Source organism: Streptomyces canus 299MFChir4.1, assembly GCF_000383615.1.
GTDB classification, from domain to species: Bacteria; Actinomycetota; Actinomycetes; order Streptomycetales; family Streptomycetaceae; genus Streptomyces; species Streptomyces canus_C.
The window spans coordinates 1-56,887 of the sequence record NZ_KB911603.1 but is presented as its reverse complement, the minus strand read 5'-3'; the positions used below and the strand labels follow the sequence as shown (position 1 = coordinate 56,887).

Here is a 56,887-nt window from a genome sequence, read left to right as displayed (position 1 = left end):
AGCTGAAGTCGGCCGGCGGGAACTTCGACCCCAACGAGTGGGCGCAGCTGTTCGTCGACGCGGGTGCGAAGTTCGCCGGCCCGGTCGCCGAGCACCACGACGGCTTCTCCATGTGGAACAGCCAGGTCAACGAGTGGAACTCGGTCGCCAAGGGCCCGAAGCTCAACCTGCTGCAGCTGTTCACCACGGCGATCCGGGCCAAGGGCCTCAAGCTGCTGGTCGCCATGCACCACGCGTACCACTACAACGGCTTCTACGAGTTCGCCCCCGCCCAGACCGACCCCAGCCTCAAGAAGCTCTACGGCCAGCTCGGTGCGGCCGCGGAGAACCAGCTCTGGTACGACAAGCTCAAGGAGGTCGTCGACCTCGCGCAACCGGACATCCTGTGGCAGGACTTCAAACTGGACGCGGTCGACGAGACGCAGCGCCTGAACTTCCTGTCCTACTACTACAACCAGGCCAACGCCTGGGGCCGTGAGGTCGTCGCCACCTACAAGGACGGGTTCAACGGCAAGGGCGAGGTCTTCGACTACGAGCGCGGCGGCCCCGGCGACCTCACCAGCCCGTACTGGCTGACCGACGACAGCATCTCCAGCTCCAGCTGGTGCTACACGCAGGGCATCGGCTATTACAGCAGCCAGCAGATGCTGCACTCGTTCCTCGACCGGGTCAGCAAGAACGGCAACGTGCTGCTGAACATCGCGCCGATGGCCGACGGCACCATCCCCCAGGCGCAGAAGGACATCCTTCTCGGCATGGGCGACTACCTGAAGCGCTTCGGCGAGTCGGTGTACTCGACCCGCGCCTGGACCGTGTACGGCGAAGGCCCGACGAAGATGGGCGGCGGCGCCTTCACCACGCCGACGGCCGGCACCGCGCAGGACATCCGCTTCACCCGCAACAAGGCGGGCAACGTCCTGTACGCCACCGTCCTGGGCTGGCCCGGCAGCTCGGTGACGATCAAGACGCTCAGCTCGGACCGCGTCAACCTCTCCTCGCTGACCTCGGTGAAACTGCTCGGCTCCACGGCCGGCACCTACATCGACCTGCCCGCTCCCACGCAGACCTCCTCCGGCCTCACCGTCACCCTGCCGTCCTCGGCGCCGTACAGCGCGGGCGCCTACGTCCTGAAGCTGGCCTTCTCCGGCGCCATCCCGACCCTGCTGCCGCTGGCCGGCGCCGCCGCCTTCACGGACGTCAACTACACCGGCGGCTCGGCCCCGTTGCCCGTCGGCGACTACACCGCGGCCGACCTGAGCGCGGCCGGACTGGGCACCCGCACCATCTCCAGCCTGCGTCCCGCCCCCGGCTACCAGGTGATCGGCTACTCCGGCGACAACTTCACCGGCACCGCCTGGACCTTCACCGCCGACAACCCCGACCTCAGGGTCACCGGCAACAACGACCAGATCACCTCGCTCAGGGTCCAGTTCAACCCGTCGAGGTACTTCCGGATCACCAACGTCACCGACGGCCTCGCCCTGGACAGCGGCGGCAACGTCGCCTCCGGATCCAACCTCAAGCAGTGGAGCTGGGACTCCAGCAACAACCTCCAGTGGCAGGCGGTCGACGTGGGCGGCGGCTACTACAAGCTGGTCAACCGCACCAACGGCATGGTCGCCGACGGATGGGGCAGCACCGCCGACGGCTCCCCGGCCCAGCAGGCGCCGTGGAACGGCGGCTCCAACCAGCAGTGGAAGATCACCCCCCGGGGCGGCAACAGCTACACGATCGCCAACCGCACCACCGGCCTGGCGCTCGACGGCGGCGGCAACGTCGCTTCGGGCTCCGTCACCAAGCAGTGGACCAACGGCAGCAGCACCAACCTGCAGTGGACCTTCACCGCCCTGTGAGTCCCGCTCCGCCCTGACCAACGGCCGCGGCGGGCGCCCTCTCGGGCCTGCCCGCCGCCTTCACCGCCTCACCCCCCACATCAGAGCCACCCGACCGGGAGTACACCCATGTCATCAGAGAGAAGACTGTCCCGTCGTACCCTGCTGGGCGCCGCGGGCGCCGCTGCGGCCGCGACAGCGCTGCCCGTGGCCCCCGCGTTGTCGCCGCTGTTGGCGGAGGCGGCCGCCGCGGATCCCCAGACCAATCTGGAGAAGCTGGTGAACATGCGGTTCGGCATGTTCAACCACTTCAACATGGGCACCTTCACCAACCAGGAGTGGGCCGCCCCGAACCAGAGCCCCACCCTGTTCGCTCCCACGGCCGTGGACTGCGCCCAGTGGGCGGACGCCGCCGCGGCGGCGAAGATGAGCTACGGCATCCTGACGACCAAGCACCACGACGGCTTCGCCCTGTGGCCCAGCGCCCACGGCACTCAGAACGTCGCGAACAGCTCCTACAAGCACGACGTGGTGAAGGCGTACTGCGACGCCTTCCGGGCGAAGGGGCTGAAGGTCGGGCTCTACTACTCGGTATGGGACCGCACCTTCGGCGTCCAGGCGTGGGAGGGCCGGCACAAGAATGTCGGTCTCCAGACCACCGATGCCATCCAGCCCAGCGACATGGCCTTCATCCTCGGCCAGATCACCGAGCTGCTCACCAACTACGGCACCATCGACCTGTTCGTCACCGACGGTTACGGGTGGCAGATGGGCCAGCAGGCCGTCTCCTACCAGCGGGTCCGTGAGCTCGTGAAGTCGCTCCAGCCGGACATCGTCATGCTCGACCACGGTGCCCTGTCGGTGCCGTTCCTCGGCGACGCGATCTACTTCGAGGAGCCGCTGGGTGTCTCGTCGCCGGCCGGGAACACCTATGCCTCCACGCAGGGGCAGACGATCAGCAACGGCTGGTTCTGGCACCCGGCGACGCCGACCACCGACCCCATGAGCAAGGCATCGATCCTGTCGCATCTGGCCGACCTGGAGCCGAAGTACACCTCGTTCATCCTCAACTGCCCGCCCAACCGCAACGGCAGGCTGGACACCAACATCGTCAACCGGCTCGCCGAAGTCGGGGCGGCCTGGAGCCCGAACACCTCCCGCCCGCCACTGCCGACGCAGATGCTGCGCGCCGAGCACCCCGTCACACCGGTCAGCGCCTACGCGACCGCGTTCCGCACCGGCGAGGGACCGCTCAACGGCATCGACGGACTGAGCGACAGGGGTTATGAGACCTGCTGGTCGACCTGGGGACTGTCCCCGGCCCTGCCCCACTCGATCACGATCGACCTGGGCGGGGTGTGGAGCAACGTCTCCACCCTGGAGTACCTGCCCAAGCAGTGGAACCGCAGCGACACCACCGACGGCGACATCACCTCTTACACCATCTCCACCAGCACCGACGGCACGAACTTCACCCAGGTCGCCACCGGAACCTGGGCCGGGGACCGCGCCACCAAGGTGGCCGAATGGCCCGCCCGGAACGTGGGCTTCGTACGGCTCCAGGCCAACGCCGCCACCGGCGGCTACGCCAACATCGGCGGCCTCCACATCGGTGGCCGGACCGCCAAACCGGCTCTGGTGTCAAGGGTCCTCCCGGGGGACGGCACGGTCTACCGCATCGTCAACCGCAAGAGCGGCAAGGTCGTCGACGTGTTCAACTTCGGCACCGCCAACGGCACCAACATCCAGCAGTGGCCGTGGCTGAACAACACCGCCCAGAAGTGGACCTTCGCCTCCACCGGCGACGGCTACTACGAGATCAAGAACGTGAACAGCGGCAAGCTGATGGAGGTGGCCGGACTCTCCAGGGTGGACGGCGGAAACGTCTCCATCTACTCCGACAGCAACGTTCCCCAGCAGCACTGGGCGGTCACGCCCACCGGCGACGGTTACTACTACCTCACCAACCGGTTCAGCGGACTGTCCCTCAACGTCGACGGGGGCTCGACCGCCGACGGCGCCAACATCGACCAGTTCACCTACAGCCGCGCGCCCGAGGAGCAGTGGCAGATCATCGCCGTGTGACAATCCCGACGACGGGCGACAGCTTCACCGCCGCCCGTCGTCGGCCGGCCTTCGCGGGACCGTCGTACGTGCCGTCGGTGCCCGGGTGGATGACGGCGTTCCGGCGAGCGGCGACGGACCATGCGCTGAGTGCGCTGTCGGCTCTCCTGCCGCGGGGGACTCCCGGGGCCCACGACGTCGAGCGGCACACCGGGAGACTACCGCGAATGGGTCCCGCTGTACGGGCTCAGCCCACCCGGCGGACTTCGTGACGTGATCGCGTAGGGCTCCACAGCCTGCTGCAGGACGGGCGATCCACGAAAGAGCCTGCAGCCGGCATCGGGGTGCGATCGACACCCCGAGCCGATTTCGCTACAAGTTCCGAAATTATTCAGCGCGAGGACCGCCACGTGGCCGAAACACGCGGTTCATAGCGTCTGGGCACATCACGTCACTGACCTCCGCCCCCGTGAGGCACCTCGTGTGACAGGAGTCCTCCGTGCCCAACATCTCCCGCCGCGCCGCCATACGGCTGACCGCCGGCCTGGCCGTCGGCAGCGCGCTTCCCCTGACCGGCTGCGGGCGCCACGACGCCGCGGCCGCCGCCGGCACCGCCAAGAAGGTCGACGCGTCCCCGGCCACCGGCACCCTGAACGTCTGGGCCGCCCAGGGCGACGCCGACGTGCTCGGCACGGTCGTCAAGCCGTTCAAGTCCGCCAACCCCGGCCTGGTCGTGAAGACCACGCTGATCCCGAACGCGGAGTACTACACCAAGCTCCAGGCGGCGATCGCGGCGGGCAAGGGACCGGACGTCGCCCAGTTCTTCCCCGAGTCGCAGGCGCAGTTCCTCGACTCGTCCACCCTGCGGCCCGTGCCGGACGGCCTGGTGGATCCGGGCAGCTTCTTCAAGAGCCTCTGGGACGCCGGGGTCGTGGACGACGTGGCCTACACGGTGCCCTGGTACGCGTACTCGTACGCGCTCGTCTACCGATCGGATCTGGCCAAGAAGGCGGGCGTCGAGGCGCCGACCACGTGGGCCGCCATGGAGCCCTTCCTCAAGGCCCTCCAGGGTGCCGGCGCGGGCCACGCGCTGGGGGCCGACATCGGGTGGGACATCTTCAACGGCCAGGACGTCGCCATGTACGCCTGGCAGGCCGGAGGCTCACTCGTCACCGCCGCCGGCAAGTGGAACCTGAACACGCCACAGATGGTCGACGCGCTGAAGTACAACGCGTCCTTCTTCACCTCCGGGACCGCCGACACCAGCGGGCCGACCTTCCTCGACGCACAGCCGTACTTCGTCTCCGGCAAGACCGCGAGCATGATCACCGGGCCGTGGGTCATCGGTCAGCTCGACACGGCCGCCAAGAAGAGCGGGTGGACGGCCTCCCATGTCGCCACCGCCCCGCTGCCCGCCGGAGCGTCGGGCAGCGTGTCCTTCTCCGCGGGCGGCAGCTGGGGCGTCCTCGCCGACAGCGGCAACGCGGACGCCGCCTGGAAGCTCGTCCGGTACCTGGCCCAGCCCACCACCCAGGTCGCGCAGTACAAGGCGTACAGCTCGCTGCCGGCCGTCATCTCCGCCTGGGACGACCCGGTCATCAAGGGGCAGCCGCTCATGGCCGCCTTTCTCACCCAGCTCAAGAACACCCGGGCGTTCCCCCAGGTCACCACCTGGCAGCAGGTCGCGACCCGGCTGGGCAAGGAGATGGAGGCCGTCGCCAAGGGCAAGGAGAGCGCTGCGAAGGCCGCCGCGAACATCCAGGCGTACGCCGAAAGCATCGGCACGGGCACGAAGCGATGACCGCGAGCGCCGTATCGGCCGCCGGGAAGGCCACGGCCGTACCGAAGACGGCCGCAGGCAGGGCGTCCCGTGCCCGGCGTACCGCCGTCGCCTGGCTGTTCCTCGCCCCGTTCGCCCTCGTCTTCCTGGTCTACACGGCGATCCCCACCGTCGCCGCCCTCGCCCTGAGCCTCACCGACATCCGCGGTGCCGACCTGCGCACCCCGTTCGCCGTCGACTTCACCGGCGTCGAGAACTACCTCCGGCTGTTCCAGGACGAGACCTTCGTACGGGACATCCTCAACACCGCCCTCTTCGTGGCCGTGGGGGTACCGCTGACGATGGGCATCGGCTTCACGCTGGCCCTCGCGCTGAACTCCGGCATCAGCCGGCTGCGCGGTGTCCTGCGCACCGTCTTCTTCGCGCCCGTCGTCACGAACGTCGTCGCCGTCGCGCTGATCTGGCAGTACGCCTTCCACGTCGACGGCACCGTCAACAAGCTGCTCGGCGCGGTCGGGTTCGCCGGACCGAACTGGCTGGACGACCCGAACCTGGCCATGCCGGTCGTCATCCTGCTCGGCGTCTGGCGCAACTTCGGCATCGCGATGGTGCTGTTCCTCGCCGGTCTCCAGGCCGTCCCGCGGGACGTGTACGAGGCCGCCGCTCTGGACGGGGCCGGCCGGTGGCGCCAACTCCGCTACATCACACTGCCGTTGCTGCTGCCCACCACCCTCATGGTCTCCGTCCTGCTGACCGTCTTCTACCTCCAGGTCTTCGACGAGCCCTACCTCCTCACCGGCGGCGGCCCGCTCGGCTCCACCGAGTCCGTCGCGCTGTACACCTACCGCCAGTTCGGGGCGGGCGAGTTCGGGATGTCCTCGGCGGCGTCCTTCGTGACGCTCGCGCTGGTGACCGTGGTGAGCGTCGTCCAGTTCCGGATGCTGAGGTCCCGCACATGAGCCGTACCGCCCGTCCCGTGATGTACGCCGCCCTGGTGCTGTGCGCCCTGCTCACCATGCTGCCCTTCGCGTGGGGGGTGAGCGGATCGCTGCGCAGCCTGGACGAGATCCGCTCCGACCCCGGGGCACTGCTCCCGCACCACCTCACCCTCGGCAACTTCACGCGTCTGTTCGAGACCCAGGGCTTCGGCCGGTTCGTGGTCAACAGCGTCGTCGTCGCGCTGATCGTCGTGGCCGGGAACATCTTGGCCGCGTCGGCCGCCGGATACGCCCTCGCCAAACTCGACTTCGCCGGGCGCAGGCTCGCGTTCGGCGCGGTCATGGCGGCGATGATGGTGCCGTTCACCGCGGTGTTCGTCACCCAGTTCGTGATCACGGTCGACCTGGGGCTCGCGGACACCCTCGCCGGAATCGCCCTGCCCGGCGCGGCGCTTCCGCTGTCGGTCTTCATCATGCGCCAGTACGCCCTGTCGGTCCCCGACGAACTCCTCGAAGCGGCCCGCATCGACGGCGCGGGCGAGTTCCGGATCTTCTTCGGGATCTTCCTGCCGCTGGCCGGTCCCGCCGTCGCCACGATCACGATCATGTCGTTCCTCAACTCCTGGAACAACTTCATCTGGCCGCTGGTCGTCGCCCAGAGCATGGCCACCTACACCCTCCCGGTCGGCCTCGCCGCCACCAGTCAGGCCGCGGCCCACGTCACCGACTACGGACTGCTGCTCGCCGGAGCGATCGTCGTGATGCTGCCGGTGCTCGTGCTCTTCCTCTTCCTGCAGCGGTACTTCGTGCAGGGCGTCGCGGGGACGGGGCTGCGATGACCGTGACGGAATCCGTCCTGGACACCCCGGCCGGCGCTGTTGTCGGCCGCCAAGCCGACGGCGTACGGCGCTACTTGGGCATCCCGTACGCCGAAGCGCCCACCGGAGCACGGCGGTTCGCCGCTCCGGTGCCACGGGCCCGGTTCCCGCAGCCGTACGACGCCTCCCGGCACGGCGCCACCTCGCAGCGTGTGCCGCTGTTCGCCACGACCACGATCCCCGAGCCGTCGGTGCCGGGTGACGACGTGCTGAACCTCTCCGTCACGGCTCCCGCCGCTGAGGGCTGCCCGGTGCTGGTGTGGATCCACGGCGGCGGCTTCCTGGCGGGCAGCCAGGCCAGTCCCTGGTACGACGGGCGGGCCTTCGCCCGGGACGGCGTGGTCACCGTCACGGTCGGGTACCGGCTGGGTGTCGACGGCTTCGCCCCGCTCGACGGCGTACCCGCCAACCTCGGACTGCGCGACCTGCTGTGCGCTCTCGACTGGGTCCAGGAGAACATCGCCGCGTTCGGCGGCGACCCGGACCGGGTCACGGTCGCCGGACAGTCGGCCGGGGGAGCGGCGGTGCTCGCGCTGCTCTCCTCGCCGGCCGCCCAGGGCCGCTTCCGGCGCGCGGTGAGCCTGTCGGGCGGGCTGTTCGACGTCGACCCGCCGCATGACTTCCTCGCCGGACTCGGGCACAGCCTCGGTGTGCCACCCACGCGCGCCGGATTCGGACGCCGTACGCCGGAACAGCTCCAGCGGGCCGTCCTCGACCTGCGCGGTGACGACGCGCTCGTGCTCGGCCCGGTCGCAGGCGACGACATCCTGCCGGTACCGGTCGCCGAAGGACTCACCGCGCACGGCCAAGACGTGCCCCTGCTGCTCGGCGCCACGGGCGACGAGTTCGACGGCGGCGGCGACGGCGAGCGCGGGTCGCGCGCGGCCGGCACCCGCATCACGGACATCCTCTTCCGTTCCGCGTGCCCGCGCACCGCGGCCGCCCGTCGTGAGGCTCTCGCCGGCACCTGGCTGTACTCCTTCGAATGGCCCTCCCCGACCCTCGGCGGCGCCGTCCACTGCGTCGACCTCCCCTTCTTCTTCGACGTGCTCGACGCGCCGGGCGTCCCCGAGGCGCTCGGCCCGAACCCGCCCGCGGAGCTGGCCACCCGGATGCACGCCGACCTCGTCGGCTTCGTCCGCGGCGAGAGTCCGCAGTGGGGGAGGGCGACCGGCACGCCCGGCGATCCGGCCCGCGAGTACGGCCGGCCGCTCGTGGCCGACACCCGCGGCGTGTACGACCCGGTGACGGGAGGCGAACCGTGCTGACGGCCGGCATGAACCAGAGCGCCGTACGACGGGTCAACACCTCCGTGATCCTGCGGGCGTTGGCGGTGTCGTCGGGACCGAGGAAACTCACCGAACTCGCCGGGCAGACCGGTCTGTCCCGGCGCACGATCGAGCTGATCCTGGACTCACTCGTGGACGCGGGATGGGTCACCGAACTCGACCGGGTGCCGAACAGCGGCTGCGCCGGACGCCCGGCCCGCCGCTACGAACTGCGGGCCGAACACGCCCTGTTGGCCGCCGTACGTATCACCACCGTCGATGTCTCCGCCGTCGTCGCCGACGTGCGCGGCCACATCCTCGGCCGGGCACACCGGCCGCTGCGCGCCTACAAGGACCCGCGCACCACCCTCGACGACGCCGCCGCACTGGTCCTTGAGGCCCTCGAAGACGCCGGCGGCTCGGTGGACCGGCTGCGGGCCGGGGCCATCGCCGGCGGCGGTGCCATCGACGACGAAGGGGTCGTACGGCGCCTGGTGCATACCACGCGCTGGGAGGGCGTGCACCTGCCCGAGGAGCTCGGCCGTCGCCTCCCGGTGCCCTGGTTCGCCGACAACGACACCAACCTCGGTGCGCTGGCGGAGCGTTGGCGGGGAGTGGCCGCCGATCACGACAACGTCGTATGGGCGATGCTCGGGAACCGGACCGGCCTCGGCATCCTCATCCGAGGGGCCGTGCACCGCGGGCTCGACGGTGCCGCGGGCGAGATCGTCGAGGCACGCTCGATGCCGGCCGGCTCGGTCGAGGACCGGCCCGTGGCCGCCCTGACCTCACCGCTGCCCGCCGGGCGCGCCCTCGCCCTGGCCCGGTTCGAGGCGGCCCGCAACGGTGACGCCACCTCGCTCGCCGAGGTCGACGAGTTCGTGGAGAACATCGCGTCGATCCTCACCACCCTGTCCTGGACGGTCGCCCCCTCGCTCATCGTCCTCGGCGGCGGCCTTGAGGACGCGGCCGACGTCCTGCTGCCCCGGGTGCGGGACGCGCTGCGGGACGCCCGCACCCCCGCGGTCGAACTGCGTGCCACCGCGCTCGGCCACGACGCCCCGCTCATCGGCGCGGTGAAGCTCGCCCTGGACCGCATGGACACCGAGCTGTTCGGACCGCTCGTCCCGGTCGACTGACCCCCACACCCCACGTACCCGGAGCTCCACTTGACCCACATCCCCCGCACCGACGTCCTCATCGTGGGCAGCGGCATCATGGGCTCGCTCGTGGCCCGCCTCCTGCGCGAGAGCGACCCGGCGCTGCACCTCACCATGGCCGACGGCGGCACCTCGATCGGCGGTGCGCCCGGGCGGCACCTGCACGACCTCGACGACCCCGAGCTGTGGTCCCGCTACAACGAGAAGGTCGCCACCGGCATCCAGGGCATGTACACGGGAGCGGAGGTGGTCCGGGAGGTCGCGGACAGCCTCCCCGACCTCACCCCCGGCATGTTCCACGCGCTCGCCTTCGGTGAGGACGCCGAGGCGATGCCGCAGGCCGCGCTCGCCTGGAACGCGGGCGGCATGGGCGTCCACTGGACCGCCGCCACCCCGTGGCCCGCCGGGGACGAGGTCTTCGACTTCGGCGACCCCGACGCCTGGGCGGCCGACCTCATCACCGCACGCCGACTGCTCGCCGTCACCCCCGCCGCGATCGGCCCGACCAAGGTCGGCGAACTCGTCCTCGACGTCCTGCGCCGACGCTACGGCGATGCCGGGCCGGCCGACCGGGCCCCGCAGCCCATGCCCATGGCCGTCACCCCCACACCCTCGGGCCCCATGCCCCGCACGGCCCCCGGGACGATCTTCCCCGCCCTCGCGGAGGGCGGCGATCCGGCCTTCACCCTGCTCACCGGCACACTCGTGACCGCACTCACACAGGGTGACGCCGGCCGGGTCACAGGAGCCCGCCTGCGCCGCGTCGCCGACGGCACCGAGTCCGAACTCCGCGCCGGCACCGTGGTGGTGTGCGCCGACGCGCTGCGCACCCCGCAACTCCTGTACGCCTCCCGCATCCGCCCCGAGGCCCTGGGCCGGTGCCTCAACGAGCACGCCTTCGTCACCGCCCGCGTCCTGCTCGACCTCGACCGGTTCGGCCTCGACCCCGGTGCCCTGCCCCTGCCGCGCCCCGGCGAGTTCAGCACGGACTCGCTGTGGCTGCCGTGCAACGGACCCGGCCGGCCCTTCCACGGCCAGATCATGAACCGCACCTACGTCGACGGGGCCGGCCGGCCCCTCGCGCACTCCGTCGGCCTGTCGCTGTACGTCCCCGTCGAGTCGCGCCCGCAGAACCGGCTCGTGTTCTCGGCGCACGAAACCGACCTGGCCGGGCTGCCCCGCATCCGCGTCGAGTTCGGCTACTCCGAGACCGACCGCGCGCTGATCCGGCGAGCACTGGACGAAGTCCGGTCCCTCGCGGAGGAGTTCGGCCCCTTCGATCCCGACACCGAGTCCACGGTGCTGCCGCCCGGTTCGTCGCTGCATCTCACCGGCACGGTCCGGGCAGGCGTCACCGACGACGGCACCAGTGTGTGCGACCCGGACGGAAGGGTGTGGGGCTTCGACAACCTGTATCTGGCGGGCAACGGAGTCGTTCCCACGGCCATGGCCGCCAACGTCACCCTGACCGGCGCCGTCACCGCGGTACGGGCCGCCCGTGCCGTCACCGCACGCACCTGAACCACCGAGAGGAACCGAACCGTGATCGACATCGCCAGGGAATACCGCGTGGCCCTGCCCGCCTGGATCGACGACGAACTCGCCGACGCACCCGCCGCCCTGCCCTCACGCGAGGACCGGATGCGTCTCGTGCACCGCCTCGCCGACCGCAACTGGCGCGAGGGCAACGGCGGCCCGTTCGCCGCTCTCGTCGCCGAGCGCGAGTCCGGCCGGATCGTCTCCGTCGGCGTGAACGTCGTCCTGTCCACCGGAGTCTCCAGCGCGCACGCCGAGGTCGTCGCGCTCGGCCTCGCCCAGATCGCCACCGGCGGCTGGGACCTCGGCGGCGACGGCCTGCCCTCCCATGAACTGGTCGTCAACTGGCGCCCCTGCGTGCAGTGTTACGGCGCCACGATGTGGTCAGGGGTCCGCGGACTGGTGGTCGCGGGCCAGGGCCCGGAACTGGAGGAGATCACCACCTTCGACGAGGGCCCGGTCGGCGCGGACTGGGCCGAGCAGTTCGAGACACGCGGCATCGAGGTCGTGCGAGACGTCCTGAGGGACGAGGCGCTCGCGGTGTTCCGCGACTACCGCAAGGCCGTCGACGAGTCCGACGAGGTCGTCGTCTACAACGCGCGCGGGGGAACGGAATGAGCCCTCGTTTCGCGACGGACGTCGTCACCTTCTACCACCCCGGATTCTGGGGCCTGGACTCCGCCGCCGCGGTCCGCGACCGGGCCGCGGATCATCCGGACCGCTTCTGGGGGCGGGTGCTGGACACGCTCGCCGAGACCGAGGTCACCGGCATCGAGCTGACGTTCGCGCCCGGCGGCATCGACTCGGCGCTGCGCGCGTACGGCAGCGCCCAGGCGTTCCGCCGGGAACTGGCCGGCCGGGGCCTGGCCGTCGTCAGCGCCTTCGTCGCCGACAGCGACGCCCCCGACTGGCGGCACGGCGGCAACCTCCCCGCGATCGTCGCCGACGCCGAGCGCCGCGCCGCCTTCCTCGCCGAGGTGGGCGCCGAGGTCCTCGTCGCCGGACTGCCGATGAGGGCGACGTACGGCACCCGCCCGCCCTTCTTCGTCGACGCCGCCTACATGACCCGCATGGCCGACATCGCGCACGTGGTGGGCGAGGCGGTGTCCCGGCACGGGGTGCGGCTGGCCTTCCACACCGAGTCCCACAGCACCCTGTGGTACGAGCGGGACATCGACCTGTTCATGGCCCTGACCGACCCGCGCTATGTCTGGCTGTGCCCCGACTCCTGCCACATCGCCCTGGGCGGCGGCGACCCCGTCGCGGTGGCCCGGCGCCACACCCCGCGCACCGCCCTGGCCCACTGGAAGGACGCGGTCGCGCCGATCGACGTCCACCTCACGATCGACGAGACGGTGTACGCCCGACAGCAGCCGTACATGACGGAGTTGGGCACGGGGATCGTCGACTGGGAGGGCTGGGCGGACGCGATGTCCGCGACGCCCGGCGCGGACACGGTCCTGATCGAACTGGACGAGGCCGCCGATCCGGTGGCCGCGTTGAGGTCGGGCGCGGCGGTGGCGAAGCGGGCGCTGGCGAAGCGGGCGCTAGCGGCGCAGTTCTCCGTGAGCGGTCTCGGGGAGCCGCAGATAGACCAGTGACGAGCCGAGACAGAGGGCGGCCACGTACCAGGGAAACGCTCCCGTGTGGCCCAACTCCTTGAACAGCGTGCCCACATACGGTGCCGTCCCCCCGAACACCGCGACCGTCAGCGAGTAGGGGAACCCGATCCCGGCCGCCCGCACCCGCGCCGGGAACACCTCCGCGTTCACCGCCGCACTGATCGACGTGAACCCGGTCAGCAGCACCATCCCCGCACACTGCACGAGCAGCAGCACCGCGAAGGAGTCCCGCAGGGCGTGCAGCAGCGGCACGCTCGACAGCGCGAAGCCCAGCCCGAAGAAGAGCAGCAACGGCCGCCGCCCGAAGCGGTCCGACAGCAGCCCGCCGAGCGGCTGGAGCACCCCGAAGAAGGCGAGCGAGATCGTCCCCGCGAGCAACGCGTCCGACTTGTCGACACCGGCGTTGAGTTCGGCGTACGTGGGCAGATACGACGTCCACGTGTAGTACGCGATCGTGCCGCCCATCGTGATCCCGCAGATCAGCAGGGACTCGCGCGGATGGCGCCGCAAGCCCTCAAGGAGCCCGGGACGCGGCGCCCGCCGCTGCTCCTCGCTGCGCGTCTCCTGCGCGCCGCGCCGGATCCAGAAACCGACCAGGGACAGCACGGCCCCGAGGACGAACGGGACGCGCCACCCCCAGCCGTCCATCCGCCCCTCGTCCAGCGTGTCCACCAGCAGCGTGGCGACCCCGGACGCCAGAAGCTGCCCGGCCGTCGTCGACACGTACTGGAAGCTGGAGAACAGCCCGCGTCGGCCGGGCCGCGCCGACTCGACCAGGAAGGTCGTCGAGGCCGCGAACTCCCCGCCCACGGACAGCCCTTGGAGCAGTCGCGCGAGCACCAGAACGACCGGGGACAGCACGCCGACCGCGGCGTACGTCGGTGTCAGCCCGACCAGGAGACTGCTGCCGCCCATCAGCAAAATGGTGACCGTCAGCGCCGAGCGCCGCCCGTGCCGGTCCGCGATCGCCCCCATCAGCAGGCCGCCGACCGGCCGCATGAAGAAGCCGACGGCGAACACCGCGAACGTCGACAGCAGCGGCACCAGCGAGTCGTTCGCCCCCTTGGGGAAGACCGCGCCGGCGAGGTAGGTGGCCAAGAACGTGTAGGCGTACCAGTCGTACCACTCCACGGCATTGCCCACGGAGGCGGCGAGGAGCTGCCGTACAGGTCGTTCGGTGGGCGGCGCGTCCGTCTGTGGTGTCGCTGTCATGATCGCGACCATCCCCCGATCGAGGTCCGCCACACCTCCCGTACCCACGACTTTCACATCAGCGCCACCGCACCCTTCCCTGACGTTTGTTGCTCTTGGAACACTCGCTGCGCGCACCTTCCGTCACATGCGGGCCATCGATGCGCAGGATTGAGAGGTCCCTCACTCATGTCCGACGTCAACCGGCGCAGATTCCTCCAACTCGCGGGCGCCACCACCGCCTTCACCGCCCTGTCGAACAGCATCCAGCGCGCCGCCGCTCTTCCGGCCCACCACCGCACGGGGACGATCGAGGACGTCGAGCACGTCGTCGTCCTGATGCAGGAGAACCGGTCCTTCGACCACTACTTCGGCTCGCTCAGGGGCGTTCGCGGCTTCGGCGACCCGCGCCCCGTGACGCTGGAGAACGGCAAGTCGGTCTGGCACCAGACGGACAGGAACGGCAAGGAGATCCTGCCGTTCCGCCCCGAGGCCGACGACCTGGGGCTCCAGTTCATCCAGGACCTCCCGCACGGCTGGAACGACGGACACGCCGCCTTCAACGGGGGCAAGTACGACAAATGGGTCCCGAACAAGGGGTCCACGACGATGGCGTACCTGAATCGCGAGGACATCCCGTTCCACTACGCCCTCGCCGACTCCTTCACCATCTGCGACGCCTACCACTGCTCGTTCATCGGCTCAACCGACCCGAACCGCTACTACCTGTGGACGGGTTACACGGGCAACGACGGCCAGGGCGGCGGCCCGGTCCTCGGCAACGACGAGGCCGGCTACGGCTGGACGACCTACCCCGAGCGCCTGGAGAAGGCCGGCGTCTCCTGGAAGATCTACCAGGACGTCGGCGACGGCCTCGACGCGAACGGCTCCTGGGGCTGGATCCCGGACGCCTACCGGGGCAACTACGGCGACAACTCGCTGCTCTACTTCAACCAGTACCGCAATGCCAAGCCCGGCGACCCGCTGTACGACAAGGCCCGCACCGGCACCGACTACACCAAGGGCGAGGGCTACTTCGACCAGCTCAAGGCCGACGTCAAGGCCGGGAAGCTGCCCCAGGTCTCCTGGATCGTCGCCCCCGAGGCCTTCACCGAGCACCCCAACTGGCCCGCGAACTACGGCGCCTGGTACATCGCGCAGGTTCTGGACGCGCTCACCTGCGACCCGAAGGTGTGGGCGAAGACGGCCCTGTTCATCACCTACGACGAGAACGACGGCTTCTTCGACCACGTGGTCCCCGCGTTCCCGCCCGGCTCCGCGGCCCAGGGCAAGTCCACGGTCGACCCCGCCCTCGACCTGTTCAAGGGCGACGCCAGCCACCCGGCCGGCCCCTACGGACTGGGCCAGCGCGTGCCCATGCTCGTCGTCTCGCCCTGGAGCAAGGGCGGTTACGTCTGCTCCGAGACGCTCGACCACACCTCGATCATCCGCTTCCTGGAGAATCGCTTCGGCGTCCACGAGCCCAACATCTCGCCCTGGCGCCGCGCCGTCTGCGGTGACCTGACCTCGGCCTTCGACTTCTCCCACAAGGACACCGGGCCGGTCGCCCTCCCGGACACCGACGGCTACGAGCCGCCGGACCGCGAGCGCCACCCCGACTACGTGCCCGTCCCGCCCGCCGTCGGCGTCCTGCCGAAGCAGGAGCGCGGCCTGCGCCCCGCCCGCCCGCTCAAGTACGTCCCGCGGGTGGACAGTTCGGTGGACGCCGCGAGCGGCACATTCACGCTCACCTTCGCCTCCGGCGCCAAGGCCGGCGCCGCCTTCCTGGTGACCTCCGGCAACCGCACCGACGGCCCGTGGAGTTACACCACCGAGGCCGGCAGGACCGTCTCGGACACCTGGAACTCGGCGTACTCCAAGGGGTCGTACGACCTGACCGTGCATGGCCCGGCAGGCTTCCTGCGCGTCTTCAAGGGGCCGAACAAGAGCGCCGGTCCCGAGATCACCGCCTGCCACACCGGCGACGACGTCGAGCTGACCTTCACCAACAAGGGCTCCCGCACGGTCCGTCTGAAGGTGGCGAGCGGCTACGGCGACCCCGCGAGGACCTTCACGGTGCGCGCCGGGGCCACCGTCCGGCACACCTTCGGCCTCGCCAAGAGCCGTCGCTGGTACGACCTCACGGTCACGTCCGACGCCGAGCCGGCCTTCCTCAGGCGATTCGCCGGACATGTCGAGAACGGGCGCCCCGGAGTGAGCGACCCCGCCGTCATCACCAGGTAAAGCCGTACGGGGGGCGGTAATTCACCTGGCCGGAATGCGGTGGTCCCGGGGTAGTGTGCCCCGGTGACCACGCATTCGAACACACCTGCAGGCTGGTACCCCGATCCGCACGGAGCCGCCCAGACGCTCCGTTACTGGGACGGGGCGCAGTGGACCTCGCACACGCACCAGGACCAGCAGGGGGCGGGGCAGGCCCAGGCTCAGGCCGTCAAGGCCCCGCCGGTCCAGCAGGCACCGCAGATGCCTCAGCAGTCGGCCGGCCCGGACGCGCGCGTGCAGCGTCAGGTGCAGCAGCAGGCCGGAGTCACCGGGGGCGGTGCGGGCGGCGGCACGCTGTTCTCCGAGCCGGTGCTCGTGGTCAACCAGAAGGCCAAGCTGATCGAGCTGACCAACGAGTACAAGGTCATGGACCAGAACGGCAACCAGCTCGGCGCCGTCAGCCAGGTCGGGCAGAGCGCCTTCCGGAAGATCGTGCGGTTCTTCTACAGCATCGATCAGTTCATGAAGATCAAGCTGGAGATCCGCGACGCCCACGGGCAGCCGGTCATGCTGCTGACCCGGCCGGGGAAGATCTTCAAGTCACGGGTGATCGTGGAGCGTCCGGACGGTTCACCGGTCGGTGAGATCGTCCAGCAGAACATGATCGGGAAGATCAACTTCGCGCTGATGGTGAACGGCCAGAAGGTCGGGGCGATCAAGGCGGAGAACTGGCGGGCCTGGAACTTCGCGATCGTCGACCACACGGAGAACGAGGTCGCCCGGATCACGAAGACGTGGGAGGGGCTCGCCAAGACGATGTTCACGACCGCGGACAACTACGTGCTGCAGATCCACTACCAGCTGCCCGAGCCGCTGTTGAGCCTGGTCGTCGCCACGGCGCTGACGGTCGACACGGCGCTGAAGCAGGACGCCCGCGGCTTCGGCTGAGTCTTCCTACAGCGGCGTGAGGTGCCCCGGCTCCGGCTGCCGGGGCACCGTCATGTCCCGCAGGGACGGTTCCACGGACGCGGTCGACGGCTCAAGGGCCAGGACCGCCGCCACCGGGTGGTCGTCGTCCACCGGCACCGGCACCGGGGACATCCGGGTCAGCAGCACCACGCCCCAGGCCGCCAGGCCCGCGCCCGCCAGGGCGAGCAGCACTCCCGCCGCGCCGCCCCGCAGGCTCTCGCCCAGCAGGGAGAGGCCGATCACCGCGGCGGCGACCGGGTTGGCCAGGGTCACCACCGCCAGCGGGGCGCCCAGGCCGTCACGGTAGGCGGTCTGGGAGAGCAGCAGTCCGCCCGCGGCGAAGGCCGCGACGAGCAGGGCCACGCCGATCACCTGGACGCTGAGAAGGGACTCGGAACGGTCCGTCGCGGCCACCGTCACGGTCTGGGTGAGCGCGGAGGCCACCCCCGAGGCGACCCCGGCCGCCGACGCGTGCCGTATGCCGGGCCGGGCGCCGGGGCGGGCCAGCAGACCGATCAGGGCCGCCGTCACCGCCGCCACCGCCACCGCCTCGGACGTGCTCAGCACCTTCCCGGGCTCGGAGCCCGACGCCACCACCAGGATCGCGGCGAGACCGGCCAGTGTGTAAGCCGTGCCCCGCCATTCCGTCGCGCTGACCCGGCGCCCCGCGATCCGCGCGCCCAGCGGCACCGCGGCGACCAGGGTGAGGGCGCCGAGCGGCTGGACCACGGTCAGGGGACCGTACTTGAGGGCGACGACGTGCAGCAGCGCGGCCGACGCGTTGAGCCCGACGGACCCCCACCAGGCACCCGAGGTCAGCATCCGCAGCACACCGGAGCCCGGGTTGCGGGAGGCGAGGCGCTCCTGGGCGACCGCGGCGGCCGCGTAGGCGACGGAGGAGAGCAGGGAGAGCGCGAGGGCGAGCAGGGTGGCGTTCATCGGCCCGCTCCGACCAGGATGTTCTCCTCGGACTCGGCCGGGGCGAGCTTCTCCTGTGCCCGGCCTGCCGTGGTGGCCGTCCGCTTCGGGGAGCGAAGCGGGATGGGGGTCCCCCCGGACGAAGTCTGGGGGCGGATGACCGCGAGGGCGATGCCGAGCAGGGCCGTCGCCACGATCGCGTCCATCCAGTAGTGGTTCGCCGTGCCGACGATCACGACCAGGGTCACCAGCGGGTGCAGCAGCCACAGCCGGCGCCACCGCGAGCGGGTCGCCACGATCAGGCCGATGGCCACCATCAGGGCCCAGGCGAAGTGCAGCGAGGGCATCGCGGCGAACTGGTTGGAGAGGGTGTCGGTCTGCGGCGGGCCGTACACCGAGGGGCCGTACACCTTCGCGGTGTCGACCAGGCCGGCCGCAGCGAGCATCCGTGGCGGGGCCAGCGGGAAGAGGAGGTGCAGCACCAGGGCGGCGCCGGTGAGGGCGGCCAGGACGCGGCGGGCCCAGACGTAGTGGGCGGGGCGCTTCAGGTACAGCCAGACCAGGAAGGCGACCGTGGCCGGGAAGTGGACGGTCGCGTAGTAGGTGTTCGCGAGGTGCGCGAGGGTGTCGCCGTGCAACAGCAGGGACTGCACCGAGCCCTCGCCCGGCAGGTGCAGGGTCCGTTCCCAGTCCCATACGCGACCGGCGTTGCGGTAGGCCTCGGTGGTGTGGCCCGTGACCAGTTGCCGGCCGAGCTTGTAGACGAGGAAGAGTCCTACGACGAGCAGGAGCTCACGGACGAGCGGCGGCCGCGCTGTCGCGCTCGGCTCCGCTTCTGAAGGCTCGGTGCGGGCATTCATTCCCCCGGCCCTTTCGCTGGCGGTGGTGCTGATACTGGATCCGAACAAGGGGATGACCCGTCCGAATTCCGAAACTCATCGATACGACATCGTACCGATACGCCAGTGTACCGATACGGTCGGGTACCGGTACACTGTCGTATCGTTGACATACGCCACACCGGAATCGGGGAATGAAACGCGACGGCCGCGCAGCAGCCCGGCCGTCGGGGCGAAGGAAGGGAAGGGCTGATGACGTCGCAGGCCGCGGACGGACCGGAGACGGTCGTCGCCTCGCGCCGCTCCAAGATCACGCCCGAGCGTGAGCAGGAGTTCTTCGACGCCGTGCTCGAACAGGTCCGCGAATGCGGATACGAAGCCGTGACCATGGAGGGCGTCGCCGCCAGCACCCGCTGCAGCAAGTCCACCCTCTACCGGCAGTGGAAGACCAAGCCCCAGTTCGTGGTGGCCGCCCTGCGCTCCCGCCGCAGGTCGAAGTTCGAGGGGATCGACACCGGATCGCTCGCCGACGACCTGCGCGAGGCCGCCCGGGCCGCGGGCCGGTGGTCGATGCACGACACCAAGCTGCTCCAGGCGCTCGGCCACGCCGTCACCCAGGACGCGGAACTCGCGCAGGCCCTGCGTGAGGCGCTGGTCGAACCGGAGCTCGCCGCACTGCGGCACATTCTCCAGCGCGGGGTCGACCGGGGTGAGATCACCACCGGCCACCCGGCCCTCGAATACATCCCGGCCCAGATGTTCGGCGTCGTCCGCGCCCGGCCCGTCGTGGACGGGAAGTACGCCGACCCGGACTACCTGGTCCGCTTCGTCGAGGCCGCCGTACTGCCGGCCCTCGGCCTGACCTGAGACCCGGGCCGCCGTCCACGGGATGACTGGACGGTGACCTGCTCGCGCCGCACCGTGGGGACGGGGGCGGCGCGCACCCCCCCCGGCCGGGTGGGGTTCCTCCTGAGCGGGGAGGCGCCCCACCCGGCCAACCGGTGTCCGGGGACCTGCCGTCAGACGTGCTGGCCGTTGCCGCCGCCCGTCGACACCTTGATGCCCTTGGTGATGTCGTCGATCACGGTCTGGCCCTCCTCGACGTCGACCCCGAACCGCACCACGACGATCTGCTGCGGGTTCGCCGGGGACGGGAAGGCCAGGGACTCGACATAGCCGTCGGAGCCCGTGCTGGTGACCGCCTTCCAGCGGACCCGGTAGCCCTTCTGCCCGGCCACGGTCACCGCCTTCGAGGCGAGGACGTCGTGCGAGGTGATCGAACCGTAGGTCTTGCCGCCGTACGACTGCTCGGCGTTCGCCTGGATGTCGGCCTTGGCGACGGCCTCGGCCGTGCCGCCCTTGGTGCCCAGCGCCACGGCGGGCGCCGAGTAGGCACCGCCCTTCGTGCACTTCTCGGCGGTGTCGCCGGGGCAGGCGTAGGAGTCGTCCGAGGTCACGGACGCGCCGACCTGGATCTCCTGGCCGTACCAGTCGTCGGGAATGGGCAGGCTGATCCCGTCGATCGAGTCGGTCACCGAGCCGCTCTCGATCCTCGGCGCCTCGGAGCCCTGCGGGGAGGGCGACGCGCCCCCGGAACCCCCGCTGCCCCCGGAGCCGCCGGACCCTCCGTTGCCGCCGAACGGTCCGCCCTGCCCTCCCGTGCCGCCGGGACCGCCCTGCCCTCCCGTGCCGCCGGGACCGCCCTGGCCTCCCGGCCCCCGCGAGGTGGCCGAGTCGTCGTTGCCGTTGCCGCTGTCGGCCAGCGCGTACACCCCCACGCCAATGCTCGCCAGGACCACGACCGCCACCGCCACGGCTATGCCCGTACGGCCGCGCCGCGAGCCGCTCGGCGGCTGGGCGGGATACGGCGGAAAGGCCGGGTACTGCCCGGCGTCCCCGGGGCTCGCGACCTGTTCCGGAGGACCCCATGCGGCGGCCGATCCGGCGAGCCGGGTCTGCTCGGTCCACGCCTTGCCGTCCCACCAGCGCTCGGCGGCGGGACCGTCACTTGTCTGCCCGGGATCGGGGTACCACCCGGGGGGAGTCTCCTGCGTCATGCCCCCACCGTATGAGCACTCGGTGAAAGCGGGATGAGAGGGCCACCACTCGAATCGGCCGTTCCGAGGCGCGCCGCCCCGGTGGAGCGAGCACGAGCGGCCAGGGCGCGAGCGTCCGGCATACGTCGGCAAGAACGCCGGCTCCAACGAGGCATGCGCCCATCGCCGCCCCAGGCGTCTCCCGGCCCACGGCTGACTGTCGGTCAGGTTTGTCGACGGCAGGTCAGGGGCATTGCGCGTCGCCCTCCCGTACCCCAGATCACCCGTCAAGGCAACAGGTACCCCGACCGCCCTCCGCCTCCGCACCGGGACGGCTACGCTCGAGATCCGTACGTCGTTCGGGCGACTTGGGGAGGTAGCGGGATGACGGAGGTAGGGCCGATTGCGGCCGCCCCGGCCTCGCTGTGGGAGCGCGACGAGGAACTCGCCGCCGTCGAGGGGGTGATCGACTCCCTGTGCGCGGGCCGTACGTCCTCGGGCAGTGTGCTGCTGATCCGCGGCGAGGCGGGCTTCGGCAAGACCGCCCTGCTGGCCCAGACCCGCCGCATCGCCGAGGAGCGCGGCTGCACGGTCTGGTCGGCCCGCGGCGGCGAGACCCTCAGGTCCGTTCCCTTCAACGTCGTACGCCAACTGCTCCAGCCCGCCCTCCTGTCGCTGATGCCCGAGGAGGCCCGCGAGTACCTCGGTGACTGGTACGACATCGCCGGCCCCGCCCTCGGCATCGCGGAGCCGGGGGAGCGGCAGGCCGACCCGCAGGGCGTGTGCGACGGACTGGTCGCCGCGGTGCGCAGGCTGGCCCGCCGGGACTGGCCGCTCGTGCTGATGGTCGACGACGCCCACTGGGCCGACCAGGAGACCCTGCGCTGGCTCGCCGCCTTCGCCGAGCGCCTGGACGACCTGTCCGTCCTGGTCGTGGTGGCCCGGCGGCCCGGCGAGGCCACCACCGAGAGCGCCCGCCTCCTGGAGAGCGTGGCCTCCGCCGCTGGCCACCCCGTCACCAGCCTCAGCGCCCTCACCCCGGAAGCCACCGCGGGCCTCACCCGCGCCACCCTCGGCGAGCACGCCGACGCCCCCTTCTGCCGCGAGGTGTGGGCCGTCACCGGCGGCAACCCGTACGAGACCGTCGAACTCCTCGCCAAGGTCCGCGACAGCGAGATGGAGCCCACCGAGGCCTCGGCCAACGAACTGCGCGAGCTGAACCGGTCGGCCCGCGGCGGCGGACTCGTCGCCCGCCTGGAGGAACTCGGCATCGACGCCACCCGGTTCGCCTGGGCGGCCGCGATCCTCGGCACCGACATCTCCGTCGACCTGGTGGCCAAACTCGCCACCCTCAAGCCGGACAAGGCAAGGCTCTGCGCCGAACTGCTGCGCAACGCCCGCATCCTGACCGATTCCGGTGCGGAGGAGGGCGAGCTGGAGTTCGTGCACCCGCTGATCGCCACCGCCGTCTACGACTCCATCCCCGACGCCCTGCGCACCGCCATGCACGGCATCGCCGCCCAGCTCGTCACCGACTCCGGGCTCGGCGCCGCGGCCGCCTCCCGGCACCTGCTGCAGGTCCACCCGGACGACGACGAGGAACTCGTCGAGCAGCTGCGCGAGGCCGCCCGCGAGCACCTGCTCGTCGGCGCCCCCGACGCGGCCCGCCGCTGCCTGGAGCGCGCCCTGCTGGAACCCCCGACGCCCGAGGTCCACGCGCGCGTGCTCTTCGAACTCGGCTGCGCCACCCTCCTGACCGCACCCGCCAAGACCATCGGCCACCTCCAGACCGCGCTCGCCATGCCCGGCCTGGAGGGCTCCGCCCGGGTGGACGCGGTCGTCCGCCTGTCCCAGGCGCTCATGCACAACAACCAGCTGGAGGAGGCGGTCCGCACGGTCGAGGCGGAGGCCGCCCGGCACGAGGAAGGCCCGGCCCGGCTGCGCCTCCAGGCCGTGCAGTACACCTGGGAGGCGCTCTACCCCGGCGAGGCCACCTCCCCGGCGCGCTCCGAGCGCCTCGCCGCCCTCGCCGCCACCTGCACCGGCCGGGACAACTCCGAGCGGGCCCTGCTCATCCTGCGCGGATTCGACGCGATGGCTCGCGGCGAGAGCGCCGAGGAGATCGCCGAAGCGTGCGATCGCGCTCTCGTCAACGGCCGCCTCGCGCCCGGACTCGGCTGGACCGACACCGAGTGGGGGCTCGAACTGCCGCTGATGCTGGCCAGCGCGTACGCCTTCACGGACCGGCTCGACCGCGCCGAGGCGCTGTACACCGAGGCCCTGCGCACCTACGAGTCGGCCGGCTGGAGCGGCGGCCACCTCGCGCTCGCCCACGCCTACGTCGGCCTGGGCCACCGTCGGCGCGGCCGGCTCCGGGAGGCCGAGACGTCCCTGCGCGAGTCCCTGCGGATCGCCGAGCGGGTGGGGCGAGGACTGCCGCTGTACTGGTCGGCGACGTGCAACCTGGTCGACACGCTGCTCGCGCGCGGGCATGTCGAGGAGGCGTGGGCGATCGCCGAGCAGTACGGCTTCGCCCCGCCGTACCCGTCCACGATCGTGCTCCCCGACCCGCGGTCCGTGCGCGGGCGGCTGCTGCTGGCCGTCGGCAGGACCAAGGACGGGATCAATGAACTGGACGCCGCGGAGAAGGCGGCGGCGGTGCGAGGTCACCACAACCCGGTGCTGGTGCCGTGGGCGGCCGACCTCGCGCGCGCTCTCGCCGTCGAGGACCCGGTGCGGGCCGCCCAGCTGGCCACGGATCTTCGCCGGCATGCCGAACGGCTCGGCACGGACACGGCGATCGGTGAGGCGCTGCGGTGCGCGGCGGCGTTGGAGACCGGGCAGCGGGCGGTACGGCTCGCCGCGCAGGCCGTCGCCTATCTGGAGGCCTCGCCGTGCCAGTACGAGCACGCGGCGGCCCGGGTCGAGTACGGCATCGCGGCGCGGTCCGTGGCCGAGCTCAACCGGGGCCTGGCGCTGGCGCGCTCCTGCGGGGCGGACGGCTTGGTGACGCAGGCCCGAGAGGTGCTGGAGACGGGGCGGGGGCTGCGCTGATCTCGTCTGCGGGCCGGAGGGGGCTGGTCGCGCAGTTCCCCCCGCCCCGGGGGAGCTACGGCGCGAGGAGTTGATCCGTCAGCGTCGCCAGGCGCTTCTGCACCTCCCCGTCGTACGTCTCCTCGTGCGCCCGCGCCGGACGAGTCCCGTCGAAGTAGCGGCCCGTACCCACGTCCTGCGTAGCCAGGGCCAGCACACCAGGCGCCCCGTCCGCGACCGTCGACCAAGGCGCCACCCCGCCCGCCCTGACCATCGCCGTGTCCATGAAGGTCGCCGGGTGCAGGACGTTGACCGCGACTCCCGTGCCCGTCAACTCCTCGGCCAGGGCGAAGGTGTGGGCCGCCAGGGCGAACTTGGCCCGGCAGTACGCGGCGAAGCCCGAGTAGCCGCGGTTGAACTCCGGGTCGTCGAAGTCGATCGGCTCCTGCCCCGCCGAACCCACGTTGACGATGCGGGCCGGTGCGTTCGCCCGCAGCACCGGAAGCAGGGACCGGGTCAGGGCCACCGGCGCCAAGTAGTTCACCGCCAGCCGCAGTTCGTGTCCGTCCGCGCTCACCTCACGGCCCGAGCCGGGCGAACCCGCGCCCGCGCCCGCGTTGTTGACCAGGACGTCGAGTCCGGGACGGGCCTCGGCGACCCTCGCGCCCAGCTCGCGCACCTGGGCCAGGGAGGCGAGGTCGGCCACGAAGCCCTCGGCCTCCCCCTCGGTCCGCAGCTCCGCCACCAGGCTCTCGGTGCGGCCCGGGTCCCGCCCGTGGGCGAGGACGACATGGCCGGCGCGGACCAGTTCGAAGGCGACGTAACGGCCGAGACCGGAGGTGGCGCCGGTGATCAGGATGGTCGACATGCCCCCACGGTAGGCACATCGTGGTCTCGCGTGCCTGCCCCTGCCGGGGTCACCCTTCGGTCTCCTCCGCCAGCACCCGCTGGGCCGTGGCGAACGCCGAGTTCGCCGCCGGTACCCCGCAGTAGACGGCCGTCTGGAGCAGTACGGCCCCGATCTCCTCCGGCGTGAGGCCGTTGCGCCGGGCCGCCCGCACATGCATGGCCAGCTCGTCGTCATGGCCGTGCGCGACCAGCGCCGTCAGCGTGATCATGCTGCGCTCGCGGCGGCTGAGCGTCGGGTCGGTCCAGATCTCGCCCCACGCGTACCGTGAGATGAAGTCCTGGAAGCGCGCAGTGAAGGGCGTCTGCCGGGCCTGCGCCCGGTCCACGTGCGCGTCCCCGAGCACCTCGCGCCGCACTTCCATGCCCCGCTTGGCACCCCCGTCGAGATGCGCGCGCAGAGCGGTGAGAACGGCCTCCGGGCACTGCGCCGGGGCCAGGTGCGAGGCCCCCGGGAGTTCGACGAGCGTGGCACGCGGCACCGCGTCGGCGATCTCCCGCAGATGGGGCGGCGGGGTCGCCGGGTCCTGGCGGCCGGCGATCAGCAGGGTGGGCGCGGAGATCCCGGTCAGCCGGTCGCGCAGGTCGAAGGAGGCCAGGGCGTCACAGCAGGCCGCGTACGCCTCCGGATCGGCCTCGGCGTGGTCCCGTACGAGCTCCGGCACGGTGAAGTCACCCGCGAACCAACGGGAGTTCGCGCTCTCCAGCAGCCACTCCATGCCCTCCCGGCGGACCCGCTCGGCCCGCTCCTCCCACGGCTTGCTGCCGTTGAAGTGGGCCGAGGAGCAGATCACCACCAGCGATGTGACGCGCTCCGGGTGATGCACGGCCAGATGCAGACCGACCGCGCCCCCGAGGGACACCCCCGCGTAGGCGAACCGCTCGACGCCGAGCGAGTCGGCGAGCGCCAGCACCAGGTCGGCGAGGTCACCCACGCCCGCGCCGGGACCGATCAGGTCCGCCGCCGAACCGCCGTGTCCGGGCAGGTCCCAGCGGATCACCCGGTGGGTGAGGGACAGCTCGGGCGCCACCTTGTCCCACAGGGCGTACGACGTCCCGAGCGACGGGCCGAGCAGCAGCGGGGGAGCGGACGCGGGGCCCTCGGCGCGGTGGTTGAGGAGGGTATCGGTCAACGTCGCTCCAGAGCACGGTCGGTGAGGGCACCGGCGGAGCCGGTGTAACGGGCGGGGTCGGTGAGCTCGTCGAGGTCGACGTCCTTCAACTCGGGCTCCTGGCGGAGGAGTTCACCGAGCGACACACCCTCGGCGTACGTCCGTTCGGCGAGCTCCGTCAGCAGTGCCTTGGCGCGGGCGCGGCCCAGCACGGGCGCCAGCTCGGCGGACAGCCGCTCGGAGACGATCAACCCGTGGGTCAGATCGAGGTGTTCGCGCATGGTGCCGGCGTGGACCCGCAGCCCCGAGGTCAGTTCGGCGGCGTCCCGGGCGGCTCCGCCGACCAGCCGCAGCAGGTCCCTGAGCGGCTCCCACTCGGTGTGCCAGGCTCCGGCGGGCCGCTCGTCCTCGGCGGCGAGCGAGCCGTACAGCGTGGCCGCGAGCTGCGGGGCGCGCCGGGCGGCGGCGGCGATCAGCGTGGACCGCACGGGATTCGCCTTGTGCGGCATGGCCGAGGAGCCACCCCCGCTGCCCTCCGCGAGCTCGGCGATCTCGGTACGGCCGAGCACGAGCACATCCGCGGCGATCTTGCCCAGCGCGCCGGCGGTGAAGGCCAGACAGCCGGCGAGGTCGGCGATCGGGGTGCGCAGGGTGTGCCAGGGGAGCGACGGCACCCCGAGGCCGAGCTCGTCGGCGAAGGCTGCCGTGAGGGCCGCGGTGTCCTCGGTGCCGTACGCCGTGAAGGCCGCCAAGGTCCCGGCGGCGCCGCCGAGTTGGACGGGCAGGGAGTCTTGTACGGCTGTGACCCGGTCCCGCGCGTCCAGTACCAGCGAACGCCACCCGGCGGCCTTCAGCCCGAACGTCGTCGGTACGGCGTGCTGGGTGAGCGTCCGGCCGGGCATCGCGGTGTCGCGGTGGTCGGCGGCGAGCCGGGCCAGGGCCCGCTGGACGCGGTCGAGGTCGGTCAGCAGGAGATCGAGTGTGCGGCTCGCGACCAGCATGGCCGCCGTGTCCAGGATGTCCTGGCTGGTGGCGCCCCGGTGCACGTACGGGCCGTACTCCTCGCCGACCGCCTGCGTGAGGTCGGCGACCAGGGGAATCACGGGGTTGCCGCCGCCGCGCGCCCGCTCGGCGAGCGAGCGTACGTCGAAACGGCCCGCGTCGGCCGCCTCGGTCACGGCGGCGGCCGCCTCCGTCGGAGCCAGGCCGAGCGCTGCCTGCGCCCTGGTCAGCGCCGCCTCCGCGTCCAGCAGCGCCTGGAGGTAGGCGCCGTCGGAGGTCGCCGCGGCGGCGGGGGAGCCTGCCCACCCGGGGGCGAGCAGGCCGGTGTCCGGATCGGGAGAAGTCACTGGAACTCCAGGAAGACCGTTTCGCCTTCGCCCTGAAGGCGGATGTCGAAACGGTAGATGCCGTCGCCCTGCCTCCGCGCGATCAGCGTGTCGCGCCGCTCCGCCGGCACCCGGGCCAGCAGCGGGTCGGCGCTCAGGGCCGCCTCGTCGCCCGGCAGGTAGATGCGGGTGTACAGGTGCACCAGCAGCCCGCGCGCGAAGACGCACACGCTGATGTACGGCGCGCTCCGCCCGCGCGCGCCCGGCCGCAGGGTCCGGGCGGTCCAGTGGCCGTTGGCGTCGGTCTGGATCCGGCCCCAGCCGGTGAACTCCACACCGTTGCGGCCGAGGTAACCACCGCTCGCGGGGTCGCGCCGGATCGAGCCGTCGACCTGCGGGACGTTGCCCTCGGGGTCGGCGCTCCACAGCTCCAGGAAGGCGTCCGGCAGCGGGTTGCCCTCGCCGTCGGTGATGTAGCCCTGGAGGGTGAGGGTGTCCGGGTGGCCGACAGGGGCGATGTCGCCGCCGCCGGGGAAGGGCAGGGCGTGGCCGTAGAAGGGGCCGACCGTGTGCGACGGGGTCGGCAGCACGGTCTCCGGACGACTGGTGTCGATCTTCGTCATGGCTGGTCAGCGTCCTTCTTCGATCCAGGTGGCCTGCGGCCCGTCGAGCACGATGTCCCAGTGGTAGCCCATCGAGAACTCCGGCACGGACAGGCTGTGGTCGTAGGTGGCGACGAGCCGCTGACGGGCCGAGTCGTCGGTCACCGACTGGATGATCGGGTCGTACGGGAACAGCGGGTCGCTCGGGAAGTACATCTGCGTCACCAGCCGCTGGGTGAAGGCCGTGCCGAAGATCGAGAAGTGTATGTGGGCCGGCCGCCACGCGTTGACGTGCTGGCGCCACGGGTAGGGGCCCGGCTGGACGGTGGTGAAGCGGTAGCAGCCGCTGTCGTCGGTCAGGGTGCGGCCCACGCCGGTGAAGTTCGGGTCCAGCGGGGCGTCGTGTTGCTCGCGCTGGTGGGCGTAGCGCCCGGCCGAGTTCGCCTGCCAGATCTCGACGAGCTGACCGCGCAGCGGACGGCCGTTCCGGTCGAGGAGCCGGCCCTCGACGGTGATCCGCTCACCGATCGGCTCCCCGTTGTGCTGCCGCGTCAGGTCGTTGTCGATCTCGGTGATGTCCCGCTCCCCGAAGGCGGGCGAGTGCAGCTCGACCAGCTCCGGGTCCTTGGACACGTCGATGGTGATCGGCGGCTGCTTCGGGTGCCGCAGCACCGAGGAACGGTAGGGCGCGTAGTCGCGGCGCGGCTGGTGCTCGACGGGAGCGCCGTCGGCGAGCCGCTTCTCGTAGGCGGCGTGCTCGGCGGCGATTTCCTGGTCGATGTCGTGCTGGGTGAGAGTCATGGGGAATCCTGCGTTCCTTAACGTTCGAGGACGAGGGCGAGGCCCTGACCGACACCGATGCACAGGGTGGCGACGCCGACTCCGCCGCCCCTGCGGGCGAGTTGGTGGGCGACCGTGCCGGCTAGGCGGGCGCCGGAGGCACCCAGCGGGTGGCCGAGGGCGATCGCGCCGCCCTGCGGGTTGAGGATCGCCGGGTCGAACTCGGGCCACTCGGCCACGCAGCCGAGCACCTGGGCGGCGAACGCCTCGTTCAGCTCCAGCACCGACAGGTCGCCAAATCCCTTGCCCGCCTTGGCGAGTGCCCGGTTGACCGCCTCGACGGGGGCGAGTCCGAAGTAGTGCGGGTCCAGCGCGTTGACGCCGGTCGCGGAGATCCGGGCCAGCGGCTCGCGACCGGTGGTGGCGAGGCCCTCGTCGTCGACGAGCAGCAGCGCGGCGGCGCCGTCGTTCAAGGGCGAGGCGTTGCCCGCGGTCACGGTGCCTTCAGAAGTACGGAAGGAGGGCTTGAGCTTGGCCATCGCCTCCAGCGAGGCATCCGGCCGTACGCACTCGTCGGCGCCGAAGACGACCGGCTCGCCCTTGCGCTGCGGGACGGGCACCGGCGCGAGCTCGGCGTCGAACAGCCCCGCCGCATGCGCCGCGGCCGCCTTGCGGTGGGAGTCGAGCGCGAACTCGTCCTGCTGTTCACGGCTGATCTTGTGCTTGTCGGCGATCAGTTCGGCAGACTCGCCCAGCGGGATCGTCCACTGCGGCTCCATCCTCGGGTTGACCATGCGCCAGCCCAGGGTCGTCGAGTACAGCTCGGCGTGCCCGGCCGGGAACGCACGGTCGGACTTGGGCAGCACGTACGGTGCCCGGGTCATCGACTCCACACCACCGGCCACGGCGATCGAGGCGTCCCCGAGGGCGATCGCCCGGGCCGCCTGGATCACCGCCTCCAGACCCGACGCGCACAGCCGGTTGACGGTCACCCCCGGCACCGAGGTCGGCAGGCCCGCCAGCAGCGCGGCCATCCGGCCGACGTTGCGGTTCTCCTCGCCGGCGCCGTTGGCGTTGCCGAAGTAGACGTCCTCGATCCGGGAGGGGTCCAAGTCGGGAGTGCGGGCGAGGAGTTCACGGATGGCGTGGGCGCCCAGGTCGTCCGGGCGCACCGAGGCGAGGGAGCCGTTGTAGCGGCCGACCGGGGTGCGGACCGCGTCGACGATGTAGACGGTTCTCACTGCAGGCCCTCCGCGACGGTCAGCTTCGCGTCGGTCTTGGCGGTGATCTCCTCGACGCCCACCCCGGGCGCCGTCTCGACCAGCAGCAGACCGTCCTCGGTGACGTCCAGGACGCCGAGGTCGGTGATGATCCGGTTCACACACGCCTTGCCGGTCAGCGGCAGCGCGCACTCGGTGAGGATCTTCGGCGAGCCGTCCTTGGCGGTGTGCGTCATCACCACGATGACCGTACGGGCGCCGTGGACCAGGTCCATCGCCCCGCCGATCCCGGTGATCAGCTTGCCGGGAATGGCCCAGTTGGCCAGGTCGCCGGTCTCGGACACCTGCATGGCACCCAGCACGGCCACGTCGATGTGCCCGCCCCGGATCATCCCGAAGGACAGCGCCGAGTCGAAGAAGGACGCCCCCGGCAGCACCGTCACGGTCTCCTTGCCCGCGTTGATCAGATCCGGGTCGACCTGGTCCTCGGTGGGGTAGGGGCCGGTGCCCAGGATGCCGTTCTCGGATTCGAGGATCACCTCGACGCCCGGCGGGAGATAGTTCGGGATCAGCGTCGGCAGGCCGATGCCGAGGTTGACGTACTGACCGTCCTGGAGCTCACGCGCGGCCCGCGCGGCCATCTGTTCCCGGGTCCAGGCCATCAGCTGCTCACCGTCCGCTGCTCGATCCGCTTGTCCGTCGCCTGCTCGGGCGTCAGCGCGATCACCCGCTGTACGAAGATCCCCGGCAGGTGCACCGCGTCCGGGTCGATCTCGCCGGGCTCCACCAGCTCCTCCACCTCGGCGATCGTGACCCGGCCCGCCATGGCCGCCAGGGGGTTGAAGTTCCGGGTGGACTTGTTGAAGACCAGGTTGCCGTGCCGGTCGCCCTTCGCCGCCCGCACCAGGGCGAAGTCGGTGCGGATCCCGTGCTCCAGGACGTACTCCGTGCCGTCGAACTCCCGCACCTCCTTCGGCGGCGAGGCCACCGCGACGCCGCCGTGGCCGTCGTAGCGCCAGGGCAGTCCCCCGTCGGCGACCTGGGTCCCGACGCCGGCCGGGGTGAAGAACGCGGGGATCCCGGCGCCGCCCGCCCGCAGCCGCTCGGCGAGCGTGCCCTGCGGGATCATCTCGACCTCCAGTTCGCCGGCCAGGTACTGGCGGGCGAACTCCTTGTTGGCGCCGATGTAGGAGCCGGTCACCCGGGCGATCCGCCCGGCGGCGAGCAGGACGGCGAGGCCCGATTCCATCGCCCCGCAGTTGTTGGAGACCACTGACAGGGAGCCGGTGCCCTGCTCGTACAGGGCCTGGATGAGCACGTTGGGCACACCGCTCAGCCCGAAACCGCCCACTGCGAGCGACGCGCCCTCCGGCACATCGGCCACCGCCTCCCGGGCCGTGGCGACCACCTTGTCCATCCGCACAGCCCCATCTCCGTTGCTCAGTGCACTGAGTATTCCAGCGAGGTTTCTCTTAAGCTGCCACTGTGGCAGCCTGGCGTCAAGGCTCACTACTCTTCAGTGCACCAACCAACCTGACTCGGGAGCGCACATGGCCGCGGTGGACCTCACCACCCACCCCGGGCACCTCGCCCGGCGACTCCAGCAGGCGCACTACCTGCTGTGGAACACGATGGTCTCCGAGGAGATCACCTCGCCCCAGTTCGCGGTCCTGAACGCTCTCGTCGCCGAGCCGGGCCTCGATCAGCGCACGGTGGGGGAGCGGGTGGGGCTCGACCGGTCCACCATCGCCGAGGTCATCAGCCGGCTCGGCCGGCGCGGGCTGCTCGACAAGGTCCGCGACCCCCAGGACGGCCGCCGCTTCCTGCTGCGCCTGACCGACGACGGGGTCCGCACCCACCGCAAACTGACCGTGCGCACCGCCCGGATGAACCAGGTCTTCCTGGCCCCGCTCTCCGACGACGAACAGAGCCGGTTCTTCGAGCTCATCCGCCGGGTCGCGGACGCGGCGGAGGGGCTCCGCAATCCCGCGGAACCCCTCGTCAGCCCGCGCTGATCAGGACGCCTTCGCGAAGACGACCCACACCTGGCCCTCGGCGAAGTTCACCGGGGAGCCGTCCTTCGTGGTGAAGTCCGTGCCGTCCGCGGCCTTCGCCCGCTTCCAGTTCACGTCGTAGGCGCGGCCGTCGCGCAGCACCTTCGCCCTTCCCGAGCCCACGGTCACCGTGTACGGCGTGTTGTTGCCGAGGAAGTCGTGGAAGGCGGACTTGCGGATCTTCACGTACTGCACGACGACCGTGGCCGGGGCCAGCCGCTTCCCGTCGGCCGTCACGTCCGGTGCGCCGTCCATCGAGACCAGCCAGCGCTCCCGGCTCTGCGACCAGGTGAAGGTGAAGCGGGCGGCGGGGTAACGGACCGTCTCCGAGGTGTCCTTGACGCCACCGGCCGGCGCCGGGCCGTAGCGGAAGCCGTTCGTCAGCGCGGCCGCGCCCGGCGTGGCGGGCAGCAGGCGCCCGGGATGCAGGAAGAGGTTGTGCGGGACGACCTTGCCGGCGCCGCGGAAGTAGGCGCCGGACGCCTTCTCGGGGGTCCGGGCCACCAGTGGTGCCCGGTTGATCAGGGGCATCAACTTGCCCTGGGCGCCGGAGAAGGCGAGCGTCGGTTCGTGGAACTGCCGCAGCAGCTCCAGGTCCGACTCGCGGGCGCTGCGCACGGGGCCCACGGCCTTCGGCAGCTTGGTCGCGTACACCGCCATGAGGCGGCTGAGTCCGCCCTCGACCTGCTCGGCGTACACGACGTCCGCCGCGTCGAGGCCGGTCTGCGGGCGCGCCGCCCGCACGTTGTCGATCTTCACGGCGAGCACCGAGGGGCCGTCGGCCTTCGCGCTCGGTTCCGAGGTGTCCGGTCGCGAGGTGCCCGGCTGCGCCGTGCGGAACTGTCCCCGTCCGTCGTCGGTCGGGGGTGCGCCGTGTCCCGTGCAGCCCGCGGCGAAGAGGCCCGTGACGGTCAGCAGTGCCGCCGCCGTACGGGCGCGTCTCGTGCGCGCCCTTTGCTCCGTACCCACCATGCCCACCATGCCCGCCCGTCTCGTGTCTTTGATTGTGCGCTTATAAGTTCATTGGTGGCCATACCCGTCTGTTTCTGATTAGTCGCGTCGACTACGCCGATCGGCCCTCCCTAGCGGTTCGGAGGGAGGGCGTCCGGGTACCCGGGGCGCCTACCGCGGGACCGACACACGACGTGACGGAGGGAGTGCCGGGCGATGAAGGCTGTGACCTGGCAGGGCAAGCGGGACGTACGGGTGGAGGAAGTGCCCGATCCGAAGATCAAGGAGCCGACGGACGCCGTCATCCGGATCACCTCGACCGGACTGTGCGGCTCCGACCTGCATCTCTACGAGGTACTCACCCCGTTCATGACTCCGGGCGACATCCTCGGCCATGAACCCATGGGCATCGTCGAGGAGGTCGGCGCCGCGGTGCCGGACCTCTCAGCGGGCGACCGGGTCGTCGTGCCCTTCCAGATCGCCTGCGGCAACTGCTGGATGTGCATGACCGGACTGCCGACCCAGTGCGAGACCACCCAGGTCACCAGCGAGGGCATGGGCGCCGCCCTGTTCGGCTACACCCGCCTCTATGGCGCCGTACCGGGCGCCCAGGCCGAGTACCTGCGGGTCCCGCAGGCCCAGTACGGACCCATCAAGGTCCCGGAGGGCCCGCCGGACGACCGCTTCGTGTACCTCTCCGACGTGCTGCCCACGGCCTGGCAGGCCGTCGCCTACGCGGACATCCCCGAGGGCGGCAGCGTCGCCGTGCTCGGACTCGGGCCCATCGGAGACATGGCCTGCCGGGTCGCACAGGTGCGCGGCGCCGGGCGCGTCTTCGGCGTGGACCTCGTGACCGAACGGCTGCGCAGGGCCCGCACGCGTGGCGTGGAGACGTACGACCTCAGGAGCTTCGACAGCGAGAAGGAGCTGGTCCAGGCGATCCGCGACGAGACCGACGGACGCGGCCCGGACGCCGTGATCGACGCCGTCGGCACCGAGGCCCACGGCAGCGCGGTCGCCCGCCTCGCCCAGAACGCCTCCGCCCTGCTGCCCAGGAAGATGAGCGGGCCGTTCGCCGAGCGTTTCAGCGTCGACCGGCTCGCCGCGCTGCACACCGCCATCGAACTGGTGCGCCGCGGCGGCACCCTCTCCCTCGTCGGGGTCTACGGCGGCATGGCCGACCCGCTGCCCATGCTCACCATGTTCGACAAGCAGATCCAGGTCCGGATGGGCCAGGCCAACGTGCGGCGCTGGAGCGACGAGATCATCCCGTACCTGACCGACGAGGACCCGCTCGGCGTGGACGACTTCGCCACCCATCACGTGCCGCTGTCGGACGCCCCGCACGCGTACGAGATGTTCCAGAAGAAGCAGGAGGGCGCGGTCAAGGTGCTGATGCGGCCCTGACCTGGTGCGTCAGCCCAGGATCTCGTCGAGGTCGTAGCGCACCGGCTCCTCCAGCTGCGCGTAGGTGCAGCTCTCCGGGGTCCGGTCGGGCCGCCAGCGGCGGAAGCGGGCGGTGTGGCGGAACCGTACGCCGTTCTCCATGTGGTCGTACGCCACCTCCGCCACCCGCTCCGGTCTGAGCGGCACCCAGGACAGGTCCTTCTTGCCCGACCAGCGGCTCGGCGCCCCGGGCAGCCGGGCGCTCTCGTGCGCGGCCTCCTCGGCCCAGGCCGCCCACGGATGCCCGGAGGCGTCCGGCATCCGCAGCGGCTCCAGCTCCTCGATCAGCTCGGCGCGCCGCTTCATGGGGAAGGCCGCGGACACGCCGACGTGCTGGAGCGCGCCCCGGTCGTCGTGGAGGCCGAGCAGCAGGGAGCCGACGACCGGGCCGCTCTTGTGCAGCCGGTAGCCCGCGACCACCACGTCAGCCGTGCGCTCGTGCTTGATCTTGAACATGGCGCGCTCGTCCTGGAGATAGCGCAGGGTGAGCGGCTTGGCGATGACCCCGTCCAGGCCCGCGCCCTCGTACTCCTCGAACCACTGCCGGGCCACGTCGATGTCGGTGGTGGCGGGCGCGACGTGCACGGGGGCCGTGGTCCCGGAAAGAGCCGCCGTGAGCAGCTTCCGGCGGTCGGTCAGCGGGACGTTCAGCAGGGACTCGTCCTGGAGCGCCAGCAGGTCGAAGGCCACGAAGGAGGCCGGCGTCCGCTCCGCCAGGGTGCGCACCCGGGAGGCCGCCGGGTGGATCCGCTCGGTGAGCGCGTCGAAGTCCAGCCGTCCGTCCCGGGCGATGACGATCTCCCCGTCCATCACACAGCGCTCGGGCAGCCGCTCCCGCAGCGCCTCCACCAGTTCGGGAAAGTACCTGGTCAGCGTCTTGCCGGTACGACTGCCCAGCTCGACCTCGGCGCCGTCCCGGAACACGATCGCCCGGAAGCCGTCCCACTTCGCCTCGTAGTGCATGTCCGGCGGGATCTTCGCCACCGACTTGGCGAGCATGGGCTTCACAGGGGGCATCACCGGCAGATCCATGGTCCGATTCTGCACGTGCACGCCCCGAAATGCCCGATATGCCGGGCTCGCTTACCGTGGCTCGCATGGGTGACGCGGTGGAACTGGAAGCGGGCGGCCGGACCGTACGGCTGTCCAGCCCGGACAAGATCTTCTTCCCGGAGCGCGGGTTCACCAAGCTGGACCTCGCCCGCTACTACCAGGCCGTCGCCCCCGGCATCCTGCGCGCCCTGCGCGACCGCCCCACCACCCTGGAGCGCTGCCCGGACGGCGTGACCGGCGAGAACTTCTTCCAGAAGCGGGCGCCCAAGAACATGCCCGACTGGATCCCGACCGCCCACATCACCTTCCCCAGCGGCCGCAGCGCCGACGAGATGTGCCCCACCGAGGAGGCCGCCGTCCTGTGGGCCGCCCAGTTCGGCACACTCACCTTCCACCCCTGGCCGGTCCGCCGCGACGACGTCGACCACCCCGACGAACTCCGCATCGACCTCGACCCGCAGCCCGGCACGGACTACGACGACGCCGTGCGCGCGGCCCATGAACTGCGGTCGCTGCTGGAGGAGTTCGGCGGTCTGCGCGGCTGGCCCAAGACCTCCGGCGGCCGCGGTCTGCACGTCTTCGTGCCCATCGAACCGCGCTGGACCTTCACCCAGGTGCGACGGGCCGCGATCGCGGTGGGCCGCGAGATGGAACGCCGGATGCCGGACCACGTGACCATCAAGTGGTGGAAGGAGGAGCGGGGCGAGCGCATCTTCATCGACTACAACCAGACGGCCCGCGACCGCACGATCGCCTCCGCCTACTCGGTACGGCCGCGCCCGCACGCCCCCGTCTCCGCACCCCTGCGCTGGGAGGAGGTCGGCCAGGCGCACCCCCAGGACTTCGACATCGCGACCATGCCCGCGCGCTTCGCCGAACTCGGCGACGTGCACGCGGACATGGACGATCACGCCTTCTCGCTGGAGGCCCTCCTGGAGCTGGCCCGCCGTGACGAGCACGACCACGGGCTGGGTGATCTGCCGTACCCGCCCGAGTATCCGAAGATGCCGGGGGAGCCCAAGCGGGTACAGCCGAGCCGCGCCAAGAAGGCTGGTCCTACAGCTCCTTGATCCTGACGTCCCGGTACGAGATCACATCCGTCGTGCTGTGCACCTGGAGTCCGATGTAGCCGGAGGAGAACCGCCGTCCGTCCGTGCCCGGGTCGTCCGAGCGGGCGGGGTAGAAGTCCTGGCCGCCGATGTTGTCGAACTCGTTGATCAGCACACCGTTGCGGTAGACCGAGTAGTGCTGGTCGACCACCCGGATCTCGTAGTCGTTCCACGTGCCCTTCTGGGTGACGCCGGCACCGGCGAGCCCCACCCGGTCGAAGCCGTAGACCGACCCGGTCTTGTACATGTCGCCGTCGGGCCGGTCGAACACCTGCACCTCGTGCCCGAACTTGATGGCCGCCCACTCCGGCCGGGGCTCCTCCGGATGGTCGTGGACCCACGGGAACCGCACGAGCACACCGGAGTTGGCGTTCCCGGTGCCCGGGGCGTCGTCCCGCCACTGGAGCTTGAGCGAGAAGTCGCCGTACGTGCGCTCCGGGAACCAGAGCATGCCGAGGCCGTCCCTCGTGGTGCCGGACGTGATCGACCCGTCGCCGTTCGGTGCGAACGAACCACCGCCCACCTGCTGCCACTTGGCGAAGGAGGCAGGGCTGCCGTCGAGGATCGTGCGGTAGCCCTCCGTCTGCCCCGGCCTGCCGATCCCGGACTCACGGGCCGCCGCGTCGATCGCGTCGTACTCGCGCTCGTCGACGACCCCCTCCCGGAAGAGCTTGTCCAGGACGGTCTTCACATGCTTGAGGAACAGCGCGTGGGACGTCCACTGCTTCTCGTCCTCGATCAACTCGTTGATGCGGCACCGGCTGTTGGTGATCCGGTTCGGCACCCCGGAGTCGACCGTGCCGACGATCACCGTCAACCGCTCGTCGAACTCGGCGCAGTTGGGCGCCGGGACCTGGCCAGGGACCACCGTGAAGGTCACCGTGCGCGCGGCCGAGGTGTTGCCCGCCTTGTCCGTCGCCCGGTACGCCAGGGTGTGCGTGCCCGCCCGGTCGACGACCACGGCGGCGGTGTACGCGAGGTAGGGGCCCGCGTCGATCGAGTACTCGACCCCGGCCACACCCGAACCGCCCTCGTCCGTGGCGCTCACGGTCACCTTGGCGTTGCCCACGTACGCCCCGTCGGAGTTCCGCGTGCCGTCCACGGTCACGCCGGTCACCGGCGGGGAGGTGTCCTGCGGGGCCGCCGCGACGACCGTGAACCGGACACTCTTCTCGGCGGCCACGTTGCCCGCCTTGTCGGTCGCCCGGTAGCGCACGGTGTGGGAGCCGGCCTGGTGCACCATCACGGGCATGGTGTACGGCTGCCAACTCCCGTCGTTCACCGCGTACTCGATGGTGTTGACCCCGGATCTGGTGTCGGAGGCCGACACGGTCACCGTCGCCATGTCGATGTACGTCCCGTCGGGATTCTGCTGCCCGCTCACCGTCGCCGAGGTGTCCGGCGGGGCGGTGTCGTCGGAGGGCGGCGCGACGACCGTGAAGGCGGCGCTCTTCTCGGCGGAGACGTTGCCCGCCTTGTCGACGGCCCGGTAGCGGACCTTGTGGTCGCCGACCTGGTCCACGACGACCGGGGCGGTGTACGGCTGCCAGGTGCCCGTGTCCCCGATCGCGTACTCGATCCGGTCGACGCCGGAGCCCCCGGCCTCGTCGGTGGCCGTGACCGCCACGCTCGCCGAACCGACGTACTGGCCCTGCGCGTTCTGCGTGCCGTTCACCTGGGCCGCTGCCGAGGGAGCGGTGGTGTCCTGGCCGCTGCCCTCGGTCACCACGAGGATGCCCTGCATCTGGCCGTGGCCCGGGATCGTGCAGTGGTAGAAGTACCGGCCCGGGGTGAGCGTGACCTCGGCGGTGTGGCGGCCGCCCATGTCGTCGTTGGGGTTGGCCAGGATGTTGAGTTCGACGTCGTCGTTGAACTCGGGGTCACTGGTCACGAAGGTCAACGTGTGCGGCATTCCGGTGGTGTTGCCGGTGGCCGTGCTGTTCTCGAAGACGATCGTGGCCGTGCCGGCGACCGCGGTCGTCGGGACCGAGGCGTACCTGGTGATGTCGTCGCCGGCGGTCCAGGTGAGTGTCTGGGCCGCCGCCGGGGCGCTTGTGTCAGACCGTGCTTCGGACGTCGACCGGAGGCCGAGCACCATCAGCAGGGCGGCCAACAGGACGGTCAGAGCTCTTCGGGGGTGCATCACTGCTCTTCGGGGGTGCATCACTGCCCTCCTCTCGCCAGCTGTCCGGCGGCCGGTGTCGGGCCGCCGCCCGTGTAAGTGACCCGCCACAGTGCCGACTTGGCGTCCGAGGTGAAGAACCCGCGCCCGTAGTCGAGGACGTACAGCGCGCCGTCCGGGCCGAATTTCCAGTCCATGAGGTTCTTGATGCCGTCGTTGCCGATCGGCACGATCTTCTTCAGCGACTCGGAGTGGACGGGAAGTCCGCCGTCGCCGTGGTTCTTCGGGTCGGTGATGACCGCGTTGCGCGGCTGGTCGGCGTCGTAGAAGTCGCCGACGAACCACTTGCCGTCCCAGTAGGAGGGCCACTTGGTCGCGCTCGTGATGGTGGTGTCGTAGCGGTAGACCGGCCCGTTCATGGCGGCCTGGCCGCCGCCCTTGAGCCACGGGAGCAGGTACTTGGCGTCCTCCTGCTTGTAGGACGGGATGCCGTTCGCGTCGCGCGGGTAGTCCGGGGCGCCGCCCTGCGGCGAGTACCAGATGTTGTTGCCGGTGACCGGAGGGAGGTTGACCAGACCGTCGTTGTTGGGCGACTCGTTCTTCGGGTGGTCGCAGTCGTACCAGCCCAGCGGCTGGTCCGGGTTGGGCAGGTTGCGGTCCCGGTAGGGCTGCTTGTTGCCCATGCAGTACGGCCAGCCCCGGTTGCTCGCCTTGGTGATGACGGCGAAGGTGTCGTACTTGGCCGGCCCCCAGGTCGTCGAGGGAGCGCCGGCGTCCGGCCCGACCCAGCCCGCGTACAGGATGTCCGTCTTCTTGTCGACGAAGATCCGGGCCGGGTTCCTGACCCCCATCACATAGATCTCGCCGCGGGTCTTGCCGCCGCCCTCGGCCGTCTCCCGGCCCGTGAAGAGGTTGCCCTCGGGCAGGGTGTACGTCCCGTCGGCCTCCGGATGGATGCGCAGGATCTTGCCGTTGAGGTTGTTGGTGTTGCCCGCGGTGCGGCGCGCGTCCGCGAAGGAGACGCCCTTGTAGTTCGGCTGCGGGTTGTTGCCCGAGTAACCACCGCTGAAGCCACTGGAGTTGTTGTCACCGGTCGCGATGTACAGGTTGCCCTTCGAGTCCCAGGACATCCCGCCGCCCGCGTGGCAGCAACTGTGCACCTGGACCGGCCACGTGAGCAGGACCTTCTCGCTGTTCAGGTCCAGCTTGTTCGTGGCGAGGTCGAGGGTGAAGCGGGAGACCCGCCGCTGGGCCATCTGCGTGTCGCGGTTGAGCTGAGAATGCGGGGTGTAGTGCAGGTACACCCAGCCGTTCTCCTCGAAGCGCGGGTCGAGCTCGATCCCGAGCAGGCCCTCCTCGACCTTCACCAGTTCGTCGCCGCCGCCCTTGTTGCCGAACACGGTCAACGCGCCCGCGAGGGTGACCTTCTTGGTCCTCGGGTCGTAGACGTGGATCTCGCCCCGGCCCTTGCCGATGTCGGGGTTGTTCCAGTCGGTGATCACCGGCTGGGAAGAGTCGGCGCCGCCCCGCCCGATGTACAGGACCCGCCCGTCGGGGGCGGTGACCAGTCCGTGCGGCTCGCCGATCTGGTCGTTCTGCCCCGCCTGGTTGGGCTGGGTGAGGCGCTCCGCCTTGTAGTTGCCGTTGATGGTCGCCTTGCAGTCGGCCTGGACGAGCCGCGAGGTCCACAGCAGCGCCCCGCGCAGATGGCTCCGGAAGTCGGTCTCGTCGTACGAGGACACCGTGCCGCCCATGCCGGTGTAGAAGGACCGGCCGCCGTCGTAGTCCCGGCACCAACTCACCGGGTGGTCCCAGCCGTTGGCGCTCGCTCCCGGCTGGTAGGTCGACTCGCGCACCCGGGCCACGGTGTGCACGTCACCGGAGGGGTTCTTCGTCCAGTTGAACCACTGGTCGGGGCGCTTCCACTGCACCGGCAGATCCCTGGTGGCCGGATGCTGCCGGTCGCCGACCTCAACGGTGGCCCGCTGTACGGCCGTCGGGCTGGAGGCAGCCGGCCGGGCGCCCACCAGACCCGTGAACCAGTCGGAGTACGGCTCGGCGCGGGCCGCGTCATGGATGCCGACGAAACCGCCGCCCGCCTCCATGTACGCCTCCAGACCGGCCTCCTGCTCCGCGTCGAGGACATCGCCGCCGCCGGTCAGGAAGACGATGGCGTTGTAACTCCCCAGTGCCTTCTCGTCGGTGAAGACTCTCGCGTCGTCGGTGGCCTCGGTCTCGAACCGCTGGTTTGCCGGTCCGGACAGCCCGATCCTCTCGATCGCCGCGATACCGGCGTTGACGAGGGGCGACTCGTCGCCGCCCGCCGCTGACCCGTAGAAGACCAGCACCCGTACGTCCCCGCCGCCCGGTGGCGACTTGACGGACATCGTTGTCGCGGACGGGTCGGGAGCCGGCAGTGCCCCCGCCGCCGGCCCGGACATCAGCCCGGCGGCGACGACCCCCGCGGTCACGGTGGCCGTCCAGACCCGTCTCCTCGCGCTTCCTCCGCTTCTCGCGCTCAACCCTCGTAAGTGCATGGGCACCTCCTCGGTCACAGCAACAGCGCCATGGAAGCTAGACCCCTTTGCCTCCCGCGCCAATACCTATGACCGGGATCGCACGAACTTTGTCCTGAGTGTGGATAAACGGCTCCGGGGCCGGTACCGTCTCACCGGTTCATCACAGGTACGTCTCCGCAAAACCCGTATCACGGTGGGGAGTTCCGCATGGGCGCACTGGACAGACGTGGCTTCAACCGGCGGGTGCTGCTCGGTGGCGCGGCGGTCGCGACATCGTTGTCGATGGCGCCGGAGGCCCGCAGCGACCCGGGTCCGGCGCAGGTCGCTCCGCCCGGTGGCGAGGTCAGGCGCATCAAGCTGTACGCCGAGAAGCTCGCCGACGGACAGCTGGGCTACGGCCTGGAGAAGGGCAAGGCGACGATCCCCGGCCCGCTCATCGAGCTCAATGAGGGCGACACCCTGCACATCGAGTTCGAGAACACCCTGGACGTCCGGGCGAGCCTGCACGTCCACGGCCTGGACTACGAAGTCTCCAGCGACGGCACTACGTTGAACAAGAGCGACGTCGAGCCGGGCGGTACCCGCACCTACACCTGGCGCACCCACCTGCCGGGCCGCCGCAGCGACGGCACCTGGCGGGCGGGCAGCGCGGGCTACTGGCACTACCACGACCACGTCGTCGGCACGGAACACGGCACAGGCGGCATCCGCAAGGGCCTCTACGGCCCGGTGATCGTCCGCCGCAAGGGCGACGTCCTGCCGGACGCGACGCACACGATCGTCTTCAACGACATGCTCATCAACAACAAGCCGGCGCACTCCGGGCCCAACTTCGAGGCCACCGTAGGCGATCGGGTCGAGTTCGTGATGATCACGCATGGCGAGTACTACCACACCTTCCACCTGCACGGTCACCGCTGGGCGGACAACCGCACCGGCATGCTCACCGGGCCCGACGACCCGAGCCAGGTCGTCGACAACAAGATCGTGGGCCCGGCGGACTCCTTCGGCTTCCAGGTGATCGCGGGGGAGGGGGTCGGGGCGGGCGCGTGGATGTACCACTGCCATGTGCAGAGCCACTCCGACATGGGGATGGTGGGCCTGTTCCTGGTGAAGAAGACGGACGGGACGATCCCGGGGTACGAGCCGCACGAGCACACCGGGCAGCGGGCCGGGCACCACCACTGACGGATCATGGGCGGGTGACTCTTCTTCTCACGCGCGGCGACCTGGAGACGGTGCTGGAGCCGGAGACGTGCCTCGACGCACTGCGGGACGGCTTACTGAATGCGGACGTGGACGCGGACGGTGTGCCGATCGCCGGGCAACGGGTGCGCACGGACCTCCCGTTCCCCGGCACGGCCACCGCGCTGATCCCGGGCCTGCTCCCCGGCGTTCCCGCCTACACCGTGAAGGTCAACGCCAAGTTCCCGGCCGCGCGCCCCGCCCTGCGCGGGGTGATCTGCCTGCACAGCGGAACCGACGGCGCGTTGCTGGCCCTCATGGACTCGGCGACGGTCACGGCGTGGCGGACGGGGCTGGCCGCGGCACTGGGCACACACCTGCTGGCAGGCCCCGCAGACGTCGTCGGAGTGATCGGCGCGGGCGTACAGGCAGAGCTGATGGTGCGGGGCCTCGGAGCGCTACGACCCCGCGGTGCCCTCGTCGTCCACGACACGTCCGCCGAGCGCGCCGCGGAGTTCGCCGCGAGGCACGGCGGCCGGGTTCTGGGCTCCGCCGCGGAGATTGCCACAGCCGCCGACGTCGTCCTCTCGGCGACCTGGTCCCGAGAGCCGCTGCTGCACCTGAACGACACCAGGCCGGGCCAGCACTTCACGAGCCTCGGCGTGGACGAACCGGGCAAGGCAGAGTTGGCGGCGGACCTCCTGGACGCGGCGCTGCTGGTGGTCGACGATCGCGAACTGGCGTCACGCGTGGGCGTGTTGAGGGCCGCCGACGCGACCTTGGGCGAGATCGTGCGTTGCGAACACTCCGGCCGGACGGCGGACACGGACCGTACGGTCTACGCCCCCGTGGGCATGCCCTGGCAGGACCTCGCGGTCGCCTGGACGGCGTACGAGCGGGCCGAACGGGACCGGATCGGGCGGCGGATCGACCTGCTGGCGTGAGGCCGTTCATCGGACGTCCCCGGGCGTAGGTGTCCATCGTCCGGTGCCGCGAGAGCGCTCTCACCGGGTGCTCGTCCGGGGCTATCCTGATCCGCACCCACCGATGAGGAGCCCCGACGTGACCGAGACAGCGCCGCGCCCCACACTGGAGGCCGTGGCGGCCCGGGCCGGGGTGTCGCGGGCCACCGTGTCCCGGGTGGTGAACGGCGGGGACGGGGTCAGGGAGCCGCTCGTCGAGCGGGTGCGCAGGGCCGTCGAGGAGCTCGGTTACGTGCCCAACCAGGCCGCCCGCAGCCTTGTCACCCGGCGCCACGACGCGGTCGCCGTGGTCGTGGCCGAGCCGGAGACCAGGGTCTTCGCCGACCCCTTCTTCGCGCTGCAACTGCGGGGCATCAGCAAGGAGCTGACCGCTCACGACAATCAGCTCGTCCTGCTGCTCACCGAGGGCCGCGACGACCACGCGCGCGTCGGACGCTACCTCGCCGGAGGCCACGTCGACGGCGCGCTCGTCTTCTCGCTGCACCTCGACGACCCGCTGCCCGGACTGATCCAGCGGGCCGGTGTCCCCACGGTGTTCGGCGGACGGCCCGGCTGGAGCGACGGGACGACGGACGTCGTGTACGTCGACAGCGACAACCGGGGCGGTGCCCGCGAGGCCGTACGGCATCTCGCCGGGCTGGGGCGCACCCGTGTCGCCCACATCACCGGCCCCCTCGACCAGACCTCCGCGGCGGACCGGCTCGACGGCTACCGTGACGTGATGGGCGACGCCGACCCGAGGCTGGTCGTAGGCGGCGACTTCACCCCGGCCGGCGGGGAGCGGGCCATGCGGGAACTCCTCGACCGGTGCCCGGACGTGGACGCGGTGTTCGCCGCCAACGACCTCACCGCGTCCGGCGCCCTGCGCGTGCTGCGCGAGCGAGGGCGCCGGGTGCCCGAGGACGTGGCGGTGATCGGCTTCGACGACATGCTGCCGCTCGCCGAGCAGGCCGATCCGCCGCTGACGACGGTCCGTCAGGACATCGAGGAGATGGGCCGGTTGATGGCCCGCCTGCTCCTGGGAGGTCTCGGTCCGGGCGACGCGGGAGCCGCACCGGCCGGTGTCGTCCTGCCCACCACGCTGGTGCGGCGCACCTCGGCGTGAGCCGCCCCCGCCCCCGTCACGTCTGCTGCGGCGCGCTCTTGATCACCGCGAAGCGGGCACCGTACGGATCGGCCAGCTTGGCGACCCGGCCGACCCCCGGCACGTCGGTGCCGGGCAGCCGGACGCTGCCGCCCAGCTCCCGCGCCTTCGCCACCGTCTGGTCCGTGTCGGTGACCTCGAAGTACGGCATCCAGTACGGCCCGGCCTGCGCCTCCAGCGGATCGTCGGCGAGCGGGACGATGCCGCCGAACATGGCGTCCTCGCTCTGCCCGTCCGGCAGCACGGTGGTGTACGTCCCGCCGGGGAAGTCGACCCCGTACGTCTCCAGGCCGAGGGCCGCGCGGTAGAAGTAGGCGGCCATCGGCAGGTCGGCCGTGTACAGCTCGACCCAGCACAGTGAACCGGGCTCCTGGGTGACGTCGAGCCCCTTGTTCCGCCCGGGCTGCCAGATGCCGAAGGGCACGCCCGCCTTGTCGGCGAGGATCGCCATGCGGCCCTGGTCCATCACGTCCATGGGCTGCATCAGCACCGAGCCGTGCGCCTCCTCGGCCGCCTTCGCGGTCGCGTCCGCGTCCGGTGTCTGGAAGTACACCGTCCAGGACGGCGGGCCCTGCTCCGGTGTGGTCTGCATGCCGCCCGCGGCGGTTTTGCCGCCGAGCTGGAAGAAGCCGTAACCGCCGGCCTCGGGCGGGCCCGGCTGGAACTCCCAGCCGAACAGGCCGCCGTAGAAGGTGGTGGCGCCGTCGATGTCGGGGGTGCCTAGGTCGAGCCAGTTGGGAGCGCCGGTGACATAACGGGTCGTGAGCATCTCTGCCCTCCTCTGAGGGGTCCCGTTGCCTGTACCGCCGAGTCTCGCACCGTCCACTGACAATCGCTGCCGGGACGCCGATGCGGGCCGGTCGGCAGTCGCGGTGGCCGTGGGAGAGGAGTGCGGTCCTTGCCGGCGGACGCGCGGGTGCCGCCGGAGCCGGGCCGGGCGGGCCGGAGGGCACCGAGCCCGCGGCCGACCTGGGCGGGAGCGCATCGGGACGACCGGCGGCCCGCACCGCCCCGGGACGCCGGCACCCACCGGGCGATCCGTTTCCGCGGGGCGAACCGATTCCGCGCGCCGCCGTGCGCCCTCGCGCCGGGCAGAGGACCATCAAGGCGGCCCGAGGTCATGAACGCAGCCGTTGATCCCGCGTTGATCGAACGTTTTTCGCTGCCCGGCACGATCTCCGCCATGCACATCGACACCATCACCCCGACCGACCCCGCCTGGCAGGCGCAGGCGTTGTGCGCGCAGACCGGGGCGGACTTCTTCTTTCCCGAGCCGGGCAGCTCGGTACGAGAGGCGAAGCGCATCTGCGGTATGTGCGAGATGCGCCCGGCCTGTCTCGAGTACGCCCTGGCCAACGACGAACGCTTCGGCGTCTGGGGCGGCCTCTCCGAGAAGGAACGGCTGGCGATCAGGCGCGACGGCAAAACCGGTGAGCCGACCGGCCGGGAGTGCGGTTAAGACCCTGGAGCGCATCCGGGCGTAGCGCAGAGGCAGGCGCAGCTTCAGGGCCACGGGCGGCTGGAGCGTGCGACGGCCGCGTTGAGCTCCGGGTCGTCCTCCTCCAGGATCCACACCAGCACGGAGGAGGCGCCGGGGGTCGACCTCAGGACGGCCTGGGCGACCCGGCGTGCGTTCGCGCCTGATGGCGGCGCGCCGATGCGCCGCCGTATCCGTACGGCGGCGCATCGGCGTCGATCAGGCCCAGCAGGAAGCCGGCGGCCCGCTGATCCTTGCTGCTGTCATGCATGGCCGCATGATCACGCTGGGTAGGGCGGATCGCACCGGGAATTCGATGCGTCGGCGGGCCGGGCCGGCCAGGCCGGCGTCAGGCGCCCGCGCGGGCCGCCATCCGCGCCTTGCGGGCAGCCAGCTTCTCGTCGAACTTCGCGGCCTCCGCGTCCAGACCGCCCATGTACAGGCCGAGTTCGTCCTGCGCCTTCTGGCCCTCGGGGCCGAGGCCGTCGATCTCCATGACCTTCAGGAAGCGCAGGACGGGCTGGAGCACGTCGTCGTGGTGGATGCGCATGTTGTAGATCTCGCCGATCGCCATCTGCGCGGCGGCCCGCTCGAAGCCGGGCATGCCGTGGCCGGGCATCCGGAAGTTCACGATCACGTCGCGCACGGCCATCATCGTCAGGTCGGGCGCGAGCTCGAAGGCCGCCTTCAGCAGGTTCCGGTAGAAGACCATGTGCAGGTTCTCGTCGGTGGCGATGCGCGCCAGCATGCGGTCGCAGACCGGGTCCCCGGACTGGTGGCCGGTGTTGCGGTGCGAGACCCGGGTCGCGAGCTCCTGGAAGGACACGTAGGCGACCGAGTGCAGCATGGAGTGGCGGTTGTCCGACTCGAAGCCCTCGCTCATGTGGGCCATGCGGAACTGCTCCAGCTTGTCCGGGTCCACCGCGCGCGAGGCGAGCAGGTAGTCCCGCATCACGATGCCGTGCCGGCCCTCCTCGGCGGTCCAGCGGTGCACCCAGGTGCCCCAGGCGCCGTCACGGCCGAAGAGCGAGGCGATCTCGTGGTGGTAGCTGGGGAGGTTGTCCTCGGTGAGCAGGTTCACGACCAGGGCGATCCGGCCGATCTCGGTGACCTTGGACTGCTCCTTCTCCCAGGCCTCGCCGTCCTCGAAGAAGCCGGGGAAGTTGCGGCCGTCGCTCCACGGGACGTACTCGTGCGGCATCCAGTCCTTGGTGACCTTCAGATGCCGGTTGAGTTCGGTCTCGACCACTTCCTCCAGCGCGTACAGCAGTCGCGCGTCGGTCCACTCGGAGGACGGGCTGCCGAGGTGAGGGGAAGTGATCGTCATAGGTACTCCAGGGGGACGGGACCAACATTGCGGGGTCCGGCGAGCGGTGCCGGGGAACCTACGGAATCGTAGGCTACGAAACCGTAGGTTACGAGACCGTAGGTTAAGGGCGCCGTAAAGATCCCTGATCAGCGGTGCTCCCCGGGCAGGACACGCGGCCCTGGAACCACGACAAGCGCCCCTGGAACCGCAGGTCCGAGGCCGCCGGGCCTCATGCCCGCACCCCGTCAGGCGTACAGATCCCGCAATCGCACTGAGAGGCAAGTCACACAGCCTTCGAGCTTCTCGAACTCGCTGATGTCCACCACGACCGGTTCGAATCCGAGGTCGGTGAGCAGCTCCGCGGTCTTCGGCGCGCTTGCGGCCATCAGCAGCTTGGGGCCGCCGAGCAGGACGACATGGGCGCCGGCCTCCTCGGGCACGGACAGGAAGCGCGGGAAGAGCGCGGGCCGGTCCACCTTGGGGATGTGTCCGATGACGGTTCCGTCGGGCAGCGCGGTGACCGCCGACTTCAGGTGCAGCACCTTGCTCACCGGCACGGCGACGACCCGCGCCCCGAGCGGTTCGAAGGCGGCCCGCAGCTGCTGGACGCCGGCCGCGTTGGTACGCCCGCCCCGGCCGACGTAGATCGTGTCGTCGATCTTCAGCACGTCACCGCCGTCCAGGGTGCCCGGCTCCCAGATCCAGTTCACCGAGCAGCCCAGGCGCGCCACGGCCTCCTCGACGCCGATGGTCTCCTCGCGCCGGGACTCGGCGCCGGAGCGTGCGATCAGGGCGACGTTCCTGTACATCACCACGGTGTCCTCGACGAACACCGAGTCCGGGCAGTCGTCCCCCGGGTCCACCTCGACGGTCTCCCAGCCGTGCGCGCGCAGGGCCTCGACGTACGCCTCCCACTGTTCGAGCGCGAGGTCGACGTCGACCTTCTCCCGCTCGACGTGCGTCACCAGACCTTCGGCGAGGCGCGGGCTGGGGCGGCGGACGAGGGCCTTCTTGCTGGGCACGAGGGGACTCCGTATCGGCGGGACAGGGGCGGCGCGGGTGACGGGCGCCGGTCAGCCATCATGCAGCGCCGGTCCGTGTCGACAAAACCCCTGGAGTCAGGCTGTGGCCCTCCTGAGACGCTTCACGGCTCAGGAGGGCCGTCGCGCGGCACGCGCGCGTGCCGCCTCATGGGCCTCGCGCAGCAGTCGTACGACGGTCCCGGTCGTCCTCTCGCCGGGATTCACCACGCAGATCCAGCCGAGGGGCCCGTAGACCGGGTGCGGCAGCACCACGTCGGCCGCTGCGGGATCGTGCCGTTCCCCGAGGAGTTCCGGGAGCGCTGTGCGGCCGACCTGGACGTTGACCCGCCAGCGGCCCTGCGGGTCCAGGTCGGAGGCGGTGTCGTCGGGGTAGTTCTTCGTGACGATCGTCCCGTAGGGCTGGGTGTTCCGTGGCGTCCGGCCGTCGGGGGCGTAGTAGAAGAACGCGTCGCCCCACGCGATCTCGGGGGAGTCCCCACCCGGCCCCGGGACGACCACGAGAGCCCCCTCGAAGCCGCGCACGGTCGCGATGATCTGCTCCATACTCATGGTTCAAGCGTGACCTTCAAGTGCTTGTGTGGGGTTGACCGAACGATGCGCACGACCGACGTCGCCAGGGAGTCCGGGTACTCGGCCCAGCAGGTGCGCGACCTGGAGCGGCTGGGCGTGATTCCGCCGGCCGTACGGTCGGACAACGGCTACCGCTCCTACACGCCGCTCCATGTGAGCGCTCTGCGCGCCTACCGAGGGCTCGCAGCGGCCGCCGAACCCGTCGAGGCCCGGCGGCTGCTCGCCGAGCTGCGGACGGCGACGGTCACGGAGGCGGCCTCGGCGGTCGACGAGGTGCACGCCCGGCTCGCGCGGGAGCGCGCGGAGGTGCTGCGCGCCCAGCGGGCGCTGGAGGGCATCCAGGCCGAAGGGGCCGGCTGGGACGACGACTTCATGACCATCACGCAGCTCGCGCAGGCGCTCGGCGTACGGTCCTCGACCCTGCGGTTCTGGGAGGAGGAAGGGCTCGTCCTCCCGGAGCGCGTGACCACCCTGCGCGCGCGTCGCTACGGTCCCGCGGCGATCAGGGCGGCACGCGTCGTCGTCGCCCTGCGCGCCGGCGGATACGGCATTCCGGCCGTGCGCGAGGTGATGGCCTGCCTGGACGGCGCCGACGGCCTGGCGGACGCCCGGCGGATCCTGCGGGAACGGCTCGACCGGATCGCCGCCCGGAGCGTGGCGCTGCTCCGGGCGGGCGCGGACCTGGCGGCCGTCGTCTGCGCCGCGGACGGCACGGACGGCACGGACGCCGCGGACGCTACGCGGGGAACTCCAGATCCTCCGGCGTGACCTCCCGCAGCTCTCCGTCCAGCATCAGCCAGCGCGTGATGCCGATCGACTCCAGGAACGGCAGGTCGTGACTGGCCACGACCAGCGCGCCCTCGTAAGACTCCAGGGCCGAGGTCAGCTGTCGCACGCTCGCGATGTCGAGGTTGTTCGTCGGCTCGTCGAGCATGAGCAGCTGGGGTGCGGGCTCGGCCAGCATCAGCGCGGCCAGGGTCGCCCGGAAGCGTTCGCCGCCGGACAGCGTCGACGCCCGCTGGTCGGCCCGGGCGCCCCGGAACAGGAAGCGGGCGAGACGGGCCCGCACCCGGTTGTTGGTGGCGCCCGGCGCGAACCGGGCCACGTTCTCGGCGACCGACAGCTCGCCGTCGAGGACGTCCAGACGCTGGGGCAGGAAGCGGAGCGGGACATGGGCCGTGGCCTCGCCCGACACCGGGGGCAGCTCCCCGGCGATCGTCCGCAGCAGCGTGGTCTTGCCCGTGCCGTTGCGCCCGATCAGCGCGACCCGCTCGGGCCCGCGAAGGTCGAGACCGCCCTTCACCCGCGCACCGTGGGCGAGGTGCAGGTCCATGAGGGTCAGGACCGTACGGCCCTGCGGTACGGCCGTGCACGGCAGATCGACGCGGATCTCGTCGTCGTCCCGTACGGCCTCCACCGCCTCGTCGAGCCGGTCCTTGGCCTCGGCGAGTTTCTCCTCGTGCATGATGCGGTGCTTGCCCGCGGAGACCTGGGCAGCGCGGCTCCTCAGCTTCATGACGGCCCGGGGCTCGCGCTTGGTGTCGTACATCTTCTGGGCGTAGCGCCTGCGATGGGCCAACTTGACCTGTGCGTCGACCAGTTCGCGCTTCTGCCTGCGGAAGTCGGACTCGGCGACGCGCACCATCCGCTCCGCCGCCTCCTGTTCCACGGCGAGGGCCTCCTCGTAGGCGGAGAAGTTCCCGCCGTACCAGGTGACCTCGCCCGAGCGCAGATCGGCGATCTGGTCGACCAGGTCGAGGAGTTCGCGGTCGTGGCTGACCACGACCATCACCCCCGGCCAGGAGGCGACGGCCGAGTACAGCCGTCTGCGGGCGTACAGGTCGAGGTTGTTGGTGGGCTCGTCGAGGAGCAGGACGTCCGGTCGGCGCAGCAGCAGCGCGGCCAGCCGCAGCAGCACCGACTCGCCGCCCGAGACCTCGCCGATCCTGCGGTCCAACCCGATGTGGCCGAGCCCGAGTTCACCGAGGGTGGCCAGGGCCCGCTCCTCCACGTCCCAGTCGTCGCCGACCGTCTCGAAGTGCTCCTCGGACACGTCGCCCGCCTCGATGGCGTGCAGGGCGGCGCGCCGCGCGGCGATACCGAGGGCCTCGTCGACCCTCAGACCGGTGTCGAGCGTGACGTTCTGCGGGAGGTGGCCGACCTCGCCCGCGACGCGCACGGCGCCGTCGGCCGGGGTGAGTTCACCGGCGATCAGCTTCAACAGGGTGGACTTTCCCGACCCGTTGACGCCGACGAGGCCCGTCCGGCCGGGGCCGAAGGCGATGTCGAGGCCGTCGAAGACGGGGGTGCCGTCGGGCCAGGAGAAGGCGAGGGAGGCGCAGGTGAGGGAAGCAGACATGTGAGTCTCCGCGGTTGCTCGAAGCGAGAAGGGGCAAACGCGTATCGAGACACCCGCGACCACGGGAGAAGGCGAGGAGACCGGAAGGCGGGAACAAGGCCCTGCTCGTCGGGAACGGCTCGTGTGCCGAGGTCGCACGCGGCGCACACACCTCAGGTGTGTGACACGGTGTCTCAGGACCTCAGACGAGCAACGTCCTACTCCGATCGACGGCAACAGAAGCGCTCTACACCGTACGAGGCGGCCGTAGGGCTGTCAACGAGTTAACGCGCCTTAGGAGGCCCCGTGCCCGACGGACCGCTCTCCCTGCCGGCCCACCTCTATCTGCTGGCCTGGGACACCTCGAAGTCCGAGACCACGGGGGCCGGCCAGGTTCCCCAGCTGGTCCGGGCCGGCGCCCTCACCGAGCTGGCCCGGCGCGGTCTGCTCCTCGACGTGGACGGCATCGCCACACCGGTCGACATGGACGCCGAGACCGGGGACCCCGTCCTGGACGGGCTGCTCGAACTGGTCCGTGAATCCCGCCCGCACCGGTGGCGGAGCTGGGTGACACCGCACACCCGGATCACCCTGGACGCCGTACGGGAACAGCTCACGGCGGGCGGACAGCTGCGCGCCCGCAAGCGGCGGGTCCTCGGCCTGTTCCCGACGGTGGAGCACGACCTGGCCCGGCCGGCCGCCGTGGAGGCGCTTCAAGGGGAGGCCCGGCAGGTCCTCCGAGGCCCGGTGCCGCCGGTGGACGTCTCCGAGCGGGACGCGGCCCTCCTCGCGCTCGCCGCGGCGGCCGAACTGCGCACCCTCCTGCCCCGCGGGGAACACCACGAGGCGCGCGTCGAGGAGCTGGTCGAGCGCAGCGGGCAGGTGGCGCCGGTGCTGCGGGAACTAGTCCACGGAGTCCGCGGGGCAGCGGCCGCGGTCGCGGCGCGCGCCTGAACGCCGGGTTCGGATTCCGGCCGGCGCTGCCGCGGGGGCCGGCGACTGAGCGAGGCGGGACGTGGGCGCCGCCGCCGCGGCCAACGCGAGCTCCGGGCTCTCATGGGCCCTGGGCGCGACGGACGGTGACCGCCTGGACCGGGGGAGCGGCCCTGGACGCCGTGGGGCGGATCGCCGCCGTGGTGGGCGTGCCGGTCGGCGCGGACATCGAGAGCGGGTTCGCATCGAGACCGGGTACGCCCGGGACGCGGCGGGTGCTGCCGACATCGGGCGGGCGGTGCTCGCGGCGGATGAGGTCGGGGTGAACGTCGAGGACGTCCTGTACGACGACGAGGGCGAACCGCTGCGGCCGATCGACGAGTGAGGAGTCGGCCTCACCTGGGGGCGCCACCTGCCTCGTCGTGGGCGCCGACGGGATCCTCGTCCCCGGTGCCGTCGACCCGGGGCCGTCAGGCTCCTCGTCGACGCGATCCACGGTCCGCTGAACGACATGGCCGGGCCCGGCGCCCCGTCGTCGTCGGTTCCTGCATGGCACAGGCCGAGCACGCCCTGGTCCGCCGCGCCGAGCGGGAGCAGCTGGACGCGGGGACGTACGACGTGCCGACCCACGGGCTCGACCACGGCGAGCCCGACGCCCTCCTGGGCGCCCGGCGTCAGCAGGCGTCGCGCATCAGCTCGGCCAGGTCGTGGTCGAGGTCGAGCTGGAGGTGCTCCAGACCGGTCGGCACGAGGTCGTTCGTCGCCTCCAGGAACCGGCGCAGCTCACCCGTGCGGACATGCACGACGGCCGTGCCCTCGGGGGCGTGGAACTCGAGAACAGTGCGGTCGTAGCCGTACGGCCGCACCCGGACGTCGCCGTGACCCTCGGGCTCGTGCAGGCCGGTGGTGAGCAGTTCGCGGCTGAAGGTCCAGCAGACCTCGACGCCCTCCAGGGTGGCCGGGGCGGGGAAGGTCATACGGACGGCGAACGGATCACAGCGGTCGTAGTGCAGGGTGGCGGGAATGCTCGGCATCCGCGGTGCCGCGGCGACGAGACGGGCCTCTACGGGCTGCTCGATGACGGTGGACAACGCCTTGCTCCCTTGTGACGGCGGTGGGCTTCCGGAGTGGGACGGGCACTGGAAGAGACGTCGGAATGAGCCAATCCGTGTACACGAAATTCGAGTGACCTCTGTCACCGTCGTCATGTACCGGTGTGATCCAGTCCTTCTCCCGTGCCCCGAGAGACACTTGTGACACCCCGCGCACCGGTCGGCGGCCGGCCGAGGGCATCTGGACGGCGCCGGGAGCGTGGGCTAGCTTCGCCCGCCATGAGGCGCTTGGGAAACACGCGAGGCAAGAGACCGACGGGCCTGATGAGCCGGACCGTCGCCGCGGGGGCGGCCTGTGCGGCGGCGCTGGCCGTCCTGACCGCCGTACCGGCCGAGGCACATGACCCGGACGGCCGTGCGCCGCGCTGGGAGCTCAAGGACACCGGCACCCCCGAGGTGCGGTTCCGCGGGCTGTCGGCGGTCAGCCGGGACACCGCCTGGCTGGCCGGCACCCAGGGCACCGTGCTGCGCACCACGGACGGCGGAGCGAGCTGGCGAAACGTCTCGCCGCCCGGTGCCGCCGAGCTCCAGTTCCGGGACATCGAGGCCTTCGACGCGCGCCGGGCGGTGGTGCTGGCCATCGGGGAGGGCGAGGCGTCCCGCGTCTACCGCACCGAGGACGGCGGCGTGACCTGGACCGAGTCCTTCCGCAACACCGACACCAAGGCCTTCTACGACTGCCTCACCTTCTTCGACCACCGCCACGGCCTCGCCATGAGCGACCCGGTGGACGGGAGGTTCCGCATCCTGTCGACCTCCGACGGCGGCCGCTCCTGGAAGGTGCTGCCCGACAAGGGGATGCCGGCCGCGCTCGACGGCGAGGCGGGCTTCGCGGCGAGCGGGCAGTGCCTGGTCAGTTCCGGGCCCCGGGACGTCTGGCTGGCCACCGGTGGGGCGGCACGCGCGCGTGTCCTGCACTCCGCCGACCGAGGCCGCACCTGGACGGCCTCCGACACGTCGGTCCCGGCGGGCGACCCCGCCAAGGGCGTCTTCGCGCTCGCCTTCCGTGACCGCGTCCACGGGCTCGCGGTCGGCGGCGACTACCGGCCCGACCAGAGCTCTCCGCAGGCCGCCGCCCGCACCGGTGACGGGGGCGCGACCTGGCGGCCCGCCGCGGCCCCGGTGAACGCCTACCGCTCCGGCGTGGCCTGGCTTCCGCACAGCCGCACCGCGGCCCTCGCGGTCGGCCCCACCGGCACGGACCTCACCAGGGACGGCGGCCGGACCTGGCGGACCGTGGACACCGGCTCGTACGACACCGTCGACTGCACGGTCGACGGCGGCTGCTGGGCGGCCGGGGAAAAGGGACGGGTGGCTCGTCTGGAGGGCTGAGCGGCGAAATGTGGGTACCCGGGCGGCGACGGCGAAAGGAGTGATCCCCCATGCCGGCCGGTTCGAACTCGAAGCGTGAACGCCAGTACGAGCACATCAAGGAGAGCGCGGAAGACCGGGGCGAGAGCACCGGACGGGCCAAGGAGATCGCGGCGCGGACGGTCAACAAGGAACGCGCTCGCTCCGGCGAGTCCAAGACCGCCAGCCGCACCTCGACCAAGGACATGTCCTCCGGCAAGCGGGGCGGTCAGCGGTCGGGCAAGGGCTCGCAGGGACCGACCTACGACCAGCTCTACGAAGAGGCCAAGCGCAAGGGCGTCAAGGGCCGTTCGGACATGAACAAAAGCCAGCTCCAGCGCGCCCTCGGCAACAAGAGCTGATCCGTCAGCCGGGAGTCTCCCGGTACGACTCCAGCGCCGGAGCCGTCTTCGTCGCGGCGAACTCGGTGACGCGGTACGCGCACACCCCGGCCGTGACGAACGGGTCGCCCGCGGTGATCTCCTCGATCCGCGCACGATCCTCCGCGACGGCGATGATCATCCCGCCGTCGCGGGGGTTCTTGGGCCCGGACGCCAGGAAGACACCGTGCTCGTACTGCTTTTCCAGCCAGGCGACATGCGCCGGCAGCACGGCGTCCACGGCATCGAGCGGGGCGGTGTAGGTCAGTTCCAGTACGAACATGATCGCGAGCCTACGCCGCCCCGCCGTACGCTCGCTCCCACCATGACGACAGTGGACATTCCCGCGGGCTGGCCCGCGACCGAGGAGCAGGCCCGCGCGGTCCAGGACGAGTTGAGGCCGCGGACGGTCCTCGACGAGCCGGGCCCGCCGCCCGGCACCGGCCATGTCACCGGGGTCGACGTGGCCTACGACGACGAACGCGACGTGGTCGCGGCGGCGGCCGTGGTGCTGGACGCGGCGACCCTTCAGGTCGTGGCGGAGGCGACCGCCGTCGGCCGCATCTCGTTCCCGTACGTCCCCGGTTTGCTCGCCTTCCGTGAGATCCCCACGGTCCTCGCCGCCCTCGACACCTTGCCGTGCGCGCCCGGTCTCGTCGTCTGCGACGGCTACGGCGTCGCCCATCCCCGCCGCTTCGGCCTCGCGAGCCACCTCGGCGTCCTCACCGGGCTGCCGACGATCGGGGTCGCCAAGAACCCGTTCACCTTCACCTACGACGATCCCGGCACCCCGCGCGGTGCGTGGACGCCGTTGCGGGCGGGCCCGGAGGAGGTCGGCCGGGCCCTGCGCACGCGCGAGGCGGTGAAGCCGGTCTTCGTCTCGGTCGGCCACCGCGTGAGCCTGGACAACGCCTGCGCCCACACCCTCGCGCTCACGCCGTCGTACCGCCTGCCGGAGACGACCCGCAGGGCGGACGCGCTGTGCCGGCAGGCGTTGCGGGAGGCGACCTCCTGACCGGTTCCGGAAGGGGTTGGCAGCTGCTGGGGTTTGACTGAGTGCGAGTGTGTTCTGGCGTGTGTGGGTGGGCGCGGAGGGTCCTGCGGATGTTTGGGAGGCGTTGCCCCGGAAGGGGAATTGGAGTTCGTGCATCGAATGGGTGACCTTTCCGGGTGGGGCTCGTTGGGTGTGATGAGCGGGTTTTCGAGGGGCCGTATGGGGGGGGGGGGGGCTGGTTGCGGGGGCTTGTGGCGTCATTCGTCGTGCCCGGCCCCTCGGGGGCGTCGGTCCGTACCCGGCTCAAGGAGCTGACGCCCGCCGATGAGAAGGTCCTCGCGCTGGTCGGCGCGCACCTCGGATCCCTCGCCTCCCGGGATTTGAAGGTCCGGTGCGGGCCGGGCCTGGAGCACTCCGCGGACACGTGGGCGGCGCGTAAGCGGGATCTGACGGCGGTGTCCTCGTCCCGGTGGGCGGGTTCGCTCACCAAGGCCACGCACGACCAGTGGGCGCTGGCCCGGCGTGGACAGCTCGCGCACATCCAGTCCCTGGAGGCGGGGATCCGGACGATCGCGCACCG

General features: G+C 71.2%; 51 protein-coding genes and 1 pseudogene (1 of these 52 cut by a window edge). 27 read left to right on the top strand and 25 right to left on the bottom strand.

Annotated elements, in window-relative coordinates:
• The 10 genes from H293_RS0133695 to H293_RS0133650 form a co-directional block, all read left to right on the top strand.
• A protein-coding gene (locus tag H293_RS0133695; RefSeq protein ID WP_020122225.1) for an alpha-L-fucosidase crosses the window boundary here: on the top strand, window positions 1-1,853 show its 3' portion. Its footprint begins 379 nt before the window's first position; the window shows 1,853 of its 2,232 coding nt (coding positions 380-2,232); its start codon lies beyond the left edge, outside the window; it ends in the stop codon at window positions 1,851-1,853.
• A 108-nt stretch (window positions 1,854-1,961) separates the two neighbouring features.
• The gene (locus H293_RS0133690; protein ID WP_259294581.1) at window positions 1,962-3,917 is read left to right on the top strand and encodes an RICIN domain-containing protein; all 1,956 of its coding nucleotides are present in this window, start codon (window positions 1,962-1,964) and stop codon (window positions 3,915-3,917) included.
• A 478-nt stretch (window positions 3,918-4,395) separates the two neighbouring features.
• Complete coding sequence (locus H293_RS0133685; protein WP_020122223.1) at window positions 4,396-5,697, top strand: extracellular solute-binding protein; 1,302 nt, start codon at window positions 4,396-4,398, stop codon at window positions 5,695-5,697.
• Window positions 5,694-6,635 (top strand): carbohydrate ABC transporter permease, encoded by a 942-nt coding sequence (locus H293_RS0133680; protein ID WP_020122222.1) that lies wholly within the window; start codon window positions 5,694-5,696, stop codon window positions 6,633-6,635. Before H293_RS0133685 ends, H293_RS0133680 begins: the two co-directional genes overlap by 4 nt.
• Window positions 6,632-7,453, top strand: a complete 822-nt coding sequence (locus H293_RS0133675; protein ID WP_028808431.1) for a carbohydrate ABC transporter permease — start codon at window positions 6,632-6,634, stop codon at window positions 7,451-7,453. The genes H293_RS0133680 and H293_RS0133675 overlap by 4 nt, the downstream gene beginning before the upstream one ends.
• On the top strand, window positions 7,450-8,760 hold the full coding sequence (locus H293_RS0133670) for a carboxylesterase family protein (protein ID WP_020122220.1): 1,311 nt from the start codon (window positions 7,450-7,452) through the stop codon (window positions 8,758-8,760). The genes H293_RS0133675 and H293_RS0133670 overlap by 4 nt, the downstream gene beginning before the upstream one ends.
• Complete coding sequence (locus tag H293_RS0133665; protein ID WP_020122219.1) at window positions 8,754-9,899, top strand: ROK family protein; 1,146 nt, start codon at window positions 8,754-8,756, stop codon at window positions 9,897-9,899. Before H293_RS0133670 ends, H293_RS0133665 begins: the two co-directional genes overlap by 7 nt.
• Before the next feature lie 30 nt (window positions 9,900-9,929).
• Window positions 9,930-11,441, top strand: coding sequence for a GMC oxidoreductase (locus H293_RS0133660; RefSeq protein ID WP_020122218.1), 1,512 nt, complete (start codon window positions 9,930-9,932; stop codon window positions 11,439-11,441).
• Window positions 11,442-11,462: 21 nt separating this feature from the next.
• Window positions 11,463-12,074, top strand: a complete 612-nt coding sequence (locus H293_RS0133655) for a tRNA-specific adenosine deaminase (protein WP_020122217.1) — start codon at window positions 11,463-11,465, stop codon at window positions 12,072-12,074.
• Complete coding sequence (locus H293_RS0133650; RefSeq protein WP_020122216.1) at window positions 12,071-13,057, top strand: sugar phosphate isomerase/epimerase family protein; 987 nt, start codon at window positions 12,071-12,073, stop codon at window positions 13,055-13,057. Before H293_RS0133655 ends, H293_RS0133650 begins: the two co-directional genes overlap by 4 nt.
• Here the strand turns inward: H293_RS0133650 and H293_RS0133645 are convergent.
• Complete coding sequence (locus H293_RS0133645) at window positions 13,004-14,302, bottom strand: MFS transporter (protein ID WP_020122215.1); 1,299 nt, start codon at window positions 14,300-14,302, stop codon at window positions 13,004-13,006. The genes H293_RS0133650 and H293_RS0133645 overlap by 54 nt on opposite strands.
• A 156-nt stretch (window positions 14,303-14,458) precedes the next feature.
• Between H293_RS0133645 and H293_RS0133640 the strand changes: the two genes are divergently transcribed.
• On the top strand, window positions 14,459-16,513 hold the full coding sequence (locus H293_RS0133640) for a phosphocholine-specific phospholipase C (RefSeq protein ID WP_020122214.1): 2,055 nt from the start codon (window positions 14,459-14,461) through the stop codon (window positions 16,511-16,513).
• Window positions 16,514-16,576: 63 nt separating this feature from the next.
• A complete protein-coding gene (locus tag H293_RS0133635) occupies window positions 16,577-17,440 on the top strand; it encodes an LURP-one-related family protein (RefSeq protein ID WP_020122213.1) in 864 nt (287 codons plus the stop codon).
• A gap of 6 nt (window positions 17,441-17,446) precedes the next feature.
• On the opposite strand, the gene H293_RS0133630 is transcribed toward H293_RS0133635, so the two are convergent.
• Window positions 17,447-18,400: a DMT family protein gene (locus H293_RS0133630; protein WP_020122212.1), complete on the bottom strand. Its 954-nt coding sequence runs from the start codon at window positions 18,398-18,400 to the stop codon at window positions 17,447-17,449.
• The gene (locus H293_RS0133625; RefSeq protein ID WP_020122211.1) at window positions 18,397-19,239 is read right to left on the bottom strand and encodes a phosphatase PAP2 family protein; all 843 of its coding nucleotides are present in this window, start codon (window positions 19,237-19,239) and stop codon (window positions 18,397-18,399) included. The genes H293_RS0133630 and H293_RS0133625 overlap by 4 nt, the downstream gene beginning before the upstream one ends.
• A 231-nt stretch (window positions 19,240-19,470) precedes the next feature.
• On the opposite strand from H293_RS0133625, the gene H293_RS0133620 reads away from it, so the two are divergent.
• The gene (locus H293_RS0133620; RefSeq protein WP_020122210.1) at window positions 19,471-20,085 is read left to right on the top strand and encodes a TetR/AcrR family transcriptional regulator; all 615 of its coding nucleotides are present in this window, start codon (window positions 19,471-19,473) and stop codon (window positions 20,083-20,085) included.
• Between the two features lie 152 nt (window positions 20,086-20,237).
• Here H293_RS0133620 and H293_RS0133615 read toward each other — a convergent pair whose 3' ends face one another.
• Entirely contained in the window at window positions 20,238-21,275 is a 1,038-nt protein-coding gene (locus H293_RS0133615; RefSeq protein ID WP_020122209.1) for a DUF2510 domain-containing protein, read from the bottom strand.
• Between the two features lie 363 nt (window positions 21,276-21,638).
• Between H293_RS0133615 and H293_RS0133610 the strand changes: the two genes are divergently transcribed.
• Window positions 21,639-24,308, top strand: a complete 2,670-nt coding sequence (locus H293_RS0133610; protein ID WP_020122208.1) for an ATP-binding protein — start codon at window positions 21,639-21,641, stop codon at window positions 24,306-24,308.
• Between the two features lie 55 nt (window positions 24,309-24,363).
• Here the strand turns inward: H293_RS0133610 and H293_RS0133605 are convergent, their stop codons facing one another.
• From H293_RS0133605 to H293_RS0133570, 8 genes are read right to left on the bottom strand one after another with little or no spacing between them, the layout of a single operon-like run.
• Window positions 24,364-25,155 (bottom strand): SDR family NAD(P)-dependent oxidoreductase, encoded by a 792-nt coding sequence (locus H293_RS0133605; RefSeq protein ID WP_020122207.1) that lies wholly within the window; start codon window positions 25,153-25,155, stop codon window positions 24,364-24,366.
• 49 nt (window positions 25,156-25,204) lie between these two features.
• Window positions 25,205-26,326 (bottom strand): bifunctional 3-oxoadipate enol-lactonase/4-carboxymuconolactone decarboxylase PcaDC, encoded by a 1,122-nt coding sequence (pcaDC, locus tag H293_RS0133600; protein ID WP_020122206.1) that lies wholly within the window; start codon window positions 26,324-26,326, stop codon window positions 25,205-25,207.
• Entirely contained in the window at window positions 26,323-27,654 is a 1,332-nt protein-coding gene (gene pcaB, locus H293_RS0133595; protein ID WP_020122205.1) for a 3-carboxy-cis,cis-muconate cycloisomerase, read from the bottom strand. The genes pcaDC and pcaB overlap by 4 nt, the downstream gene beginning before the upstream one ends.
• Entirely contained in the window at window positions 27,651-28,256 is a 606-nt protein-coding gene (pcaG, locus tag H293_RS0133590; protein WP_020122204.1) for a protocatechuate 3,4-dioxygenase subunit alpha, read from the bottom strand. Before pcaG ends, pcaB begins: the two co-directional genes overlap by 4 nt.
• A 6-nt stretch (window positions 28,257-28,262) precedes the next feature.
• Window positions 28,263-29,036: a protocatechuate 3,4-dioxygenase subunit beta gene (gene pcaH, locus H293_RS0133585; RefSeq protein WP_020122203.1), complete on the bottom strand. Its 774-nt coding sequence runs from the start codon at window positions 29,034-29,036 to the stop codon at window positions 28,263-28,265.
• A gap of 17 nt (window positions 29,037-29,053) precedes the next feature.
• Complete coding sequence (locus H293_RS0133580; protein WP_020122202.1) at window positions 29,054-30,256, bottom strand: thiolase family protein; 1,203 nt, start codon at window positions 30,254-30,256, stop codon at window positions 29,054-29,056.
• Window positions 30,253-30,897, bottom strand: a complete 645-nt coding sequence (locus H293_RS0133575) for a CoA transferase subunit B (protein ID WP_020122201.1) — start codon at window positions 30,895-30,897, stop codon at window positions 30,253-30,255. The genes H293_RS0133580 and H293_RS0133575 overlap by 4 nt, the downstream gene beginning before the upstream one ends.
• Entirely contained in the window at window positions 30,897-31,652 is a 756-nt protein-coding gene (locus tag H293_RS0133570; RefSeq protein ID WP_020122200.1) for a CoA transferase subunit A, read from the bottom strand. The genes H293_RS0133575 and H293_RS0133570 overlap by 1 nt, the downstream gene beginning before the upstream one ends.
• 133 nt (window positions 31,653-31,785) lie before the next feature.
• Between H293_RS0133570 and H293_RS0133565 the strand changes: the two genes are divergently transcribed.
• Entirely contained in the window at window positions 31,786-32,250 is a 465-nt protein-coding gene (locus tag H293_RS0133565; protein ID WP_020122199.1) for a MarR family winged helix-turn-helix transcriptional regulator, read from the top strand.
• Here the strand turns inward: H293_RS0133565 and H293_RS0133560 are convergent, their stop codons facing one another.
• Complete coding sequence (locus H293_RS0133560) at window positions 32,251-33,270, bottom strand: DUF3048 domain-containing protein (RefSeq protein ID WP_020122198.1); 1,020 nt, start codon at window positions 33,268-33,270, stop codon at window positions 32,251-32,253.
• 186 nt (window positions 33,271-33,456) lie between these two features.
• On the opposite strand from H293_RS0133560, the gene H293_RS0133555 reads away from it, so the two are divergent.
• A complete protein-coding gene (locus H293_RS0133555; protein WP_020122197.1) occupies window positions 33,457-34,647 on the top strand; it encodes a zinc-dependent alcohol dehydrogenase in 1,191 nt (396 codons plus the stop codon).
• A gap of 9 nt (window positions 34,648-34,656) precedes the next feature.
• Here the strand turns inward: H293_RS0133555 and H293_RS0133550 are convergent, their stop codons facing one another.
• Window positions 34,657-35,718, bottom strand: coding sequence for an ATP-dependent DNA ligase (locus tag H293_RS0133550; RefSeq protein ID WP_028808430.1), 1,062 nt, complete (start codon window positions 35,716-35,718; stop codon window positions 34,657-34,659).
• Window positions 35,719-35,783: 65 nt separating this feature from the next.
• Between H293_RS0133550 and ligD the strand changes: the two genes are divergently transcribed.
• Window positions 35,784-36,809, top strand: coding sequence for a non-homologous end-joining DNA ligase (gene ligD / locus H293_RS0133545; RefSeq protein ID WP_020122195.1), 1,026 nt, complete (start codon window positions 35,784-35,786; stop codon window positions 36,807-36,809).
• Here ligD and H293_RS0133540 read toward each other — a convergent pair.
• A complete protein-coding gene (locus H293_RS0133540) occupies window positions 36,796-38,991 on the bottom strand; it encodes an OmpL47-type beta-barrel domain-containing protein (protein WP_020122194.1) in 2,196 nt (731 codons plus the stop codon). The genes ligD and H293_RS0133540 overlap by 14 nt on opposite strands.
• Before the next feature lie 20 nt (window positions 38,992-39,011).
• The gene (locus H293_RS0133535) at window positions 39,012-41,507 is read right to left on the bottom strand and encodes a ThuA domain-containing protein (RefSeq protein ID WP_199790226.1); all 2,496 of its coding nucleotides are present in this window, start codon (window positions 41,505-41,507) and stop codon (window positions 39,012-39,014) included.
• 189 nt (window positions 41,508-41,696) lie between these two features.
• Between H293_RS0133535 and H293_RS0133530 the strand changes: the two genes are divergently transcribed.
• The 3 genes from H293_RS0133530 (at window position 41,697) to H293_RS0133520 (ending at window position 44,762) form a co-directional block, all read left to right on the top strand.
• Entirely contained in the window at window positions 41,697-42,677 is a 981-nt protein-coding gene (locus tag H293_RS0133530; RefSeq protein ID WP_020122192.1) for a multicopper oxidase domain-containing protein, read from the top strand.
• Window positions 42,678-42,691: 14 nt separating this feature from the next.
• Complete coding sequence (locus tag H293_RS0133525) at window positions 42,692-43,618, top strand: ornithine cyclodeaminase family protein (protein ID WP_020122191.1); 927 nt, start codon at window positions 42,692-42,694, stop codon at window positions 43,616-43,618.
• 118 nt (window positions 43,619-43,736) lie between these two features.
• Window positions 43,737-44,762: a LacI family DNA-binding transcriptional regulator gene (locus tag H293_RS0133520; protein ID WP_020122190.1), complete on the top strand. Its 1,026-nt coding sequence runs from the start codon at window positions 43,737-43,739 to the stop codon at window positions 44,760-44,762.
• Between the two features lie 16 nt (window positions 44,763-44,778).
• On the opposite strand, the gene H293_RS0133515 is transcribed toward H293_RS0133520, so the two are convergent.
• Window positions 44,779-45,570, bottom strand: a complete 792-nt coding sequence (locus H293_RS0133515; RefSeq protein ID WP_020122189.1) for a VOC family protein — start codon at window positions 45,568-45,570, stop codon at window positions 44,779-44,781.
• Between the two features lie 414 nt (window positions 45,571-45,984).
• Here H293_RS0133515 and H293_RS50505 point away from each other — a divergent pair, with 414 nt between their 5' ends.
• Window positions 45,985-46,260 carry a WhiB family transcriptional regulator gene (locus tag H293_RS50505; RefSeq protein WP_199790228.1) on the top strand — a complete coding sequence of 92 codons (276 nt, stop codon included), beginning with the start codon at window positions 45,985-45,987 and terminating at the stop codon, window positions 46,258-46,260.
• Between the two features lie 145 nt (window positions 46,261-46,405).
• Here the strand turns inward: H293_RS50505 and H293_RS58595 are convergent, their stop codons facing one another.
• From H293_RS58595 to H293_RS0133495, 4 genes are all read right to left on the bottom strand, one after another.
• A complete protein-coding gene (locus H293_RS58595; protein ID WP_158694472.1) occupies window positions 46,406-46,549 on the bottom strand; it encodes a hypothetical protein in 144 nt (47 codons plus the stop codon).
• A 78-nt stretch (window positions 46,550-46,627) separates the two neighbouring features.
• Complete coding sequence (locus H293_RS0133505; RefSeq protein WP_020122187.1) at window positions 46,628-47,605, bottom strand: acyl-ACP desaturase; 978 nt, start codon at window positions 47,603-47,605, stop codon at window positions 46,628-46,630.
• Between the two features lie 227 nt (window positions 47,606-47,832).
• Window positions 47,833-48,609, bottom strand: a complete 777-nt coding sequence (gene ddaH, locus H293_RS0133500) for a dimethylargininase (protein ID WP_020122186.1) — start codon at window positions 48,607-48,609, stop codon at window positions 47,833-47,835.
• A gap of 129 nt (window positions 48,610-48,738) precedes the next feature.
• Window positions 48,739-49,173, bottom strand: a complete 435-nt coding sequence (locus tag H293_RS0133495) for a DUF6194 family protein (RefSeq protein WP_020122185.1) — start codon at window positions 49,171-49,173, stop codon at window positions 48,739-48,741.
• Between the two features lie 51 nt (window positions 49,174-49,224).
• On the opposite strand from H293_RS0133495, the gene H293_RS0133490 reads away from it, so the two are divergent.
• Window positions 49,225-49,968 carry a MerR family transcriptional regulator gene (locus tag H293_RS0133490; protein ID WP_020122184.1) on the top strand — a complete coding sequence of 248 codons (744 nt, stop codon included), beginning with the start codon at window positions 49,225-49,227 and terminating at the stop codon, window positions 49,966-49,968.
• Here the strand turns inward: H293_RS0133490 and H293_RS0133485 are convergent.
• Window positions 49,937-51,559, bottom strand: coding sequence for an ABC-F family ATP-binding cassette domain-containing protein (locus H293_RS0133485; protein WP_020122183.1), 1,623 nt, complete (start codon window positions 51,557-51,559; stop codon window positions 49,937-49,939). The two genes, H293_RS0133490 and H293_RS0133485, sit on opposite strands and share 32 nt — an antisense overlap.
• Before the next feature lie 285 nt (window positions 51,560-51,844).
• Between H293_RS0133485 and H293_RS0133480 the strand changes: the two genes are divergently transcribed.
• On the top strand, window positions 51,845-52,492 hold the full coding sequence (locus H293_RS0133480; RefSeq protein WP_020122182.1) for a GOLPH3/VPS74 family protein: 648 nt from the start codon (window positions 51,845-51,847) through the stop codon (window positions 52,490-52,492).
• Between the two features lie 100 nt (window positions 52,493-52,592).
• Here the strand turns inward: H293_RS0133480 and H293_RS58590 are convergent, their stop codons facing one another.
• The gene (locus tag H293_RS58590; protein ID WP_158694471.1) at window positions 52,593-52,883 is read right to left on the bottom strand and encodes a hypothetical protein; all 291 of its coding nucleotides are present in this window, start codon (window positions 52,881-52,883) and stop codon (window positions 52,593-52,595) included.
• A 262-nt stretch (window positions 52,884-53,145) separates the two neighbouring features.
• Window positions 53,146-53,562 carry a spore wall synthesis regulator SsgD gene (gene ssgD, locus H293_RS0133470; protein WP_020122181.1) on the bottom strand — a complete coding sequence of 139 codons (417 nt, stop codon included), beginning with the start codon at window positions 53,560-53,562 and terminating at the stop codon, window positions 53,146-53,148.
• 285 nt (window positions 53,563-53,847) lie between these two features.
• Between ssgD and H293_RS0133465 the strand changes: the two genes are divergently transcribed.
• Window positions 53,848-54,915, top strand: coding sequence for a WD40/YVTN/BNR-like repeat-containing protein (locus H293_RS0133465; protein WP_020122180.1), 1,068 nt, complete (start codon window positions 53,848-53,850; stop codon window positions 54,913-54,915).
• Between the two features lie 50 nt (window positions 54,916-54,965).
• Window positions 54,966-55,295 carry a hypothetical protein gene (locus H293_RS0133460; protein ID WP_020122179.1) on the top strand — a complete coding sequence of 110 codons (330 nt, stop codon included), beginning with the start codon at window positions 54,966-54,968 and terminating at the stop codon, window positions 55,293-55,295.
• 4 nt (window positions 55,296-55,299) lie between these two features.
• Here H293_RS0133460 and H293_RS0133455 read toward each other — a convergent pair whose 3' ends face one another.
• Window positions 55,300-55,596, bottom strand: coding sequence for a YciI family protein (locus H293_RS0133455; protein ID WP_020122178.1), 297 nt, complete (start codon window positions 55,594-55,596; stop codon window positions 55,300-55,302).
• A gap of 42 nt (window positions 55,597-55,638) precedes the next feature.
• Here H293_RS0133455 and H293_RS0133450 point away from each other — a divergent pair, with 42 nt between their 5' ends.
• Window positions 55,639-56,328 carry an endonuclease V gene (locus H293_RS0133450; protein ID WP_028808428.1) on the top strand — a complete coding sequence of 230 codons (690 nt, stop codon included), beginning with the start codon at window positions 55,639-55,641 and terminating at the stop codon, window positions 56,326-56,328.
• A 230-nt stretch (window positions 56,329-56,558) separates the two neighbouring features.
• Window positions 56,559-56,887, top strand: a pseudogene (locus H293_RS50500) (IS200/IS605 family accessory protein TnpB-related protein); the annotation flags it as partial.

Excerpts from the sequence above, each read along its gene's own strand:
- H293_RS0133690 (WP_259294581.1), top strand. The coding sequence starts at position 1,962 with ATGTCATCAGAGAGAAGACTGTCCCGTCGTACCCTGCTGGGCGCCGCG.
- H293_RS0133680 (WP_020122222.1), top strand. The coding sequence starts at position 5,694 with ATGACCGCGAGCGCCGTATCGGCCGCCGGGAAGGCCACGGCCGTACCG.
- H293_RS0133675 (WP_028808431.1), top strand. The coding sequence starts at position 6,632 with ATGAGCCGTACCGCCCGTCCCGTGATGTACGCCGCCCTGGTGCTGTGC.
- H293_RS0133670 (WP_020122220.1), top strand. The coding sequence starts at position 7,450 with ATGACCGTGACGGAATCCGTCCTGGACACCCCGGCCGGCGCTGTTGTC.
- H293_RS0133650 (WP_020122216.1), top strand. The coding sequence starts at position 12,071 with ATGAGCCCTCGTTTCGCGACGGACGTCGTCACCTTCTACCACCCCGGA.
- H293_RS0133645 (WP_020122215.1), bottom strand. The coding sequence starts at position 14,302 with ATGGTCGCGATCATGACAGCGACACCACAGACGGACGCGCCGCCCACC.
- H293_RS0133640 (WP_020122214.1), top strand. The coding sequence starts at position 14,459 with ATGTCCGACGTCAACCGGCGCAGATTCCTCCAACTCGCGGGCGCCACC.
- H293_RS0133630 (WP_020122212.1), bottom strand. The coding sequence starts at position 18,400 with ATGAACGCCACCCTGCTCGCCCTCGCGCTCTCCCTGCTCTCCTCCGTC.
- H293_RS0133625 (WP_020122211.1), bottom strand. The coding sequence starts at position 19,239 with ATGAATGCCCGCACCGAGCCTTCAGAAGCGGAGCCGAGCGCGACAGCG.
- H293_RS0133620 (WP_020122210.1), top strand. The coding sequence starts at position 19,471 with ATGACGTCGCAGGCCGCGGACGGACCGGAGACGGTCGTCGCCTCGCGC.
- H293_RS0133615 (WP_020122209.1), bottom strand. The coding sequence starts at position 21,275 with ATGACGCAGGAGACTCCCCCCGGGTGGTACCCCGATCCCGGGCAGACA.
- H293_RS0133610 (WP_020122208.1), top strand. The coding sequence starts at position 21,639 with ATGACGGAGGTAGGGCCGATTGCGGCCGCCCCGGCCTCGCTGTGGGAG.
- H293_RS0133605 (WP_020122207.1), bottom strand. The coding sequence starts at position 25,155 with ATGTCGACCATCCTGATCACCGGCGCCACCTCCGGTCTCGGCCGTTAC.
- pcaG (WP_020122204.1), bottom strand. The coding sequence starts at position 28,256 with ATGACGAAGATCGACACCAGTCGTCCGGAGACCGTGCTGCCGACCCCG.
- pcaH (WP_020122203.1), bottom strand. The coding sequence starts at position 29,036 with ATGACTCTCACCCAGCACGACATCGACCAGGAAATCGCCGCCGAGCAC.
- H293_RS0133575 (WP_020122201.1), bottom strand. The coding sequence starts at position 30,897 with ATGGCCTGGACCCGGGAACAGATGGCCGCGCGGGCCGCGCGTGAGCTC.
- H293_RS0133570 (WP_020122200.1), bottom strand. The coding sequence starts at position 31,652 with ATGGACAAGGTGGTCGCCACGGCCCGGGAGGCGGTGGCCGATGTGCCG.
- H293_RS0133565 (WP_020122199.1), top strand. The coding sequence starts at position 31,786 with ATGGCCGCGGTGGACCTCACCACCCACCCCGGGCACCTCGCCCGGCGA.
- H293_RS0133560 (WP_020122198.1), bottom strand. The coding sequence starts at position 33,270 with ATGGTGGGCATGGTGGGTACGGAGCAAAGGGCGCGCACGAGACGCGCC.
- H293_RS0133555 (WP_020122197.1), top strand. The coding sequence starts at position 33,457 with ATGAAGGCTGTGACCTGGCAGGGCAAGCGGGACGTACGGGTGGAGGAA.
- H293_RS0133550 (WP_028808430.1), bottom strand. The coding sequence starts at position 35,718 with ATGGATCTGCCGGTGATGCCCCCTGTGAAGCCCATGCTCGCCAAGTCG.
- ligD (WP_020122195.1), top strand. The coding sequence starts at position 35,784 with ATGGGTGACGCGGTGGAACTGGAAGCGGGCGGCCGGACCGTACGGCTG.
- H293_RS0133540 (WP_020122194.1), bottom strand. The coding sequence starts at position 38,991 with ATGCACCCCCGAAGAGCTCTGACCGTCCTGTTGGCCGCCCTGCTGATG.
- H293_RS0133535 (WP_199790226.1), bottom strand. The coding sequence starts at position 41,507 with ATGCACTTACGAGGGTTGAGCGCGAGAAGCGGAGGAAGCGCGAGGAGA.
- H293_RS0133530 (WP_020122192.1), top strand. The coding sequence starts at position 41,697 with ATGGGCGCACTGGACAGACGTGGCTTCAACCGGCGGGTGCTGCTCGGT.
- H293_RS0133515 (WP_020122189.1), bottom strand. The coding sequence starts at position 45,570 with ATGCTCACGACCCGTTATGTCACCGGCGCTCCCAACTGGCTCGACCTA.
- H293_RS50505 (WP_199790228.1), top strand. The coding sequence starts at position 45,985 with ATGCACATCGACACCATCACCCCGACCGACCCCGCCTGGCAGGCGCAG.
- H293_RS58595 (WP_158694472.1), bottom strand. The coding sequence starts at position 46,549 with ATGCATGACAGCAGCAAGGATCAGCGGGCCGCCGGCTTCCTGCTGGGC.
- H293_RS0133505 (WP_020122187.1), bottom strand. The coding sequence starts at position 47,605 with ATGACGATCACTTCCCCTCACCTCGGCAGCCCGTCCTCCGAGTGGACC.
- H293_RS0133495 (WP_020122185.1), bottom strand. The coding sequence starts at position 49,173 with ATGGAGCAGATCATCGCGACCGTGCGCGGCTTCGAGGGGGCTCTCGTG.
- H293_RS0133490 (WP_020122184.1), top strand. The coding sequence starts at position 49,225 with ATGCGCACGACCGACGTCGCCAGGGAGTCCGGGTACTCGGCCCAGCAG.
- H293_RS0133485 (WP_020122183.1), bottom strand. The coding sequence starts at position 51,559 with ATGTCTGCTTCCCTCACCTGCGCCTCCCTCGCCTTCTCCTGGCCCGAC.
- H293_RS0133465 (WP_020122180.1), top strand. The coding sequence starts at position 53,848 with ATGAGCCGGACCGTCGCCGCGGGGGCGGCCTGTGCGGCGGCGCTGGCC.
- H293_RS0133460 (WP_020122179.1), top strand. The coding sequence starts at position 54,966 with ATGCCGGCCGGTTCGAACTCGAAGCGTGAACGCCAGTACGAGCACATC.
- H293_RS0133455 (WP_020122178.1), bottom strand. The coding sequence starts at position 55,596 with ATGTTCGTACTGGAACTGACCTACACCGCCCCGCTCGATGCCGTGGAC.
- H293_RS0133450 (WP_028808428.1), top strand. The coding sequence starts at position 55,639 with ATGACGACAGTGGACATTCCCGCGGGCTGGCCCGCGACCGAGGAGCAG.